General features: G+C 72.8%; 52 protein-coding genes and 1 tRNA gene (1 of these 53 running past the window's edge). 26 read left to right on the forward strand and 27 right to left on the reverse strand.

The window, feature by feature from the left end; genetic code table 11:
- Positions 1–759 precede the first annotated feature (759 nt).
- On the forward strand, positions 760–1,761 hold the full coding sequence (locus tag AB0D28_RS13880) for an NAD-dependent epimerase/dehydratase family protein (protein WP_357385600.1): 1,002 nt from the start codon (positions 760–762) through the stop codon (positions 1,759–1,761).
- 18 nt (positions 1,762–1,779) lie between these two features.
- On the opposite strand, the gene AB0D28_RS13885 is transcribed toward AB0D28_RS13880, so the two are convergent.
- The gene (locus tag AB0D28_RS13885; protein WP_357385602.1) at positions 1,780–2,754 is read right to left on the reverse strand and encodes a nitroreductase; all 975 of its coding nucleotides are present in this window, start codon (positions 2,752–2,754) and stop codon (positions 1,780–1,782) included.
- 187 nt (positions 2,755–2,941) lie between these two features.
- Here AB0D28_RS13885 and AB0D28_RS13890 point away from each other — a divergent pair, with 187 nt between their 5' ends.
- Positions 2,942–3,580: a response regulator transcription factor gene (locus AB0D28_RS13890; protein ID WP_357385604.1), complete on the forward strand. Its 639-nt coding sequence runs from the start codon at positions 2,942–2,944 to the stop codon at positions 3,578–3,580.
- 7 nt (positions 3,581–3,587) lie between these two features.
- Here the strand turns inward: AB0D28_RS13890 and AB0D28_RS13895 are convergent, their stop codons facing one another.
- Together AB0D28_RS13895 and AB0D28_RS13900 are read right to left on the reverse strand one after the other, a co-directional pair.
- Complete coding sequence (locus AB0D28_RS13895) at positions 3,588–5,210, reverse strand: GAF domain-containing sensor histidine kinase (protein WP_357385862.1); 1,623 nt, start codon at positions 5,208–5,210, stop codon at positions 3,588–3,590.
- Between the two features lie 138 nt (positions 5,211–5,348).
- Positions 5,349–6,359: a nitroreductase gene (locus AB0D28_RS13900; protein WP_357385606.1), complete on the reverse strand. Its 1,011-nt coding sequence runs from the start codon at positions 6,357–6,359 to the stop codon at positions 5,349–5,351.
- A gap of 166 nt (positions 6,360–6,525) precedes the next feature.
- Between AB0D28_RS13900 and AB0D28_RS13905 the strand changes: the two genes are divergently transcribed.
- Positions 6,526–8,874, forward strand: coding sequence for a heavy metal translocating P-type ATPase (locus AB0D28_RS13905; protein ID WP_357385608.1), 2,349 nt, complete (start codon positions 6,526–6,528; stop codon positions 8,872–8,874).
- A 1-nt stretch (position 8,875) separates the two neighbouring features.
- Here the strand turns inward: AB0D28_RS13905 and AB0D28_RS13910 are convergent, their stop codons facing one another.
- The 6 genes from AB0D28_RS13910 to AB0D28_RS13935 all read right to left on the reverse strand — a co-directional run bounded on the left by AB0D28_RS13910 (position 8,876) and on the right by AB0D28_RS13935 (position 15,071).
- On the reverse strand, positions 8,876–9,742 hold the full coding sequence (locus AB0D28_RS13910) for a universal stress protein (RefSeq protein WP_357385610.1): 867 nt from the start codon (positions 9,740–9,742) through the stop codon (positions 8,876–8,878).
- A complete protein-coding gene (locus AB0D28_RS13915) occupies positions 9,739–12,117 on the reverse strand; it encodes a phosphoketolase family protein (protein WP_357385612.1) in 2,379 nt (792 codons plus the stop codon). Before AB0D28_RS13915 ends, AB0D28_RS13910 begins: the two co-directional genes overlap by 4 nt.
- Before the next feature lie 35 nt (positions 12,118–12,152).
- The gene (locus AB0D28_RS13920) at positions 12,153–12,983 is read right to left on the reverse strand and encodes a universal stress protein (RefSeq protein ID WP_357385614.1); all 831 of its coding nucleotides are present in this window, start codon (positions 12,981–12,983) and stop codon (positions 12,153–12,155) included.
- Between the two features lie 83 nt (positions 12,984–13,066).
- Positions 13,067–13,867, reverse strand: a complete 801-nt coding sequence (locus tag AB0D28_RS13925) for a PP2C family serine/threonine-protein phosphatase (RefSeq protein ID WP_357385616.1) — start codon at positions 13,865–13,867, stop codon at positions 13,067–13,069.
- A gap of 99 nt (positions 13,868–13,966) precedes the next feature.
- Positions 13,967–14,530, reverse strand: a complete 564-nt coding sequence (locus AB0D28_RS13930; protein WP_357385618.1) for an NADPH-dependent FMN reductase — start codon at positions 14,528–14,530, stop codon at positions 13,967–13,969.
- Between the two features lie 52 nt (positions 14,531–14,582).
- Positions 14,583–15,071: an SRPBCC domain-containing protein gene (locus AB0D28_RS13935; RefSeq protein WP_357385620.1), complete on the reverse strand. Its 489-nt coding sequence runs from the start codon at positions 15,069–15,071 to the stop codon at positions 14,583–14,585.
- A gap of 141 nt (positions 15,072–15,212) precedes the next feature.
- Between AB0D28_RS13935 and AB0D28_RS13940 the strand changes: the two genes are divergently transcribed.
- The 7 genes from AB0D28_RS13940 (at position 15,213) to AB0D28_RS13970 (ending at position 20,990) form a co-directional block, all read left to right on the forward strand.
- Positions 15,213–15,638 carry a helix-turn-helix domain-containing protein gene (locus AB0D28_RS13940; protein WP_357385622.1) on the forward strand — a complete coding sequence of 142 codons (426 nt, stop codon included), beginning with the start codon at positions 15,213–15,215 and terminating at the stop codon, positions 15,636–15,638.
- A gap of 77 nt (positions 15,639–15,715) precedes the next feature.
- Positions 15,716–15,952 carry an HTH domain-containing protein gene (locus AB0D28_RS13945; protein ID WP_357385624.1) on the forward strand — a complete coding sequence of 79 codons (237 nt, stop codon included), beginning with the start codon at positions 15,716–15,718 and terminating at the stop codon, positions 15,950–15,952.
- On the forward strand, positions 15,952–16,527 hold the full coding sequence (locus AB0D28_RS13950) for a Clp protease N-terminal domain-containing protein (protein WP_357385864.1): 576 nt from the start codon (positions 15,952–15,954) through the stop codon (positions 16,525–16,527). Before AB0D28_RS13945 ends, AB0D28_RS13950 begins: the two co-directional genes overlap by 1 nt.
- 91 nt (positions 16,528–16,618) lie before the next feature.
- A complete protein-coding gene (locus AB0D28_RS13955; protein ID WP_357385626.1) occupies positions 16,619–17,626 on the forward strand; it encodes a diacylglycerol kinase family protein in 1,008 nt (335 codons plus the stop codon).
- Positions 17,619–18,620, forward strand: coding sequence for a YihY/virulence factor BrkB family protein (locus tag AB0D28_RS13960; RefSeq protein WP_357385628.1), 1,002 nt, complete (start codon positions 17,619–17,621; stop codon positions 18,618–18,620). The genes AB0D28_RS13955 and AB0D28_RS13960 overlap by 8 nt, the downstream gene beginning before the upstream one ends.
- A 77-nt stretch (positions 18,621–18,697) precedes the next feature.
- Positions 18,698–20,188, forward strand: a complete 1,491-nt coding sequence (locus tag AB0D28_RS13965) for a phosphatase PAP2 family protein (RefSeq protein ID WP_357385630.1) — start codon at positions 18,698–18,700, stop codon at positions 20,186–20,188.
- Positions 20,189–20,192: 4 nt separating this feature from the next.
- Complete coding sequence (locus AB0D28_RS13970) at positions 20,193–20,990, forward strand: endonuclease/exonuclease/phosphatase family protein (protein ID WP_357385632.1); 798 nt, start codon at positions 20,193–20,195, stop codon at positions 20,988–20,990.
- Here AB0D28_RS13970 and AB0D28_RS13975 read toward each other — a convergent pair.
- From AB0D28_RS13975 to AB0D28_RS13985, 3 genes are all read right to left on the reverse strand, one after another.
- Positions 20,977–21,630 carry a GAP family protein gene (locus AB0D28_RS13975; RefSeq protein WP_357385634.1) on the reverse strand — a complete coding sequence of 218 codons (654 nt, stop codon included), beginning with the start codon at positions 21,628–21,630 and terminating at the stop codon, positions 20,977–20,979. The genes AB0D28_RS13970 and AB0D28_RS13975 overlap by 14 nt on opposite strands.
- Positions 21,631–21,795: 165 nt before the next feature.
- A complete protein-coding gene (locus tag AB0D28_RS13980; RefSeq protein WP_357385636.1) occupies positions 21,796–22,632 on the reverse strand; it encodes an alpha/beta hydrolase in 837 nt (278 codons plus the stop codon).
- The gene (locus tag AB0D28_RS13985) at positions 22,629–23,591 is read right to left on the reverse strand and encodes a TIGR03557 family F420-dependent LLM class oxidoreductase (RefSeq protein ID WP_357385638.1); all 963 of its coding nucleotides are present in this window, start codon (positions 23,589–23,591) and stop codon (positions 22,629–22,631) included. Before AB0D28_RS13985 ends, AB0D28_RS13980 begins: the two co-directional genes overlap by 4 nt.
- A gap of 303 nt (positions 23,592–23,894) precedes the next feature.
- Between AB0D28_RS13985 and AB0D28_RS13990 the strand changes: the two genes are divergently transcribed.
- The 3 genes from AB0D28_RS13990 (at position 23,895) to AB0D28_RS14000 (ending at position 26,004) form a co-directional block, all read left to right on the forward strand.
- Positions 23,895–25,283, forward strand: a complete 1,389-nt coding sequence (locus tag AB0D28_RS13990) for a cellulase family glycosylhydrolase (RefSeq protein ID WP_357385640.1) — start codon at positions 23,895–23,897, stop codon at positions 25,281–25,283.
- A 187-nt stretch (positions 25,284–25,470) separates the two neighbouring features.
- Entirely contained in the window at positions 25,471–25,632 is a 162-nt protein-coding gene (locus AB0D28_RS13995) for a hypothetical protein (RefSeq protein WP_357385642.1), read from the forward strand.
- A 12-nt stretch (positions 25,633–25,644) separates the two neighbouring features.
- Positions 25,645–26,004, forward strand: a complete 360-nt coding sequence (locus tag AB0D28_RS14000) for a hypothetical protein (protein ID WP_357385644.1) — start codon at positions 25,645–25,647, stop codon at positions 26,002–26,004.
- A 65-nt stretch (positions 26,005–26,069) separates the two neighbouring features.
- On the opposite strand, the gene AB0D28_RS14005 is transcribed toward AB0D28_RS14000, so the two are convergent.
- The 4 genes from AB0D28_RS14005 to AB0D28_RS14020 are packed head-to-tail and all read right to left on the reverse strand — an operon-like array spanning position 26,070 to position 31,501.
- Positions 26,070–28,280, reverse strand: coding sequence for an alpha-galactosidase (locus tag AB0D28_RS14005; protein ID WP_357385646.1), 2,211 nt, complete (start codon positions 28,278–28,280; stop codon positions 26,070–26,072).
- Positions 28,277–29,158: a carbohydrate ABC transporter permease gene (locus AB0D28_RS14010; protein WP_357385648.1), complete on the reverse strand. Its 882-nt coding sequence runs from the start codon at positions 29,156–29,158 to the stop codon at positions 28,277–28,279. Before AB0D28_RS14010 ends, AB0D28_RS14005 begins: the two co-directional genes overlap by 4 nt.
- Entirely contained in the window at positions 29,155–30,111 is a 957-nt protein-coding gene (locus AB0D28_RS14015) for a sugar ABC transporter permease (protein ID WP_357385650.1), read from the reverse strand. Before AB0D28_RS14015 ends, AB0D28_RS14010 begins: the two co-directional genes overlap by 4 nt.
- Positions 30,112–30,133: 22 nt before the next feature.
- Entirely contained in the window at positions 30,134–31,501 is a 1,368-nt protein-coding gene (locus tag AB0D28_RS14020) for an ABC transporter substrate-binding protein (protein ID WP_357385652.1), read from the reverse strand.
- A gap of 243 nt (positions 31,502–31,744) precedes the next feature.
- Between AB0D28_RS14020 and AB0D28_RS14025 the strand changes: the two genes are divergently transcribed.
- The 3 genes from AB0D28_RS14025 to AB0D28_RS14035 all read left to right on the forward strand — a co-directional run bounded on the left by AB0D28_RS14025 (position 31,745) and on the right by AB0D28_RS14035 (position 35,657).
- Complete coding sequence (locus AB0D28_RS14025; protein ID WP_357385654.1) at positions 31,745–33,754, forward strand: beta-galactosidase; 2,010 nt, start codon at positions 31,745–31,747, stop codon at positions 33,752–33,754.
- A 34-nt stretch (positions 33,755–33,788) separates the two neighbouring features.
- Positions 33,789–34,565, forward strand: a complete 777-nt coding sequence (locus tag AB0D28_RS14030; RefSeq protein WP_357385656.1) for a DeoR/GlpR family DNA-binding transcription regulator — start codon at positions 33,789–33,791, stop codon at positions 34,563–34,565.
- A 102-nt stretch (positions 34,566–34,667) separates the two neighbouring features.
- Entirely contained in the window at positions 34,668–35,657 is a 990-nt protein-coding gene (locus tag AB0D28_RS14035) for a sporulation protein (protein WP_357385658.1), read from the forward strand.
- 61 nt (positions 35,658–35,718) lie between these two features.
- Here the strand turns inward: AB0D28_RS14035 and AB0D28_RS14040 are convergent, their stop codons facing one another.
- Positions 35,719–36,051: a hypothetical protein gene (locus tag AB0D28_RS14040; RefSeq protein WP_357385660.1), complete on the reverse strand. Its 333-nt coding sequence runs from the start codon at positions 36,049–36,051 to the stop codon at positions 35,719–35,721.
- 306 nt (positions 36,052–36,357) lie between these two features.
- Between AB0D28_RS14040 and AB0D28_RS14045 the strand changes: the two genes are divergently transcribed.
- A complete protein-coding gene (locus AB0D28_RS14045) occupies positions 36,358–36,780 on the forward strand; it encodes a hypothetical protein (protein ID WP_216932774.1) in 423 nt (140 codons plus the stop codon).
- 201 nt (positions 36,781–36,981) lie between these two features.
- Here AB0D28_RS14045 and AB0D28_RS14050 read toward each other — a convergent pair whose 3' ends face one another.
- Both AB0D28_RS14050 and AB0D28_RS14055 read right to left on the reverse strand, forming a co-directional pair.
- A complete protein-coding gene (locus AB0D28_RS14050; RefSeq protein WP_357385866.1) occupies positions 36,982–39,201 on the reverse strand; it encodes an AAA family ATPase in 2,220 nt (739 codons plus the stop codon).
- 241 nt (positions 39,202–39,442) lie between these two features.
- Entirely contained in the window at positions 39,443–40,552 is a 1,110-nt protein-coding gene (locus AB0D28_RS14055) for a sigma-E factor regulatory protein RseB domain-containing protein (protein WP_357385662.1), read from the reverse strand.
- Positions 40,553–40,647: 95 nt separating this feature from the next.
- Between AB0D28_RS14055 and AB0D28_RS14060 the strand changes: the two genes are divergently transcribed.
- Both AB0D28_RS14060 and AB0D28_RS14065 read left to right on the forward strand, forming a co-directional pair.
- Positions 40,648–41,304 carry a response regulator transcription factor gene (locus AB0D28_RS14060; RefSeq protein WP_357385664.1) on the forward strand — a complete coding sequence of 219 codons (657 nt, stop codon included), beginning with the start codon at positions 40,648–40,650 and terminating at the stop codon, positions 41,302–41,304.
- Complete coding sequence (locus AB0D28_RS14065) at positions 41,301–42,704, forward strand: HAMP domain-containing sensor histidine kinase (protein ID WP_357385666.1); 1,404 nt, start codon at positions 41,301–41,303, stop codon at positions 42,702–42,704. Before AB0D28_RS14060 ends, AB0D28_RS14065 begins: the two co-directional genes overlap by 4 nt.
- Positions 42,705–42,708: 4 nt before the next feature.
- On the opposite strand, the gene AB0D28_RS14070 is transcribed toward AB0D28_RS14065, so the two are convergent.
- Together AB0D28_RS14070 and AB0D28_RS14075 are read right to left on the reverse strand one after the other, a co-directional pair.
- On the reverse strand, positions 42,709–44,286 hold the full coding sequence (locus AB0D28_RS14070) for a tetratricopeptide repeat protein (RefSeq protein ID WP_357385668.1): 1,578 nt from the start codon (positions 44,284–44,286) through the stop codon (positions 42,709–42,711).
- 48 nt (positions 44,287–44,334) lie between these two features.
- On the reverse strand, positions 44,335–44,805 hold the full coding sequence (locus tag AB0D28_RS14075; RefSeq protein ID WP_357385868.1) for a MarR family transcriptional regulator: 471 nt from the start codon (positions 44,803–44,805) through the stop codon (positions 44,335–44,337).
- Positions 44,806–44,855: 50 nt separating this feature from the next.
- On the opposite strand from AB0D28_RS14075, the gene AB0D28_RS14080 reads away from it, so the two are divergent.
- A complete protein-coding gene (locus AB0D28_RS14080) occupies positions 44,856–45,377 on the forward strand; it encodes a VOC family protein (protein ID WP_357385670.1) in 522 nt (173 codons plus the stop codon).
- Positions 45,378–45,425: 48 nt separating this feature from the next.
- Complete coding sequence (locus AB0D28_RS14085; protein ID WP_357385672.1) at positions 45,426–46,328, forward strand: hypothetical protein; 903 nt, start codon at positions 45,426–45,428, stop codon at positions 46,326–46,328.
- Here the strand turns inward: AB0D28_RS14085 and AB0D28_RS14090 are convergent.
- Positions 46,294–46,812: a potassium channel family protein gene (locus tag AB0D28_RS14090; RefSeq protein ID WP_357385674.1), complete on the reverse strand. Its 519-nt coding sequence runs from the start codon at positions 46,810–46,812 to the stop codon at positions 46,294–46,296. The genes AB0D28_RS14085 and AB0D28_RS14090 overlap by 35 nt on opposite strands.
- Positions 46,813–46,922: 110 nt before the next feature.
- A complete protein-coding gene (locus AB0D28_RS14095; protein ID WP_013284922.1) occupies positions 46,923–47,102 on the reverse strand; it encodes a DUF4236 domain-containing protein in 180 nt (59 codons plus the stop codon).
- A gap of 393 nt (positions 47,103–47,495) precedes the next feature.
- Here AB0D28_RS14095 and AB0D28_RS14100 point away from each other — a divergent pair, with 393 nt between their 5' ends.
- On the forward strand, positions 47,496–48,059 hold the full coding sequence (locus AB0D28_RS14100; protein WP_357385676.1) for a flavin reductase family protein: 564 nt from the start codon (positions 47,496–47,498) through the stop codon (positions 48,057–48,059).
- A complete protein-coding gene (locus AB0D28_RS14105) occupies positions 48,056–48,667 on the forward strand; it encodes a malonic semialdehyde reductase (protein WP_357385678.1) in 612 nt (203 codons plus the stop codon). Before AB0D28_RS14100 ends, AB0D28_RS14105 begins: the two co-directional genes overlap by 4 nt.
- 1 nt (position 48,668) lies before the next feature.
- Here the strand turns inward: AB0D28_RS14105 and AB0D28_RS14110 are convergent, their stop codons facing one another.
- Both AB0D28_RS14110 and AB0D28_RS14115 read right to left on the reverse strand, forming a co-directional pair.
- Positions 48,669–49,124 carry an Rrf2 family transcriptional regulator gene (locus AB0D28_RS14110; protein ID WP_013284925.1) on the reverse strand — a complete coding sequence of 152 codons (456 nt, stop codon included), beginning with the start codon at positions 49,122–49,124 and terminating at the stop codon, positions 48,669–48,671.
- 7 nt (positions 49,125–49,131) lie between these two features.
- Positions 49,132–50,049, reverse strand: a complete 918-nt coding sequence (locus AB0D28_RS14115) for an AraC family transcriptional regulator (RefSeq protein WP_357385681.1) — start codon at positions 50,047–50,049, stop codon at positions 49,132–49,134.
- A 179-nt stretch (positions 50,050–50,228) separates the two neighbouring features.
- Here AB0D28_RS14115 and AB0D28_RS14120 point away from each other — a divergent pair, with 179 nt between their 5' ends.
- A complete protein-coding gene (locus AB0D28_RS14120; RefSeq protein WP_091427952.1) occupies positions 50,229–51,005 on the forward strand; it encodes a glucose 1-dehydrogenase in 777 nt (258 codons plus the stop codon).
- A gap of 74 nt (positions 51,006–51,079) precedes the next feature.
- Here the strand turns inward: AB0D28_RS14120 and AB0D28_RS14125 are convergent, their stop codons facing one another.
- Positions 51,080–51,511 carry an SsgA family sporulation/cell division regulator gene (locus tag AB0D28_RS14125; protein WP_007457244.1) on the reverse strand — a complete coding sequence of 144 codons (432 nt, stop codon included), beginning with the start codon at positions 51,509–51,511 and terminating at the stop codon, positions 51,080–51,082.
- A gap of 273 nt (positions 51,512–51,784) precedes the next feature.
- Between AB0D28_RS14125 and AB0D28_RS14130 the strand changes: the two genes are divergently transcribed.
- Both AB0D28_RS14130 and AB0D28_RS14135 read left to right on the forward strand, forming a co-directional pair.
- On the forward strand, positions 51,785–52,324 hold the full coding sequence (locus AB0D28_RS14130; protein ID WP_357385683.1) for a TIGR02611 family protein: 540 nt from the start codon (positions 51,785–51,787) through the stop codon (positions 52,322–52,324).
- A 50-nt stretch (positions 52,325–52,374) separates the two neighbouring features.
- Positions 52,375–52,449, forward strand: a tRNA-Val gene (locus tag AB0D28_RS14135).
- 298 nt (positions 52,450–52,747) lie between these two features.
- Here the strand turns inward: AB0D28_RS14135 and AB0D28_RS14140 are convergent.
- Positions 52,748–55,808, reverse strand: the 3' portion of a protein-coding gene (locus AB0D28_RS14140; RefSeq protein ID WP_357385685.1) for a hypothetical protein. 1,691 nt of this gene lie beyond the right edge of the window; the window shows 3,061 of its 4,752 coding nt (coding positions 1,692–4,752); its start codon lies beyond the right edge, outside the window; the stop codon is at positions 52,748–52,750.

Consider the following 55,808-nt stretch of genomic DNA (forward strand, 5'->3'; position numbering starts at 1 on the left):
CGTTCACCCGGTTACAACGCCACCGACCCGCCGACGATTCCACCCCCAGAGTGCCACCCACCACCCCCGAACCAGACACCCACCCCAAACCCCCAAGCCCCGCCCCCAGCACCGCGCCCTGCCACCTGTGATCAAGGACTTTGCGGCAGCCTTCTGCGCCAACGAGAACACAAACTCCTTGATCACCCCCCGCAAGCCCTCCCCACGCACTGCGGTTGGCGGTGGCCAAACGGGCACCGAGCGCCGTCAACTTCATGATCGACGCCCTCGAGGGCGGGGCGGATCGCGGGCCGGGGGTCGGGTGCTGCGGGGGCCAATCGGCGATCTTGCAGTTTGAGCCCTTTTGGGTGCCCCATTCGCACGCTATGCGGGGTACCGAAGTGCAAGATCGCGGGTGATCCGGGGGTGGTAGCGGGTTCGGCGCGGGGCCGTCTCCGGCGGCCGGGCGACGGTGACGATCCCGGCCAACGACGCGGCGAGGATCCGCTGCGGTCTGGGGTGAGTTCGTCGATCTTGGAGTTGTGGTACCTCGCGAACCTGCACCAAAAGGGCAATTCGGGGTGCCACCACCCAAGATCGACGGCAGTGGGCGGGGCGCGAGGACTCGCGGCGGTGGGCGCGGTCGGGGAGCGGGGCAGGGTGGGCGACCCGGGGGACGGCGGTGGGCGAGCGACGGGGGAGCCGGGTTCTGCCGTTGGCAGATCCGCTGACCGTGAACAGGGCACGTCAAACCGGCCGCCCGGCGGCAGGCTGGGACGCATGCGACTCCTGATGCTCGGTGGTACTGGCTTTGTCGGTGGTGCGGTGGTGGCCGAGGCGGTACGCCGCGACTGGCGGGTGACCGTGTTCAACCGCGGTGTGCACGGGCGGGTGCCGGACGGCGTACACCGGTTGCGGGGTGACCGGACCGCGCCGGACGGCCTGGCCGCGCTCACCGGCGGCGAGTGGGATCTGGTGGTGGACACCTGGGACGGCGCCCCGCGGGCGGTGCGGGACGCGGCGCTGGCGCTCGCCGACGCGGTGCCGCACTACGTCTACGTGTCCAGCGGGTCGGTGTACGCGCCACCCGTCGCGCTGGGCAGCGGCGAGGAGGCACCCACTGTGGCGGCCGACCCGGACGCCGACGACGGGGACTACCCGGCGAACAAGGCCGGCGGGGAACTCGCCGCGACGCGGGTGTTCGGTGACCGGGCGCTGCTCGCGCGTGCCGGGCTGATCCTGGGGCCGGGGGAGGACATCGGGCGGCTGCCGTGGTGGCTGAATCGGATCGCCCGGGGCGGTGACGTGCTGGCACCGGGACCGCGTGACCTGCCGATCCAGTACGTGGACGTCCGGGACCTGGCGACCTGGCTGCTGGACCGGGGCGCCGAGGGCGTCGGCGGGGCGTACAACGTGGTGGGCCGCACCGGGCACGCGACGATGGGTGACCTGCTCGACGCGGCCGTGGCGGTGACCGGGTCGGACGCGACGTTGCGGTGGACCGCGCCGGAGCCGATCCTGGCCGCGGGGGTCGAGCCGTGGAACGACCTGCCGGTATGGATCCCGCGCGGGCACGAGTACCGGTGGTTGCAGGAGCGGGACGTCGAGCGCGCGTACGCGGCGGGGCTGGTCTGCCGGCCGGTGACCGACACGGTCGCGGACACCTGGCGGTGGCTGCGCGAGGTGGGGCGGGTGCCGGCCCGCGCGGGGCGTCCGGCCCGCGCCCCGGTCGGCCTGGCACCGGAGCGGGAGGCCGCCCTGCTGGCCGCGTGGCCGGCCTGACCTGCGGAGGAGTACGGGTCAGGCCGACACGACAGGCAGGTCGAGCACCTCCTCGACCGGGCGGCGCGGGGTGGCGCGGCCGGGCTGGCCGTACCCGATCCGCATCACCATCTGCGGGGTGCCGAACCGGCCCAGCGACATCCGCAGCGCCTCGCGCGCGGCCGGGACCTCGATCGGCTGGGACAGCATCGACACGCTCAGCCCGGCGTCGGTGGCGGTGAGCAGCACCCGCTGCAGCGCCTGCCCGGCCAGGATCTGGTCGGCCGAGGTGTTGCCGGCCGAGCCGAGCACCGCGACCAGCGGCTCTGGCTCGAAGTCGCGGCCGGGGGCGCGGTTGCGGCCGCCGAAGCCGCGCTGGGGCAGCAGGTCCTGCGGCTCGCTCTGCGGTCCGCCGGCGACCGTCGGCACGCCGTCCGGGGCCGGCTCGGAGCGGATCCACTCGGCCCGTTCGGCCACGTACGCGGGGTCGCGTTCCAGCACGCGGTGGGCGCTGCGGGCGACCTCGGCGACGGCGTTGACGGCGCTGGTGCCGATCACCAGCTCCAGCCAGCCCTGCTCGGCGCGGGCCGCCTCGCCGAGCCGCCAGCGGGCCTCGGCGGGCACCGGGTCGGGCCAGAACGGCGCGCGGTTGCTGAACCGGTGCGGAATCGCCCCGTACAGGCTCTGCTCGACCGGGGTGGGACGGCGCGGCACGTCCGGCACGAGCCGGGCCACGACGTCCGGATCGGCCGGGTACGGGCGCAGCCGGACAGTGGCCGGGGTGCCCGCGACGGCGAGCGCCAGCCGCAGGTTGAACACTGCCGCTCCGGCGGCGATCCGGGCGCCCCAGCCGGTCGGGTCGGTGGCGGGCAGGCCGCGCAGCGGGTCGACGGACACCTCGATGCCGCCGTCGACCAGCCGGAACCGCCACGGCTGGGTGTTGTGCAGCGACGGCGCCCGGACCGCGTCGGCGACCGCGGCCCGCAGCTGCTCGCCGGTGTATTCGGTCGTCATGGTGGTGCTCCCTCTCGTGCGGCGCCGGCTCCCCCGGCCGGGTACACCACTACGGTGCGTCAGCGCGCGGCGCGGTGAGCAGGGCCGGAGGTCCCCACCTGGGCCCGGCCGTCGGTCCCGGGCGGTGCGGGCAGGACGGGACTTTCGACCCGTGCTACGAGGGCGGGAAAGCGGGTAGAAAGGACTGATGATCCGGGTGTTCCTGCTCGACGACCACGAGGTCGTCCGTCGTGGCCTTGCCGATCTGCTGGAGAGCAGCGGCGACATCGAGGTGGTCGGCGAGTCCGGCCTGGCCCAGGAGGCGGCCCGCCGCATCCCGGCGCTGCGCCCCGACGTGGCGATCCTCGACGCCCGGCTGCCCGACGGCAACGGCATCGACGTGTGCCGCGACGTCCGCGCCGTGGACTCCTCGATCAAGGGCTTGATCCTCACCTCGTACGAGGACGACGAGGCGCTGTTCGCGGCGATCATGGCGGGCGCCGCCGGGTACGTGCTCAAGCAGATCCGCGGCACCGACCTGGTGGACGCGGTCCGCCGGGTGGCAGCCGGGCAGTCGCTGCTCGACCCGGCGATCACCACGCGCGTGCTGGAGCGCATCCGCAGCGGCGTGGAGCAGCCCCGGGAGCTGAAGTCGCTCACCGAGCAGGAGCGGCGGATCCTGGAGTACGTGGCGGAGGGGCTCACCAACCGGGAGATCGCCGGGAAGATGTTCCTGGCCGAGAAGACGGTGAAGAACTACGTCTCCAGCGTGCTGGCCAAGCTCGGCCTGGAGCGGCGTACCCAGGCGGCGGTGCTGGCCACCCGGCTGCTCGGCAAGAACACCTGACCGGCGGTCAGTCGAGCGGGACGCTCCAGCGCACCTCGGTGCCGCGCGGCTCGGCCCGGCGCAGCGAGAACTCGCCGCCGAGCCGCTCGGCCCGCTCCCGCAGGTTGACCAGGCCGCTGCGGGCCGCCTCCGGGTCGCAGCCGACGCCGTCGTCGGTGACGGTGATCTCGACCCGGCCGGAGTCGACGCGCACCCGCACCGACACCCGGTCGGCCCGCGCGTGGCGTACCGCGTTCGACAGCGCCTCGCGCAGCACGGCGGTGAGTTCGGGGCGCAGGTCGTCCGGGACGGCGCTGTCGATCGGGCCGATCAGTTCCAGCTCGGGGCGGTAGCCGAGCGACTCGGCGGCCACCTCGATGGCCTCGCGGATCTCGGTGCGCAGCGCCGCGCTCATCGGGGTACGCAGCTCGAAGATGGTGCGGCGGATGTCGCGGATGGTGGCGTCCAGGTCGTCGACGGCCTGGTTGATCCGCTTGGCCGCCTCGGGGCGGGCGTTCATCGCGCCGCTCTGCAGTTGCAGGCCGGTGGCGAACAGCCGCTGGATCACCACGTCGTGCAGGTCACGGGCGATGCGTTCGCGGTCCTCCAGGACCACAAGCAGTTCCCGTTCCTCCTGCCCGCGGGCCCGCTCCATGGCCAGCGCGGCCTGCCCGGCGAAGCTGGCCAGCAGGGCGAGGTCGTCGTCGGCGGCGGGACCGTGGTCGGGCCGGTAGCCGATCACCAGGACGCCGTGCAGCGTGTCGGCGGCGGCGAGCGGGGAGACCACCGCCGGCCCGGCGACCACGGGCCGGGGCCAGGGCGCCGCGGCGGCGAGGTTGTCGACCTGGTCGTGCCGGCCCGACGTGGCGGACGCGGCGAAGCTGGTCTCGGCGGCGGGCAGCACCGCGCCGACCAGTTCCCGGGTGACCGGGTCGGCGCCGTCGACCACCTCGACGGTGAACTGCGCCTCGTCCTCGTCGTAGAGCAGCACCAGGGCCAGCTCGGCCTCGGCGACCTCGCGGGCGCGGCGGGCCACCAGGGTCAGCGCGTCGGTACGGCGCACCTCACCGAGCAGCACCGAGGTGATCTCGGCGGCGGCGGCGAGCCAGCGTTCGCGCCGGTGCGCCAGCGCGTAGAGGCGGGCGTTCTCGATCGCCGCGCCGGCCGCGGCGGCCAGCGCCACCACGATCTCCTCGTCGTCCTCGGTGAACTCGGTCGCGCCCTGCTTCTCGGCCAGGTAGAGGTTGCCCCACACGTGGTCGCGGATGCGCACCGGCACGCCGAGGAAGCTGTGCATCGGCGGGTGGTTCGGCGGGAAGCCGTACGAGTTGGGGTGCTTGGTGATGTCCGGCATGCGTACCGGCTTCGGCTGGTCGATGAGCAGGCCGAGCACGCCGCGGCCGTGCGGCAGCTCGCCGATCTTCGCGTGCTGCTCGGGGCTGATGCCGTGGACGATGAAGTCGTGGAGCATGCGGTCCGGGCCGATCACGCCGAGCGCGCCGTAGCGGGCGCCGGCCAGCTCGCACGCCGACTGCACGATCCGTTCCAGCGTGCTGCGCAGATCCAGGTCGGAACCGATGCCGACGACGGCGTCGAGCAGTGCCCGTAGCCGCTCGCGGCTGGTCATCACCTCGCCGACGCGGTCGAGCATCTCCTGGAGCAGTTCGTCCAGGCGGACGCGGGACAGCGGGGTCAGCCCGAGCGACGGTGCGACGTGCTCGTGCGAGGGCTGGGGTGCGGCGGCCACCGGGCGATGGTATCGCCCGGCGGCCGCCCTGATCGAGACCGGTCAGGTGAGGCGCTCGCGGACCGCCGAGGTGTCGACTGTCTGGGTGACGTCCAGCCGGGGGGTGTGCGGCGGTCCGGCGTGCGTCGGGTCGGCCACGCCGAGCCGCATGCTGAGGTACGGGAACCCGAGGCCGGAGAGAATCTGCCGCAGCACCTCACGGGTGCCCTCGACCTCCACCACGCCGGACAGTGGCACCAGCGACACGCCGTGCCGGGTGGCGGTGAGCCAGGCGGCGGAGAGCGCCTCCCCGGCGCGCAGCCAGCTCATCGTCTCGTCGTCGGAGCCCCAGAGGATCCCGTAGACGGCGGTCTTGTCGTGGCCGGGCCCGACCGGCAGCGACCCGGCGCGGCCGAAGTCACGGGCCGGAACGGTCGTCTGGGGCGCCTGCTCGGGCAGCACCTCCGGCGGCAGCCCGGTGCCGGTGCCGGCCCGGTTGGTCCAGTACGCCAGCTCCTCGCGCAGCTCCGGGCTGTCCGCCTCGACGGCGGCGGCCTGCTGGGCGGCGGCGGCGAGCTGGATCTTCTGGGTGTCGTCGAGCAGTTGCAGGTTCACCCCCTCCAGCGTGGCGGCCCGGTCGATGTCGTTCAGCGCGGCGGTCGGGATCTGCTCGTCGCTGACCGGCCGCCGGTCGGTGTGCCGCACCTGCATGCACTGCACGACGCGCATGGCGTCGGGGTCGGCGCCGGTGTGCTTCAGGCTGGTGATCCGGGCCAGCAGGTCGGGTTCCTTGGGGTCGGGCAGCCGTTCCACCACCGGGGTCCAGCCTTCGGCGGCCAGCGCCACCCGGGCGTGGTGCAGCGCGGCGCCGCAGCTCACCACCAGCAGGTGACCCTCCGGGTCCATGGCGCTGAGGTGCCGTTCGCGGACCACCCGCAGCTCCAGCGCGTCGGGCAGGACCGTCCAGTGCCACGGCTGCGTGTTGTGCACCGAGGGGGCGTGGCCGGCCATTCCGGCGGCCTCCGCGAGCGCGGTGGTCAACGGGCGATCGCCGGCCGGCGTCTCGTGGCTCATCGTCACGACCTTTCCTGTTTTCCCCATCGTGCCCCACGCCCGGGAAGCCCGGGTGGGGATGCGGCTCCATCCTCGGCCATGCCAGGGCGCCCCGCAGGGGTCCTTCGCCCTGCGGATTACCCGGGTCGCCCTGCCCGGCGCGCGTCCGGGCTGAGACGATCCCCACGTGGGAACCGAACCGGGCGAGTGCGTACCCGAGCAGCCGGCCCGCGCCCGGCGATGGGCCTGGACCGAGTGGGCACCGTTGGTGCTGCTCACAGTGGCCGTGCTGGCCGGCGCGGCGCTGTGGCTCGCCGGCGCGCACGACGCCGCCCGGCTGGTCTGGGCGGCGGTCACACTGGTCGCGCTGATCCCGGCCGCCTGGACGACGTTGCGTCAGCTCTGGCTGCGGCAGTTCGGCGTGGACGTCATCGCGGTGCTGGCGCTGCTCGGCGCGCTGCTGGTGCGGGAGTACCTGGCCGGCGCCGTCATCGCGGTGATGGTCGCCACCGGGCGGGCGCTGGAGGAGTACGCCCAGCGCCGCGCCACCCGTGACCTGCGGGCGCTGCTCGAACGCGCGCCCCGGCAGGCGCGGCGGCGCACCCCGGACGGCGGCATCGAGGTGGTGCCGCTGGACCGCGTCGAGGTGGGGGACCGCCTCGTGGTGGGGCCGGGCGACGTGGTGCCCGTGGACGGCGTGGCCGAGGAGGCGGCGACGCTCGACGAGTCGGTGGTCACCGGCGAGTCGCAGCTGGTGACCCGCGCGGCCGGGGAGCAGGTCGCCAGCGGCGTCGTGAACGCGGGCGCCGGCTTCGGGCTGCGGGCCAGCCGCAACGCGGCGGAGAGCACCTACGCGGGCATCGTCCGCCTGGCCGGCGAGGCCACCGCCCGCAAGGCGCCGATGGTACGGCTGGCCGACCGTTACGCCGCCGCGTTCGTGCCGTTCACGCTGGTGCTGGCCGGGCTGGCGTGGCTGCTGTCCGGCGACTTCACCCGGGCGGTGGCGGTGCTCGTGGTGGCCACCCCGTGCCCGCTGCTGCTGGCCACCCCGATCGCCGTGGTCTCCGGCCTGTCCCGGGTGGCCCGGCGCGGTGTGCTGGTCCGCGACGGCGGGTCGCTGGAACAGCTCGGCCGCGCCCGTACCCTGCTGCTGGACAAGACCGGCACGCTCACCGCGGGCCGGCCCCGGGCGGCCGAGGTGGTGGTGGCGCCGGGCGGTGACCGGGACGAGGTGCTGCGGCTGGCCGCGTCGGTCGAGCAGCTCTCCCCGCATGTGCTGGCCGCCGCGCTGGTCCGGCAGGCCCGCGAGCGAGGGCTGCCGCTGGCCGAGCCGACGCAGGTCACCGAGGAGCCGGGGCACGGGGTGAGCGGACGCGTCGACGGGCGGATGGTGCACGTCGGGCAGCTCGGCGGCGAGCCGCCGGAGTGGGCGGGCCGCCTCGGTGAGCGTGCCGAACGGGCCGGGCGCTCCGCGGTGTGGGTCAGCGACGACAGCGGGCCGCTGGGCGCGATCCTGCTGGAGGACCCGGTCCGCCCGGACGCCCGGCGCACGGTGCGCCGGCTGCGTGAGGCGGGCCTCACCCGGCTGGTCATGGTCACCGGCGACCGACCGGGCACGGCCCGGCAGGTGGCGCAGATCGTGGGCGTCGACGACGTGATCGCGCGCTGCTCGCCGCAGGAGAAGGCCGAGCGGGTACGCGAGGAGTCGGCGCACGCGGTGACGGTGATGGTCGGCGACGGTGTGAACGACGCGCCCGCGCTGGCCGAGGCGCACGTCGGCGTCGCGATGGGCGCGACCGGGGCGACCGCCTCGGCGGACGTGGCCGACGCGGTGCTCACTGTGGACCGGCTGGACCGGCTCGCCGACGCGGTCGAGATCGCCCGGTACGCCCGCCGCATCGCGGTGCAGAGCGCCACCGTCGGGATGGGCCTGGCGGTGCTGGCGATGCTGGTGGCCGCCGCGGGCCGGCTGCCCCCGGTGGCCGGCGCGTTCCTCCAGGAGGGCATCGACGTCCTGGTGATCCTCAACGCGCTGCGCGCGCTCGGCGGCGGCCTGCGGCGGCGCGACCTGCCCGCGCACACGGTGGAGCTGATCGACAGGTACGCCGGCGAGCACGGCGGCGTCCGCGACGTGCTGGCCCGGCTGCGCGACACCGCCGACATGGTGGCGACGCGCCCGGACGACCCGGCGTGCCTGCCGGCGCTGCGTGAGGTGCACCGGCGCCTGGTCGACGAGGTGCTGCCGCACGAGGCGGCCGAGGACCGGCAGCTCTACCCGGCGCTGGCCGGCCCGCTGGGCAGCGACGAGGCGACCTCCACGATGAGCCGCGCGCACGTGGAGATCGTGCGGCTGGTGGAGCGGATCGGCGGGCACCTCACGGCGCAGCCGGACGGCCGGCTGCGCCGTGACGAGATTCCCGATCTGCTCGCCGCGCTCTACGGCCTGGACGCGGTGCTGCGCCTGCACCTGGCCCAGGAGGAGGAGGACTACTTCTCGCTGAACCCGGAGGAGGGCTCCACCACGCCCGGCCGCTGAGTCAGCGCTCGCGTACCACGGCGACCGGGCAGTGCGAGTGCTGGATGAGCTGCTGGCTGACCGAGCCGAGCAGCATGCCGCGCAGCCCGCCCCGGCCCCGGCTGCCGACCACCACCAGCTGTGCCGACCGGCTGGCCTCCACCAGCAGCGCCGACGCGCTGCCGGGCACCGCGTCGATCTCGACCGGCACGTCGGGGAAGCTCTCCCGCCAGGTGGCCAGCTCCGCCTCGGCGGCGGCCCGCTCGCTCGCGGCGACCCGCTCCGGGTCGAAGTCCGGCGGCACCCACCTGTCGCCCGGCGGCTCCCAGGCCCGCAGCACCCGCAGCGGCACGTCCCGCTGCGCGGCCCGCTCGACGGCGAAGCCGAGCGCCCGCAGCGCCGACTCCGAGCCGTCCGAGCCGACCACCACCGGCCCGGACGTGGCGGCCTGGCCGTCGCGGACCACCACCACCGGGCAGTGGGCGTGCGCGGTGACCGAGACCGCTGTGGAGCCGGCGAGCAGCCCGCCGAAGCCGCCGTGGCCCCGGCTGCCGAGCACCAGCATCCCCGCCTCGGCGGACCGTTCCTGGAGCACGAGCGCGGGCGGTCCGTCGAACACCTCACCGCGCACGGTCAGGCCCGGCCGCTCGGCGGCGGCGTCCGCAGCCGCCTTGCGTACCAGCTCCTCGACCTGCTGCCGGGCGGCTTCGTCCGGCCACACCCCCGGCGCCACGGCGGGTCCGACCCAGCCGGTCACCGTCAACCACTCGAAGACGTACGCCAGGCGTACCGGCCGCCCCGAGCGGCCCGCCTCGTCCAGCGCCCAGTTCAGGGCGACCGCCGCGTCGGCGGAGCCGTCGTAGCCGACCAGGATCTCGTCGTCGCTCATTCGCCACTCCTCACGGCCGGGTCGTTCTCGCGGATCCAGCGCCACTCGGCGACCCGGGGATCGTCCTCACCATAGCGGCGGGTGTGGTCGCGGCAGGACTGGCGGGCGTCCACCATGTCCTGGCGCAGGTGCGCGGCGCGCGAGCGCAGCCCCGGCACCCGGTCGATCACGTCGATGACGAGGTGGAAGCGGTCCAGGTCGTTGAGCATCACCATGTCGAACGGTGTCGTGGTGGTGCCCTCCTCCTTGTAGCCGCGTACGTGCAGGTTCTCGTGGTTGGTACGGCGATAGGTGAGCCGGTGGATCAGCCACGGGTAGCCGTGGTAGGCGAAGATCACCGGCTTGTCGCGGGTGAAGATGGTGTCGAACTCGTTGTCCGGCAGGCCGTGCGGGTGCTCCGACGGCGGTTGCAGGCGCATCAGGTCGACCACGTTCACCAGCCGCACCCTCAGGGCCGGCAGGTGCCGGCGCAGCAGGTCGACGGCGGCCAGCGTCTCCAGCGTCGGCACGTCACCGGCGCAGGCGAGCACCACGTCCGGCTCGGTGCCCTCGTCGCTGCTGGCCCAGTCCCAGATGCCCAGGCCGCGGCGGCAGTGCTGGATCGCCTCGTCCATGGTCAGCCAGTTCGGCGCGGGCTGCTTGCCGGCCACCACCACGTTTATGTACTGCCGGCTGCGCAGGCAGTGGTCCATTGTGGAGAGCAGCGTGTTGCCGTCCGGCGGCAGGTAGACGCGGACCACCTCGGCCTTCTTGTTCATCACGTGGTCGATGAAGCCCGGGTCCTGGTGGGAGAAGCCGTTGTGGTCCTGGCGCCACACGTGGCTGGACAGCAGGTAGTTGAGCGACGCCACCGGCTCCCGCCAGGGGATGCCCCGGGTCACCTTCAGCCACTTGGCGTGCTGGTTGACCATCGAGTCGACGATGTGGATGAACGCCTCGTAGCTGGTGAAGAGGCCGTGCCGGCCGGTCAGCAGGTAGCCCTCCAGCCAGCCCTGGCACAGGTGCTCGGAGAGCACCTCCATCACCCGGCCGCCGGGGGAGAGGTGGTCGTCGCCGGGCGCCTCCGTGCCGACGAAGGCGCGGTCGGTGACCTCGAACGCCGCGCCGAGCCGGTTCGAGGCGACCTCGTCCGGGCCGAACAGGCGGAACGTCCGCGGGTTGCGGGCGATCACGTCGCGGATCCAGGGGCCGAGCACACCCGTCGCGCCGGCCATCGGCTCACCGGGCGTCGGTACGTCTACCGCGTAGTCGCGGAAGTCCGGCAGCTCCAGGTCGCGCAGCAGCCGGCCGCCGTTGGCGACCGGGTTGGCGCTCATCCGGCGGTCACCGGTGGGCGGCAGCTCGGTCACCTCGGCGACCGGACCGCCGGTGGCGTCGAACAGCTCCTCCGGCCGGTAGCTACGCAGCCAGCGCTCCAGCTCGGCCAGGTGCTCCGGGTTGTCCCGGACACCGGAGATCGGCACCTGGTGGGCGCGGAACGTGCCCTCGACCTGCTTGCCGTCGACCCGGGCGGGCCCGGTCCAGCCCTTCGGCGTCCGCAGGACGATCATCGGCCAGCGGGGGCGCTCGACGCGCCCGCCGGAGCGGGCCCGGCGCTGGATCGCGGTGATCTCGTCGACCGCCCGGTCGAGCGTGCCGGCCAGCAACCGGTGCACGGCCGCCGGGTCGTCGCCCTCGACCACGTACGGCTCGTAGCCGAAGCCGCGCATCATGTCCCGCAGGTCCTCGCGGGGGATCCGGTCCAGCACGGTCGGGTTGGCGATCTTGTAGCCGTTGAGGTGCAGGATCGGCAGCACCGCGCCGTCGCGGGCCGGGTTGAGGAACACGTTCGACAGCCAACTCCCGGCCAGCGGGCCGGTCTCCGCCTCGCCGTCGCCGATCACGCAGGCCACCAGCAGGTCCGGGTTGTCGAACGCGGCGCCGTACGCGTGGCTCAGCGCGTACCCCAGTTCGCCGCCCTCGTGGATCGAACCCGGCACCTCCGGCGCCACGTGGCTCGGGATGCCGCCCGGGAAGGAGAACTGGCGGAACAGGCGCCGCATGCCGGTCCCGTCCCGGGGGATGTGGTGGTGAAGTTCGCTGTAGGTGCCCTCCAGCCAGGTGTTCGCCACCAGCGCGGGGCCGCCGTGGCCGGGTCCGGTGACGAAGATGGCGGACAGGTCCCGTTCGACGATGACCCGGTTCAGGTGCGTGTAGAGCAGGTTGAGCCCGGGGCTGGTGCCCCAGTGGCCCAGCAGGCGCGGCTTGACGTGCTCGGGCTTGAGCGGTTCCCGCAGCAGCGGGTTGTCGAGCAGGTAGATCTGGCCGACGGTGAGGTAGTTCGCCGCGCGCCAGTACGCGTCCAGCCGGCGCACCTCGTCTTCGGTCAGGACCATGTCTTCCTCCTCGGCACGTCCGCCCCGCGCGGGCGTCACGACCCGTCCCCGGCGTCCGCGGGGAGTCCCCGTACGACGATCAGCGGGGCGGGCGAGTGGTAGAGCAGCGACTGGCTGACCGCGCCCAGAGTGGACCCGACCGGCCCGTCGCCCCGGGCGGCCACCACCGCGAGCTGCGCCGCGTGGGACCGGTCGAGCAGGACGGGTCCCGGCTCACCGTGGACGGTCTCGCAGTCGGCGGTGACCCGCGGGTGCCGCCGGGCCTCCCGTGTGACCGCCTCCTCCAGCCGCCCGTCGTCGCGGTCGCCGGAGTCCGGCTCGATCACCCGGACGGCGAGCAGGCGCGCGCCGCGGTGTTGCGCGCAGTCGAAGGCGTATCCGAGGGCGGCCCGCGAGCTGGCCGAGCCGTCGAAGCCGACGAGCAGCGGCCCGGGCGGGGCCGGCTCGGTGCGGCCGACCAGCACCGGGCAGGTGGCCCGGGCGGCCACGTCCACGGCCGGGGTGTCGGCCGGTACGCGGTTCGGGTGGGCCGACATGCCTCCGTCACCGAGAGCGATCAGGAAGGCGGTGTCGGCGACCCGCAGCAGCGCCTCGACCGGGGAGCCCTCGACGATGCGGCCGCTGACCGGCACCTGCGGCGCGCATTCGGCGGCCACCCGCCGGGCGTTCTCCAGCACGTTCTCCGCGTCGGTGCGGGTGCCGCCGGCCGGGGCGGGGCCGGGCGTCGCCGCCCAGTTGAACGCGTGCAGCAGGTGCAGCGGACGGTCGTGGGCGGCGGCCTCGGCGGCGGCCGTGCGGACCACGGTCAGGTCGGCCTCGGAGCGGCTGACGCCGACCACCACCGCGCCGTGGCTGGGTGCGGCCACCCGGCTCACCTCCCGACCCCTGCTTTTCACCCACCGTAGTCGTGGGACCGGGTGCGCCGGAGCGGGTCGGCGGAAACCGGCGGTCAGCGCGGGGCGGGCAACGCCGGGTGTACGCGCAGCACGACGGCTGTGGCGTTGTCCTCGCCGCCCTCGTCGAGGCTGGCGGCGAGCAGGGCCTCGGTGGTCCGCGCCGGCTCGCGCCGGGTGGCGAGCAGGTCGCGCAGCCGGTGGTAGCCGAGCTGGTCGCTGATGCCGTCGGTGCACAGCAGCCAGGTGTCGCCCCGGCGCAGCGGCACGGCGAGCAGGTCCGGCTCGGGCCGGTCCGGGTGGCCGACGTAGCGCAGCAGCTGGTAGCGCGCCCGCGCCGCCTCCGGCGAGTCCGCCGGCCACCAGCCGTGCAGCAGGCCGAGCCAGGCCATGGTGTGGTCGACGGTGACCAGTTCCAGCAGACCGTCGCGCAGCCGGTACGCCCGCGAGTCGCCGAGCTGGACCAGCCAGCCCTGTTCGCCGTCGGGCTGGACCACGAGCGCGGTGAGCGTGCACCCGGCCAGGCCGGACAGCGTCGCGCCGGCCTGGCGTACCCGCCGTTGGGTCTCGGCCACGGCGGCCCGCAGCCCGGCGGGGCCGACGGCGGGCCAGTCGGCGCGGACCCGCGCCACGAACGTCTCGGCCGCGGTCGTGCCGGCGATCCGGCTGCCCTCGCCGTCGCCCATGCCGTCGCAGACCACCGCCATCGGCAGCTCCGGGTCGACGTGCAGCACGTCGTAGTTCTCCGGGTAGCGGTGCCCGACCACGCTGCCCCCGGTGATCTCCAGGGTGAGGCGGCCGGCGGTGAGCCGGCGCGCGGGCTCGACCGGCCGGTCCAGCGGACGGCGGCGGAACACCAGCGGACCGTAACACCGGGACGGGCCGGGGTGTGGAATCTTCAGGGTGACTTTCTGGCAGTGGAGGTGGCCTGGCTGTCCCCGTGAGCGGTCTGCGGGTCAGGGCCGGCGCAGTGGCGCGAGCGCGTCGGCCCAGGCGGCCACCTCGGCGAAGAGCTGGCGGAGCATAGCGTCGTGGCGGTCGCCGGGAGTGAACGTGGTGAATGCCGCGAAGTCGGTGGCGAGTGACAGGCTGACCTGGGTGCGTACGCCTGCCAGCTGAAGACCTGCCGTGATGAGGCGTAGGTGCTCTACCGCACGTGCGCCGCCGACACTGCTGCCGTAGGAGACGAATCCGGCCGCTTTGTTGTTCCACTCGCCGTAGAGGTAGTCAATGGCGTTTTTCAGCGCGGAGGGGATCGATCGGTTGTATTCCGGGGTGACGAAGACGTATCCGTCGAACTCGGCGATCTTCTTGCTCCAGCGCCACGTGTGGGGGTGGGTGTAGGCGCCGAGTAGCGGTGACTGTGGCTCGTCGAAGACCGGCAGGTCATAGTCCTTGATGTCCACCACCTCGACGTCGATGCCGTCGTGCTGGCTGCCGTGCTTCGCTACCCACTCGGCCACCTGGTGGCCGACCCGGCCGGGGCGGGTGCTGCCGAGGATGATCCCGATGTTCGTCATGAGTGATCCGTTCTGGTCGATTCGAAGGTTGCCGACGGTCCGAAACGCGGTGTCACGCGGATTGCTGAGGCGAGGATCCGGATTGCAGAGCGGCGTCCAGTCCGTTCAGCCGCAGCACGCTGGCGCCGCGCAGGTGCGCGAGGTCGGAACTGCCGTCCCCCGCGTATCTGAGGAAGGTCACCTGTTCGGTCCATTCCAGGCAGGTTCCGTCGGGCTCGGTGTCGAGCCGGACGGTGACCAGCGAGGTCCATCGCAGTTCGTCGTCGACGACGGCCTCGTAGCCGTAGACGATCCGGTGTGCGTCCGCGATGTCGATGTACCGCGACCGGTATTCCAGCCGCTCGGGTGCCGTGTCCAGCGTGGTGAAGGTGCTGCGTGCCGTCTCACCACCGCCCACCCGGAAGTCGTGCTCGTACACCGCTCCGCTGCCGGGAAGCCAGAACCATCGGCGCCTGATCGTGGTGTCGGCGAACGCGGTGAAGACCTCGCCCGGCGGCCCGTCGAGGTGCCGCGTGATCGTGAATGTGTCGTGCCGGACCATGCTGTCCTCCCGCTGTGACGGTCACGAATGGGTGACCGCATGTCAGTTACGATTAGTAAGAAACGTGCGTCCAACGGATTTAGTCCGGCTGCCCGATACGCACTTTGAAGTCAGCTACTGACGCGCGAGGAACGGAAGAGCATGACGAGCCTCCTTGGTGCCGAACTGGCGCAGCGCGGGGTCGCGCCGGACTGCATCCAGACGATCGAGCTCGTCCGGGAGGTGCTGGCGCGGGTGGGCGACAAGTGGACGCTGCTGACCATCACGGCCCTGACGTCCGGCCCGCTGCGCTTCACCGCGTTGCACGAGCAGGTCGCTGGCGTCTCCCAACGGATGCTCGGCCAGACGCTGCGCGCCCTTCACCGCGACGGGCTGGTGACCAGGACCGCGTACCCGGAGGTGCCCCCGAGGGTCGTGTATGCCTTGACACCGCTCGGCCGCTCACTGAGTGAGGCCGTGGGTGGACTCGTGCACTGGGTTCGTGATCGCCAGAGCGATCTCGTCCGTAACCGCGACGAGTTCGACCGGACGTCCACCGCGAACAACGCCACTCCGCGCCGTGCATAGTCGCGCTCCGGGGCGGCAGACCGGGGTGCGCGTCAACCAGAGTTGACACAGTGCGCGTGTCAACCTACATTGACAGCATGAGTCAGGCGACGGAACTCGCGGCGGCGGCCGGCAGCACCGACCCCAAGATCGGCCTGCGTGCCGTGCTCGCCCTGCGCCGGCTGCTGGAGCGGCTCGAGGTGATCCAGGTCGACAACGCCCGGCGGCAGGGCTGGTCGTGGCAGGAGATCGCCGACGCCCTCGAGGTCAGCCGGCAGGCGGTCCACAAGAAGCACGCCGGACGACCGGCGGTGCGCGAGAGCTGGGAGGCGTGATGTTCGAACGATTCACCGACAGGGCCCGTGCCGTGGTGCACCACGCGCTCGACGAGGCCCGCGCCGAGGGACGGCGGCCGGTCGGCACCGAGCACCTGCTGCTGGGGGTGCTCGCCGACCCCGACGGCCTGGCCGTACGGCTGCTCGCGGCCGGCGGCGTCGACGCCGACGCGCTGCGCGCCGCGGTGGCCCGCCACGCCGAGCGGGGCGTGGACGGGCTCGGCGCGGCGGACGCGGCGGCGCTGCGCGAGATCGGCATCGACCTCGCCGCGATAGTGGCCCGAATCGAGGAGTCCTTCGGCCCGGACGCGCTGCGCGAGGCGACCCCGCGCACGCGCCGGTGGTGGCGTCGCGGGCCGCACCACGGCACGTTCTCGCCCCGCGCCAGGAAGGTGCTGGAGCTGTCGCTGCGCGAGGCGCTGCGGCTGCGCCACCGGCACATCGGCACCGAACACATCCTGCTCGGCCTGCTGCGCGAGGGCGACGGCCTGGCCGCCGTGGTGCTCACCGAGGCCGGGGTGGACCTCGACGACCTGCGGCGGCGCGTCGACGCGGCGCTGCGCGAGGCGGCCTGACCCGCACCCGGGTTTCAAACCTGTTTGCGGTCCTCGCTACGTCCCGCTGCGCCGGGTCGCCGTCACGCCCTGTGTCCTGCACACTGACGCCGTGGACGGTGCAGACGACAAGCGCCCGGTGAACGCGGAGAACCGCACCCCGCGCTCGGCAGTGGTGGTCAACCCGGTGAAGGTGGCCGACCTGGACGAGTTCCGCCGCATCGTGGACGGCGCGCTCGACGCCGCCGGGTGGCCGGCCCCGACCTGGTACGAGACGACAGTCGAGGACCCGGGCCGAGGGCAGGCGGAACAGGCCGTCAAGGCGGGCGCCGAGGTCGTCTTCGCCTGCGGCGGCGACGGCACGGTGATGGCCTGCGTGACCGCGCTGGCCGGCACCGACGTGGCGCTGGCGGTGCTGCCCCAGGGCACCGGCAACCTGCTGGCCGCCAACCTCGGCCTGTCGAACGACCTGGCCGCCGGGCTCCAGGTCGCCGTCGAACGCGGAATGCGCCGCCTCGACGTCGGCGTGGTCGGCGACAAGTGCTTCGCGGTGATGGCCGGGATGGGCTTCGACGCCCAGATGCTCGACTCCACCTCGGAGACCACGAAGAAGCGGATCGGCTGGCCGGCGTACGTGATGGGCGCCGCCCGCCACCTGCGCGACCGGCCCATGCGGGTCTCGGTGCGCATCGACGGCAAGCCGCCGCTGCGCCGCCGGGCCCGCTCGGTCCTGGTGGCGAACGTCGGGCGCCTGCAGGGCGGGGTACGCCTGCTCACCGAGGCCGAACCGGACGACGGCTGGCTCGACGTGGCGGTGCTGACGCCGCGCAGGCTGCGCCACTGGCTCGCGATGGGCTGGGCGGTGCTGCGCCGCCGCGACAGCGTGCCCCGGATGGAGGTGTTCCGGGCCCGCTCGGTCGAGATCACCAGCACCCGGGCGCAGCCCCGGCAGCTCGACGGCGACCTGATCGAGCCGGGCCGGTCGCTGAAGGCGACCATCCGGCCCGAGTCGCTCTGGCTCTGCGTACCGCGCCCGGAGGAGGACCCCGACCTGGCGGTGGACGCCGACGCGGTCGGCGAGCGCGGTGAGCACCTGGTCGAGGAGGCCCGCCGTGAGTAGCACCAAGCTGGTCCCGGAGACCCGGTTGATGGCGGAGGAGCAGCTCTCCGCCGACGACGCCTGGCACACGCTGCGCCGGCACGGTGGATGGTGCCTGCTGCGGGATGCCTTCGTCCGGTTCCGCTACGGCGACGGCTTCAGCCACTCCCGGGCGCTGGGCTTCCAGCTCTGCCTGGCGGTGGTGCCGTTCCTGATCGCGCTCACCGGCCTGATCACCGACCTGGGCGCGGACGAGGGCGGCAAGGTCGTCGCCGACACGGTGCTGGCCATCACCCCCGGTCAGAGCGAAGCCGTGGTGCAGGACCTGCTGACCGACAGCGAGCGCACCGAGGACGCCGGTGAGCTGGCGCTGACGCTCGGTCTGCTCACCGGGCTGGTCGCGCTGACCACCACGATGGCGCAGATCGAGCGGGGCGCCAACCGGATCTACGGCGTCGAGCGGGACCGCCCGGCGCTGGCGAAGTACCTGCGCGCCTCCATCCTCGCCGTGCTCGCCGGCGTACCCGCGCTGGCCGGCTTCCTGATCCTGGTCGGCGGCCGGGCGGTGGGCGAGTCGGTACGGCGGCACTACGAGTGGGGCGACGTCGCCATGGCGGGATGGAACGTCATCCGCTGGCCGCTGAGTCTCGGCCTGACCGTGCTCGCCGTCGCGATGCTGTTCCGGCACGCCCCGCGACGCCGCCAGCCCGGCCTGTCCTGGCTGTTCTTCGGCGCGTCCATCGCCATCGCGCTGTGGTGGCTGGCCAGCCTCCTGCTCGCCGCCTACGTGAAGTACAGCGGCGGATTCGGCCAGACCTACGGCGCGCTGACCGGCATGATGGCCCTGTTGCTCTGGGCCAACCTGACCGGGATCGCGCTGTTCGGCGGGCTGGCCTTCGCCGCGCAGCTCGAAGCGATGCGCATCGGCGTGGAGCAGCCCGCCCAGCCGGATCTCTGGCAGCCGGAGGCGCAACGCGAGGACCTGTTCGACACCGGTGAGATGACCTCGCTCTGACGCCACGCCGGTCCAGCGTGTACGGGACACGCCGATCGGGTACAGCGCGCCTCGCAGAGGAACGAGGGAGGTGCGGTGTGACCGCGGTCAAGGAAGCCGGGAGCCGGCCGCTCGGCCATTTCGCCGAGCGGAGCCTCGCGGGCCTGCTCGCCGTGGCCGGCGCGGGAGTCGGGTTCGGCGTGCTGCTCATGCTGGTCCGGTTCCGGTGGAGCCCGCTGGGCGACGCCGACCACGCGGTGGCCGAGTGGTTCAACGGCCTGGTGGCCCCGCACGGCCCGCTGGTAACGGTGCTCCAGGCGATCACCGACCTGGGCGGGCGGCCGGTGCTGATCTGGCTGGTCACCATCGCGGTGGTGGGCCTGCTGATCCGCCGCCAGTCCCGGCTGGCGGTCTACCTGATCGTCACCGGTGCCGGCGGCCTGATCCTCGACCCGTCGCTCAAGGCGCTGGTCGGGCGGCTGCGGCCGGTGGTGGACGTGCCGATCGCCAGCGCGCCCGGCAACAGCTTCCCCAGTGGTCACGCGCTCGGCTCGTTCGTCGCGTACGGCGCGCTGCTGCTGGTGTTCCTGCCGGCCATGGCGCCGCGCTGGCGCAAGCCCGCCATCGCCATCGCCGGTGTGCTGATCTTCCTGGTCGGGCTGACCCGGATCGCGCTGGGCGTGCACTACGTGTCGGACGTGATCGGCGGCTGGCTGCTCGGCGCGGCCTGGCTGGGCGTCACCGCGTACGCCTTCCGGCTGTGGCGGCGCGAGCGCGGGCGGCCGGTGCCGCCGCTGCGCGAGGGCCTGGAGCCGGAGGCGGGCGAGGAGCTGGCGCTCGCGCCGGACGAGGAGAAGATCCTGGAGCACCCGCGCTCGGCGGTGGCCGAGCTGCTGGTCGGCTGGGTGCTCGTCTTCGGGGTGCTCTACGCGTTCGGCATGTTCGTCAGCTACCACGCCAAGGGCACGTTCTTCGACACGCTCGACACCGAGGTGCCGCGCTGGTTCGCCGAGCGGCACACCGACGCGCTGACCGACCTGAGCTGGTGGTGGAGCAAGTTCGGCGACACCCACGCGATCCTGCTGGTGTCGCTGGTGTTCTGCCCGATCGTGCTCGCCGTGTGGCGGCGCTGGCGGCCGGTGCTGTACGTGGTGCTGGCGATGTTCGGCGAGCTGAGCCTCTTCCTGGCCAGCGCCCGGGTGGTGGACCGGCCCCGGCCGCCGGTGGAGAACCTGGACGGGCAGATGCCCACCTCGTCGTTCCCGTCCGGGCACATCGCGGCGACCATCTGCCTCTGGGCGGCCATGGCGATCATCGTGTTCCCGCGTACCGACAGGTGGTGGCGGTGGCTGTTCGTGGGCATGGCCGTGCTGATGCCGGTCGGCGTGGCCACGTCCCGGATGTACCGGGGCATGCACCACCCGACCGACTTCATGGGCGCGATCCTGCTCGGCGCGCTCTGGTTGTCGCTGCTGTACTTCGTGATCCGGCCGAACGCCGACGTGGCCGAGGGCAACCAGCCGGCTATCGAGTCCGAACAGGTGGACGAGCTGGACGACGAGCTGGCCAAGGCCGCACGGCCGGACTGAGCCGATGCTGCGGGTGATGACCTGGAACATCCGGACCGGCGGGCGGGACGGCGGCGGTGCCGACCGCCGGGACCGGATCGTCTCGGTCGTCACCGCGCAGCGCCCGGACGTGCTGGCGGTCCAGGAACTGCGCGGCATGGACGCCACGCTGGACGGCCTGGCCGATCGGCTCGGGATGGCGGCGTACCTGGCCCGGTCCTGCTTCGGGCAGCCGGTGGCGGTCCTGGTCCGCCCGCCGCTGCGGGTGCTGCGCGCCGGCCGGGTCCGCCGCCCGTTCCACCACGCCGCCGCCCGGGTGCGGGTGGCCACCGCCGCCGGACCGCTCACCGTGGTCAGCACCCACCTTTACCCGTACTCCGGCGGGCGGCGGCGGATGGAGGCGGACTGGCTGGCCGCGGCGATGCGCCGCACCGGGGGAGAGCTGGCCCTGCTGGCCGGGGACCTGAACACGCTGGAACCCACAGTCGAGCACACCGCCCGGCTGGCCGGGCTGGCCACCCCGTACCGGCGGCGGCACCTGCGCCGCGACGGCCGTACCGTGGACACCCGCGCGGTGGCCCGGCTGCTCGACGCCGGGCTGGTCGACCTGTGGCCGCACTCCGGCGGCGACGAACCCGGCGGTCTGACCGTGCCGACCCGGCACGGCGGCGCCGAGTTCGCCGGGATGCGGCTGGACTACCTGCTCGCCACCCCGGCGCTGGCCGATCGGGTACGCGCGGTGCGGGTGGTCCGCGACGGCGACGCGGACACGGCGTCGGACCACTATCCGGTGCTGGCCGAGGTGGACCTCACGGCCGGCTGAACGACCCTGCCAGGTCGGCCACCACGAAGGCCGCGAAGATCAGGATGACGGTCTCGCTGACCAGCCAGGAGTGCCTGCCGGTCCAGGCACGGAACGCGGGCAGCAGCCGCTCGGCGCGCTCGCCGGACAGCAGCAGCGTGAGCAGCGGCAGGGCCAGCAGCGCCACGGTGAGCGCCGTGAACGGCAGCAGATGCCACCACGGGCGGCCGTGCCCGGCCATGCTGCCGGCGACCGACGCCATGACCAGCTCGTCGCTCGGCACGGCGACGGCGAGCACCAGCCCCAGACCGAACGCGTACGCGGGCCGGGGGTCCTGCAACCGGCGCAGCCACCCGGGCGGCCGGTCGCGTCGCCGCCTGCGGAACGTGACCACCATGAGCACCGCGAGCAGGGCCAGCACGATGCAGTCGATGAGCCGGCGGCTGCCGCCCACCCCGATGCCGTGCACGGCGGTGTGCCGCACCAGCCGGAACAGCGCGTACCAGATCGTCAGCGGCCCGAGCACGCCCAGCGCCACGCCGCCCAGGAAGGCCACCGAGCTGCGGCGCGGGTGACGGCCGGAGGCGAGGACGACGGCGCCGACGAGCTTCGACCCGGCGACCATCTCCAGCGCCAGCGGCAGCGCGGTCAGCAGGGGCATGACCCATTCTGGTGTCGCCGCCCCGCACTCCGGGCCGGGTTCTACAGGACCAGGTTGAGCAGCACGGTGAGCACCACCGAGGCGACGATCGAGAAGAGGATCATCAGTAGGCAGCCGAGCCCGCCCCCGGCGGGCCGGATCTCGGTGTTCCCGATACGCATGGCGTCAACTCCTCAGCGGGGTGGTGAGCAGGGCGTGGACGGCGTCCGCGACCTGGGCCGGTGCGGTGGTGACCACGTTGTGCGCCGCGCCCGGGACGGCCACCGTGCGGGCGTCCGGCACCAACCGGGCGACCTGCTCCCGCCAGGCGGCCGGGGCGACCGGGTCGCGGGCGCCGGTGAGCACCAGCGTGGGCGCGGTGATCCGGACCAGGTCCTCCTCGACCGCGTTGCGGACCGAGTGGGACAGCGTCGCGAACACGCGCCACGGCCGGGCGTCCGCCACGTCGCGCAGCAGGACCGGCGCCTGCCACGTCGCCTCCCGCAGCGTGTCCACCAGCCACCGGCCGATCAGCCCGCGCCGGGACCGGGCGGCGGGGTCGCAGGTCGGACCGGCCAGCACCAGCGCGCTGACCAGGCCGGGGTGACGGGCGGCCAGCGCGGCGGCCACCTCCGCGCCGAAGGAATGGCCGAGCAGGCAGACCGGACCCAGCCGGTACGCGGCGAGCCAGTCGACCAGGAACGCCATGTGCCCGTCCACGTCGTACGCGGTGCCGGGGCGTTCGGTCAGCCCGAAGCCGGGCAGGTCCGGCACGTACACCTGCCGGCGCGGCGCCAGCGCGACGGCCAGCGGGGTGAGGTAGCGGTGCGACACGGCCAAGCCGTGCACCAGCACCACGGGCGGCCCGTCCCCGCCCGGGCCGGCGGAGCGGCGGGTGTGTGCCCGCAGCCCGGCGACCTGCCGGAACTCGCTCGTCAACCCGGCGGCCGGCCGGGGCGCGGCGAGCGCCAGGCGCAGGCCGGCCGGGCCGAAGCGCCCCGGCGGGGACGGTGCGAGCGTCACAGCTCGCGCAGCCGGGGAAGCAGCTCCTCCTGGGCCCAGTCGAGGAACATCGGCTGGGTGTCGCCGCCCACCTGGACCAGCGCGACGTGGGTGAAGCCCGCGTCGACGAACTTCTTGAACGCCTCGACGTGCCGGTCGGTGTCCGGGCCGCAGGAGATGCCCTCGGCCACGTCCTCCTCCCGGACGAACTGGGTGGCCGCGTCGAACGACTCCGGGCCGGGCAGGTCGGCGTTGACCTTCCAGCCCAGGCCGAACCAGCGGAACTGGTCGTGCACGATCTTGCGGCACTCGTCCTCGTCCGGCCCGTAGCAGATGGCCACCTGCCCGTAGCGGGGGCGGCCCGCGCCGCCGGCCTCCTCGTACATGTCGATCAGGTGGGACAGCGGGTCGGTGGCGATCATGGCGTCGGCGTACTCGGCGGCGAGCGTCGCCGACTGCCGCCCGGACGCGGCCACGGCCATCGGCACCGGCCGCTCCGGCCGGTCCCAGACGTACGCGTCCGGCACGTCGAAGTGGTTGCCGGAGAAGGTCAGCGTCTCGCCGTTGAGCAGCGGCCGGATGATCTGCAGCGCCTCCTCGAACATCTCGTGCCGCTGCTGCACGTGCGGCCACCCGCCCACCACGTGCTCGTTGAGGTTCTCCCCGGCGCCGAGGCCCAGCGTGAACCGCCCGTCCGAGAGCACCCCGACGGTGCTGGCCTTCTGCGCCACCACCGCCGGGTGGTACCGCCGGATCGGGCAGGTCACGAACGACATCAGCTCGGCCCGGCTGGTCGCGTGGGCGACCGCGCCGAGCACCGACCAGGCGTACGGGGAGTGGCCCTGGGACTCCAGCCACGGGTAGTAGTGGTCGGACATGACCAGATGGTCGAAGCCGGCGGCCTCGGCGCGTACGGCGTGGTCGACCAGTTGCTTCGGGCCGGCCTGCTCGCACATCAGGGTGTAACCGACGTTGACCATGGCGTCTCCTTCCCGGGCGGATCGTCCCGGGATACCCCGCCCGGCGCGGGTCAACCCTGCTGTCCGCTTCGCCGCCTCGCGTCGCCGCCTGTTCTTAACCGGTTCAGCACGCTGATCTGCCGCACACCGCTCTCCTCGTCGGTCACCCCGCTTAACCGGTTGCCTTCGGCCGTCCATCGTCCTACGCTGATGCCTGCGTCCGCCGGGAACCGGCGGCGGCTGCCGGGCTCAGCCGCCTCCCTCGTCGTCACCGTCACCGCACCCCCGCTCGGGCACGGGGGAGACCTTCCCCTGAGGACAGCCATGAAGAAACTGCTCTCCGTCGCGGGCGCCGCCCTGCTGACGGCCCTCGCCGCCGTCTTCGCCCTCGGGCAACCGGCCCAAGCCGCCACCGGGTTCTCCGTCTCCAACGGGCGGCTCTACGACGCAGGCGGCGTCGAGTTCGTGATGCGCGGGGTCAACCACGCGCACACCTGGTACCCGCAGCAGACCAGCTCGTTCGCGAACATCAAGGCGCTCGGCGCGAACACCGTCCGGGTGGTGCTGGCCAGCGGCGACCGCTGGACGAAGAACAGCGCCGCCGACGTGGCGAACGTGATCTCGCTGTGCAAGGCCAACCGGCTGATCTGCGTGCTGGAGGTGCACGACACCACCGGGTACGGCGAGGACGGCGCCGCCACCACGCTGGCCAAGGCCACCGACTACTGGCTGAGCATCGCCGACGTGCTCAAGGGCCAGGAGAAGTACGTGATCGTCAACATCGGCAACGAGCCGTTCGGCAACCAGGGCTACAGCGCCTGGACCACCGACACCTCGAACGCGATCAAGCGGCTGCGCGCCGCCGGCCTGACCCACACGATCATGGTGGACGCGCCGAACTGGGGCCAGGACTGGTCGTTCACCATGCGCGACAACGCCGGCACCGTGTTCGCCGCCGACCCGCAGCGCAACACCGTCTTCTCCATCCACATGTACGGCGTCTTCGACACCGCCGCCGAGATCAGCGACTACCTGGGCCGGTTCCGGGCGGCCGGACTGCCCATCGTGGTCGGCGAGTTCGGCTTCAACCACTCCGACGGCAACCCGGACGAGGACGCCATCATGGCGTACAGCCAGGCCAACGGCATCGGCTACCTCGGCTGGTCCTGGAGCGGCAACGGCGGCGGCGTGGAGTACCTGGACATGACCACCGCGTTCAACCCGGCCCAGCTCACCAGCTGGGGGCAGCGGATCTTCAACGGTGCCAACGGCATCGCCGCCACCTCCCGCGAGGCGTCCGTGTACGCCGGCAGCACCCCGACCGTCAGCCCGACGGTCAGCCCCACCGTCAGCCCGACGGTGAGCCCGACGGTCAGCCCCACCCCGCCGCCGGCCACCACGCCCCCGCCGTCCGGCGGCTGCACCGCCACCTACACCGTGGCGAACTCGTGGCAGGGCGGCTTCCAGGGCGACGTCAAGGTGACCGCCGGAACGGCCGCGATCAACGGCTGGACGGTGCGCTGGACATACGCCAACGGCCAGTCCGTCACCCAGGCGTGGAACGCGACCGTCAGCAACAGCGGGTCGGCGTACACCGCCCGCAACGTCGACTACAACGGCCGCCTCGGCGCGGGCGCGAGCACCAGCTTCGGCTTCATCGGCAGCTGGCAGGGCACGAACTCCACCCCCACGGTGACCTGCACCCCCGCCTGACCCCCTAACCGGTGATCAAGGAGTTCGTGTCCCGAGCGGATCGCGACGGTGACACGAACTCCTTGATCACCGCAGATGGACGTGCGGCGAACAGGGCCGCGCCGGAACCCACCCCGAAGTCGGTGACTCAGGGTGTTGCGCTCCCCGCTTAGCGTGAGGGGGGTGGTACTCCTTGAAGGGCGGGGACATGTGGGAAACGATTCTGGGGTTCGTCAGCCTGATGCTGGTCGCGGTGTCATTGTGCTTCTCCGCCGTGCAGACGCGGGAGGTGGCGAAACAGAGCCGCATCAACAACGGCATCGGCTCGGCCACCGCGCTGATGGAAGTGAACAATCTGTCTCGCGCCTAGCATGACCGCCTGTTGGAGAATCCGCCGCTCCGCGCGTACTTCTTCGACCGGAAGCCCTCCGCGCCGACCGACGCCGACCGGTCCGTCGTGATCACCCTCGCGGAGCTACTCGCGGACGTGCTGGAGTGCGAGCTGCAGGTGGCCGGGCTGCTGCCCGACTTCCGATTCGCCCACTCCTGGCACCGGTGGCCCGCGCACATGCTGGAGCAGAGTCCCGTCCTGGTCGAGGTGGTGGAGAGCCACCCCGACTGGTGGCCCACGCTCCACGAGCTGTGGCGCTCGACCGGCGAGTCCGGCCCGGCCGCCGTGACCCATCCATTGACCGGTGCGGCTGCGGCCACCTCGACCCGCGTCCCGCGGCGGCGCCGGTGACCCACGACGTCCGGGGCACGTAGCCTCCCGCGGTTGAACGGGCCGGTCACCGTTGTCGGCGTCGCTCAGCCGACGACGGTGACCTCCAGCAGCAGGGCCTGCTCGGGGTGCAGGGCGGGTAGTTGCAGGCCCACCGAACCCAGCACCGAACCGGTCACCGTGATGCCGTCGCCCGGCCAGGCCAGCCAGCCCGGCGGAATCATCTCCAGCAGAGCCGGTTCCGGCACCCCGGCGGGCGGGCGGACCCGGTAGCGCCGCCGTGGGTCCAGCCCCGGCAGCCGTACCGCGCCCGGCACCTGCGCCGCCGAGGTGGCCACCCGGCTGACCGCGTACACCGCGTGCGAGCTGTCGTGGGCGACCACGCCGTGGGCCTGCACGGCCGGGTCCGGGTGGTCGACCCGGACCACCCGCCCGGTGTGCAGCAGCGGGCGCAGCCGCTTGTGCAGCGCGACCCAGGCGGCGAGCTCGGCCCGCTCGGTGCCGTCGATCGCGCTGATGTCCCACTCGATGCCGTGGTGGCCGAACAGCGCGGTGACCGCGCGGAAGCCCAGGTCGTGTACGCGGCGCGTGGTGTGCGAGCGTTCCGGGCCGATGTGCGTGCCGATCAGCTCCGGCGGCAGCAGCAGACCGGTCCAGCGCTGGATGGACAGCCGTTCCAGCGCGTCGTTGCAGTCGCTGGCCCACACCCGGTCGGTGCGGCGCAGGATCTCCAGGTCGACCCGCGCGCCACCGGAGGAGCAGCTCTCGATCTCGACGCCCGGGTGCCGGGCGCGCAACTCGTCCAGCAGCCGGTAGACGGCGAGGGTCTGCGCGTGCACGCCGGGCCGCCCGGCGTGCCCGGCCTCGGTGAGGTCGCGGTTGTGGTCCCACTTCAGGTACGCGAGCCCGTCGTGCTCACCCAGCACCGCGTCGAGCCGTTCGAGCAGGTACGCGTAGGCGTCCGGATGGGCCAGGTCGAGAACCTGCTGGTGCCGCCACGGCGGCGGCAGTCGGCCCGGTGCCTGGAGCACCCAGTCGGGATGGGCGCGGAACAGGTCGGAGTCCGGGTTGACCATCTCCGGCTCGACCCAGAGCCCGAACTGCATGCCGTGCCCGCGTACGTGGTCGATCAGCGGCTGCAACCCGTCCGGCCAGACCTCGCCGTCGACCCACCAGTCGCCGAGCCCGGCCTGGTCGTGCCGCCGTCCCCGGAACCAGCCGTCGTCGAGCACGAAGCGTTCCACACCGACCTCGGCGGCTCGGTCGGCGAGCGTCCGCAGCCGGTCCAGGTCGTGGTCGAAGTAGACCGCCTCCCACACGTTCAGCGTCACCGGCCGTGGCGTGCGCGGGTGCGACGGGCGGGACCGCAGGTGCGTGTGCAGCGCGTCGCTGAGCCCGTCCAGCCCGTCGGCTGAGTGCGCCGCGTAGAGCAGGGGAGTGGCGTACTCCTCGCCCGGCCCCAGCATCACCTCGCCGGGCGCCAGCAGCTCACCGCCGCCCAGCGTGGACTCCCCGGTGGGGCGGCGCTCGGCGGCCGTGACGTGGTCGCCGCTCCACGCGGTGTGCACCGCCCACACCTCGCCGTGCCGGAACCCGAATCCGGCGGTGCCCGCGACCAGCAGCAACGTGGCGTCATGGCCGGTGCGGCCGTGCCGTCCCTCGCGTACCCAGGCGCCCATCGGCCACTGGTGCCGCTGCGGCGCGCGTTCCCGGCACCACCTGCCGGTCAGGTCGAGCAGTTCGGTGGCGACCGCCGGCACCGGCAGCACCGGCGTCAGCTCGCGCAGCTCGTAGCGGCCGTCGCCGTCGTTGCGCAGCCGGTGCCGCAGTGTGAGCACGCCCGCCGGGTCCAGCGTGATCTCGACGGTCAGGCTCAGCCCCGCGCCCGGGTCCGCCGCCCGCACCACCACCCGCCCTGGGGTAAGGAAGGGCCCCTTGTTAACGCCTGGTGCATGTGAAGGGTCCCCTCCTAACAGGTCGGGCGGTGCCGCGAGGGCGTCGTGCACGTCGAGGTCGGTGAGGCGGAACGCCGTCGACCAGTCCCAGCCGTCGCGGTGACCGGCGAGACCGGGCCGCCCGCTCCACCCGGCGCTCGCCTCGGGCAGCAGCGACAGCACAGTGGGCGCGTCGAAGCTGCTCGGCACCACAGGCGGCACCGTCGCGTCGGCGAGCGCGGGCAGGTCCCCGTCGGGCAGCGGGCCGAGGTCGGCGCCCCAGTGCACGACCCGGGGCAGTCCCGGGCCGCGTGCGTCGAGCACCAGGCTGGTCCGCGCGCGGCGCAGGTGGACGATCGTCATCCCTTGGAGGCTCCCAGCGTCAGGCCCCGGACGAACTGCTTCTGGAGCAGGAAGAAGATCACCAGGGTGGGGATCGCGACCAGCACGGAACCGGCCGAGACGAGGTTGTTGTCGGTGAAGAACTCGCCGCGCAGGTTGTTCAGCGAGCTGGTGACCGGGAACTTGTCGCCGGTACGCATGAGCACCGTGGCCCAGAAGAACTCGTTGTAGATCCAGGTGACCTCCAACGTGGCGAGCGCGGCCAGCGCCGGACGGCACAGCGGCAGCGTCACCTGCCAGTACTGCCGCCGCACGTTCGCCCCGTCGACCATCGCGGCCTCGTACAGCTCGTGCGGCAGCGCCTTCATGTAGTTGCTGAGCACGAACACGCAGAAGCCGCACTGGAACGCGACGTTGACCAGGATCAGCCCCCAGTAGCTGTCGTAGAGCAGCTCCGAGTCGCTCATCCAGGCCGGCAGCGGGATCTCGGTGAACATCCGGAACAGCGGGATGAGCAGCGCCTGCTGCGGCAGCAGGTTCGCGGCGGTGAACAGGCCGAGCAGCGCGATGTTGAGCTTCCAGCTGAACCGGGCGATCACGAACGCCACGCAGGAGGCGAGGAACAACGTGAGCAGCACCGCCGGGATGGTGATGTACGCCGAGTTGAGGAAGTGCTTGCCGAACTCGGCGGTACGCCAGGCGGTGACGTAGTTGTCGATCGTCCAGCCGCCCAGCGACACGTAGCCGTTGGCGGCTGTGTACTCGTAGGAGCGGAACGAGGTGAGCACCGCCCAGAGGATGGGGAACAGCCAGCCCACGGCGACCGTACCCAGGAACAGGTGCAGGGCGACCCGGGCGGGCCGCAGGGGGCGGCGGCGGCCGGCGGAGACGGCGGTCATCGCTTGTCCTCCCGCATCACGGTCCAGAGGTAGATGGTGATGAAGACCAGCGAGACGGCCAGCATGATGGTCGCCAGCGCGGAGCCGAAGCCGATCCGGCTGGCCTCGCCCACCACGTTCTGGGTGACCAGCGCGGAGATCAGCTCCAGCCCGTTGCGGCCCTTGTTGATGACCCAGACCAGGTCGAACGCGCGCAGCGACTCGATCACCGTCACCACCAGCACGATGATGTTGATCGGGCGCATCACGGGGAAGACGACCCGGAAGAACGTGCTGGTCTCCGACGAGCCGTCCACCGCCGCCGCCTCCCGCAGCGACGGGTCGACGCCCTTCAGGCCGGCCAGGTAGAGCAGCATGATGTAGCCGACGTGCCGCCAGCCGGCCGCCACCAGCACGGCCCAGATGTTGACGTTCGGGTCGCCGTACCAGTCGGTGTCACCGCCGAACACGCCGTTGAGCAGGCCCTGGTCGCGGCTGTAGATGAGCTGCCAGATGAAGCCGATGAGGGCCAGCGACAGCACCACCGGCAGGTAGAGCGCGGTCTGGTAGAAGCGGCTGCCGCGCATCTCCTTGTCCAGCAGCACGGCGAGGAACATGCCGACCGGGGTGGCCACCACGAACAGCGCGGCCAGCCAGAGCAGGTTGTTCTGCACCGCGGGGACGAACGGCGGGTAGATGTTCACCACGTCGTCGTAGTTCCTCGCCCCGACCCATTCGATCTCGCTGATCGGGCCGATGCCGTCCCAGTTGGTGCCGGAGAGCAGCACGGTCGCCACCGCGGGCAGCCAGACCAGGCCGGTGACGAGCAGCAGGGGTACCAGCACCATCAGCGTGATCACCACGCGGTCGGTGCGGGACAGGAGCCGTAGCCGGCGACCGCGACCACCGTTCGTGGTGGTCGCGGCCGGCGGCGGCACGGCGCGATCCGCTTGGATCAGGGGCAGGTCGGACATGATGTCCTTCCCCCTTCCGCCGTCAGCTTGTGAAGATCGACTTCTTCTGGTTCTCGATGCTGGTGAGCAGCCCGCTGATGTCCTTCGGGTCCTTGATGAACTGCTGCAACGCCGGGATCATCACGGTGGAGGCGAAGTCCGGCCGGGTGTCCCGGTCGAGGAACTGGGCGATCTCGGTGGCGGAGCCGACCAGCTCGGCGGCCTTGCGCTGCAGCGCGGTGTAGGCGCCGGTGTCCGCGCCGCTGTTGGCGACCAGCGTGCTCGGGTCGTTCTTCACCGTGATGTCCGCCGCCTCCTTGGAGCCCAGGTACGTCAGCAGCTTCTGCGCCGCGTCCTTGGACTTCGGCTTGCGGGCCATCATGTAGCCGTCGATCGGGGCGTCCAGCGCCTTCGCGCCGATCGTGGAGTCGACCTCGGGGAACGTGAAGAAGTCCAGGTCCTCCAGGTCGGCGCCGCTGAACTGCTGGCCGACGAACAGGCCGAGCAGGTACATGCCGCTCTTCTTCTGCTGCAACGACTGGGCGGCCTCCTGCCAGGTGCGGCCGAGCGAGTCCGGCTGGTGCAGGGGGAGCAGCCCGGCCCAGGTGTCGAAGACCTTCTTCACCTTGTCGGAGGTCCACGCCTCCTTGCCGGCCATCAGGTCGATGTGGAACTGGTAGCCGTTGATCCGCAGGTTGAGGATGTCGAACGTGCCCATCGCCGGCCAGCCGTCCTTGTCGGCGAACGCGATCGGGTTCAGGCCGTCCTTCTTCATCCGCGCGCCGAGCGCGTTCAGGTCGTCGAGCGTCTTCGGCACCTCGTAGCCGCGCTGCTGCCACACCGACTTGCGGTAGAAGACCGCCCACGGGTAGTACGACGCGGGCACGAAGTACTGCTTGCCGTCGTCGCCTGTGGACGCCTTCTTGAACGCGTCGGAGTAGCCGTCGAGCTTGCCCCACACGTCGCTGAGGTCGCCGGCCAGGCCCTTGGCGGCGAAGAACCGCATCCGGTACCCGGCGAACCAGGTGAACACGTCGTCCGGCTTGCCCTGCAGGTAGTTGTTGATGTTCTCCTGGAAGGTGTTGTGGTCGACCGTGTTGATGTTGACGGTCACCCCGGAGGACGTCTTGAAGCCGTCCATCACCTTCGCGACGACGTCCTTGGGCTTCGGGTCGGACTGGTTGGAGCCGAGCGAGACGCTCTTGGCGTCACCGCCCGATCCGGAGTCGGAGTCGCCGCAGCCGGCGAGCAGCCCGGTGCCGAGCAGCGCCCCCGTGCCGGCCGCGCCGGCGAGCAGCGAGCGCCGGTTCAGGCCGGCGACGGACGGGGGTACGAGCCGGGCGAGGTATTCGGCTTGTGAGCGGGGACGGGACATGGTGCCTCCTGCGTGGAAGAGGTGCGCTGCGCTCATGGACCGTGATCGTTGGCGGTGAGCGGTGTTCGTGTTGGCCGGGGCAGATCCACCGAGAATCCACACGTCCGAACACAAACAGCCGGTGGCGCTTGAAGCTACCCCTTGGTGCGGCGCTGTCAAGAGGGCAAAAAGACGACGCTGTCGGCGGTAAGGCAGGGCAAAGAGCCGGTAAACGTTGGAACTTCAGTCGATGTTGGAAAGTGTTGACTTGGGTGCTGTTCGGGGGCACCCTCTGCTGTCATGCGGAACTGGCACGGCGACGGCATCTGGTACGGCGCGGACTACAACCCGGAGCAGTGGCCCGAGCAGACGTGGGCCGAGGACGTCGAACTCATGCGACGAGCAGGGGTCAACCTGGTCTCGGTCGGCATCTTCTCCTGGGCACTGCTGGAGCCCGCCCCCGGCCGGTACGTCTTCGACTGGCTGGACCGGGCGATCGACCTGCTGCACGACGGCGGCATCAGCGTCGACCTGGCCACCGCCACCGCCAGCCCGCCACCGTGGCTGGCGCACCGGCACCCGGAGACGCTGCCCCGCCGCGCCGACGGCACGGTGCTCTGGCCCGGTGGCCGGCAGGCGTACTGCCCCAGCTCGCCGGTGTTCCGGGACCACTCGCTCGCCCTGGTCGAGGCCGTCGCCCGCCGGTACGCGCGGCACCCCGCCGTGGTGCTCTGGCACGTCTCCAACGAACTCGGCTGCCACAACGTGCACTGCTACTGCGACGTCAGCGCCGACGCGTTCCGCGGCTGGCTGCGCGAGCGCTACGGCGACCTGGACTCGCTCAACGCCGCCTGGGGCACCGCGTTCTGGAGCCAGCGCTACCACGACTGGGCCGAGATCAACCCGCCGCGTACCGCGCCGACGTTCGCCAACCCGACCCAGCAGCTGGACTTCCTGCGGTTCTCCTCCGACGAGCACCGCGCCCAGTTGCGCGCCGAGCGGGAACTGCTGAACCGGCTCGTCCCGCAGCCGGTCACCACGAACTTCATGATCGGCACCGGCATCAAGTACCTGGACTACCACTCCTGGGCATCCGACGTGGACGTGGTCGCCAACGACCACTACCTCACCGCCGCCGACCCGCAGCCGCAGGTCAACCTGGCGCTGGCCGCCGACCACACCCGGGGCATCGCGGGCGGCGCGCCGTGGCTGCTGATGGAGCACTCCACCAGCGCTGTCAACTGGCAGCCCCGCAACGTGGCCAAGACACCGGGCCAGATGCGCCGCAACAGCCTCGCCCACGTCGCGCGCGGCGCCGACGGGGTGCTGTTCTTCCAGTGGCGGGCCTCCCGGGCCGGCGCGGAGAAGTTCCACTCCGCGCTGGTCCCGCACGCCGGACCGGACACCAAGGTGTTCCGCGAGGTCTGCCGGCTCGGCGCCGACCTGCGCGCCCTCGCGGAGGTACGCGGCAGCCGCGTGGACGCCGACGTGGCGATCCTGTTCGACTACGAGGCCTGGTGGGGCGCCGAACTCGACTCCCACCCGAGCGTCGACGTCACCTACACCGACCGGCTGTCCGCGCTGCACGCCGCGCTCTGGCGGGCCGGGATCACCGCCGACGTGGTGCACCCGTCGGCCGACCTGTCCCGCTACCGGCTCGTCCTGGCACCCACGCTCTACCTCGTCCGTGACGCCGACGCCGACGCGCTGCGCCGGTTCGTGGAGGCCGGCGGCACCGCGCTCGTCACCTACTTCAGCGGCATCGTCGACGAGTACGACCACATCCGGCTCGGCGGTTATCCCGGCGCGTTCCGCGACCTGCTCGGCGTACGCGTCGAGGAGTTCTTCCCGCTGCGGGACGGCGAGACGGTACGCCTCGACGACGGCGCCCGCGCCGACGTGTGGACCGAGTGGCTGCACGCCGAGGGCGCCGAGGTGCTGGCCGCGTACACCGACGGGCCCCTGCCCGGCGTGCCGGCGCTGACCCGGCACGCGGTCGGCGCGGGCGCCGCCTGGTACGCCGGCACCCGGCTCGACGACGAGGCCATCGACCGGCTGGTGGCGCGGCTGCTCGCCGAGGCCGGGGTACGTCCGCCGGTGGGCGCGCCGGCCGGGGTGGAGGTGGTCCGCCGCCGCTCGGCGGACCGGAGCTGGCTGTTCGTGGTCAACCACACCACCGAGCCGGCCCGGCTGGCGGTCACCGGCACCGAACTGCTCGGCGGCGTCAGGTGCGACGGCGAGCTGGAGGTGCCGGCGGGTGAGGTGGCGGTGGTCCGCGAGGAGCCCGCGCCGGTGCCCGCGAACGCCTGACCGCTACGTGGCCGTTCGCGCCGAGGAGGTTCCCATGCTCGCCCAGCAACGGCAGAGCGCCATCCTGGAGTTGATCCGCCAGAGCGGCGGCGTCCGGGTCAGTCACCTGGTCAGCCGTTTCGGGGTGTCCGACATGACGATCCGCCGCGACCTGGAGGTGCTCGCCGAGCGCGGCCTGATCGACAAGGTGCACGGCGGCGCGACACTCGCCGGGCCCGGTTCCACCGAGGAGCCCGGGTTCGCCGCCAAGTCGGTCCGGCAGCAGGCCGAGAAACGCGCCATCGTGGAGCGCGCCGCGGGGCTGGTCGAGCCGGGCATGGCGGTGGCGCTGTCCGCCGGCACCACCACCGCCGCGCTGGCGGCGCGGCTGGCCGAGGTACGCGGGCTCACAGTGGTCACCAACTCGATCCCGGTGGCCGACGCGCTCTACCAGAACCCGCGTGCCGACCAGACGGTGGTGCTGACCGGCGGCATCCGTACCCCGTCGGACGCGCTGACCGGCCCGGTCGCCGAGGCGGCCATCGCCGCGCTCAACGTCGACCTGCTCTTCCTCGGCGTGCACGGGATGAGCCCGCGTACCGGGTTCACCACGCCGAATCTGCTGGAGGCGGCGGTGAACCGGCGGCTGATCGGGTCCGCGCGGCGGCTGGTGGTGCTCGCCGACCACACCAAGTGGGAGACCATCGGCATCGCCACCATCGCCCCGCTGGAGGAGGCCGACATGCTGATCACCGACGGCGGCCTGCCGCCGGACGCCCGCCGGCAGCTCGGTGAACAGGTCGGCGAGCTGGTGGTGGTCCGCGCGGACTGAGACCACCGCGTGCCTCACAGCCACTTCTCAGCCCTGCCGTCTAGGGTGCCCTGACCAGCGCCCGACGGTCCATGTCGGAGCGCAGTCGCACGGGAGTGACCGATGGTCTTCAAGAAGATGTTGAGCGCGTTCGGCGTGGGCGGCCCGAGCGTCGACACGGTGCTCAGCAACCCGAACACCCGCCCGGGCCTGGCCCTGGACGGGCGCGTGAACCTCGTCGGCGGCGACGCGCCGGCCCGCATCGAGCAGATCGCCATCGGTCTGGTGACCCGGGTCGAGATCGAGAGCGGCGACCACGAGTACGCGGGCGTGATGGAGTTCCACCGGATGCCGGTCAGCGGCGCCTTCGAGCTGGCCCCGAAGCAGCAGCTCTCCATCCCGTTCCAGATGCCGGTGCCGTGGGAGACCCCGATCACCGACGTGTACGGCCAGCGCCTGCACGGCATGACCATGGGCCTGCGCACCGAGCTGGCGGTGGCCCGCGCGGTCGACAAGTCCGACCTGGACCAGGTGTCGGTGCACCCGCTGCCGATCCACGAGCGGATCCTCGACGCGTTCCAGGCGCTCGGCTTCCGGTTCAAGCACGCCGACCTGGAGCGCGGCCACATCTACGGCGTGCCGCAGACGCTGCCGTTCTACCAGGAGATCGAGTTCTTCGCCGCGCCGCAGTACGCGCAGACGGTCAACGAGGTCGAGCTGACGTTCGTGACCAGCCAGCAGGGCGTCGAGGTGATCCTGGAGTGCGACAAGCGCGGCGGCTTCCTCCGCCCCGGGCACGACGTGATCGGCCGTTACTCGGTTCCGCACAGCGACGCCGCCCGTACCGACTGGGTGCAGGTCGTCGACGGGTGGGTGCGGGAGCTCACGGGCCGCTACGGCAACCTGCGGGCCCAGGGCTTCGGTATGCCGCCCGGCGGCCACGGCTACCCGGGTCACCACGGCTACGCCGGGCACGGGCGGCGCGGCCCGGGCATGGGCGGCGTGGTCGCGGGTGCCGCGCTCGGTGTCGCCGGCGGCCTGGTCGCCGGTGAGCTGATCGAAGAGGCGTTCGACGGCGGCGACGAGGACTTCGGGGACTTCGGCGAGGAGTGAGCACACGCGGCGACGCCCCCGGGACGGATCCCGGGGGCGTCGCCGTTGGCGCGGCGTGCGATCAACGTCCGCGGCGCTCCCGGCCGGAGCGGCGCGCGCTGCCCGCCTTCGACAGGCCACGGCTGACCAGGTACGCGCCGGTCAGCGCGGTCAGGTACCACCACGCCTGGTTCGGGTTGTTGATGTTCAGCCCGTTGGCGGTGGTGCCCTTCCAGAACGCGGCGATCGCCACGAGCGCGACCGCTGCGGCGTACACCCAGAACTCGGTGGTCAGGAACGCCTGCTTCGTCTCCGTACCGGGGGACGGCATCTGCTCCCGGTGACCGTCGTGCATCGACGGCATGTGCCGGGTCGACGTGTCCTGCATGTTCGACCGGTTCTGAACGTCGGACATCGGCCGGTTCATCGGCCTGGTGGATGCAGCCTGCGTGCTCATCTGGTCCTCCTCAAGGATTTGATGAGTCGTTACCTGCACACCCTCGCCCCGCTACCGCAGGTCGGCCACGGCACGGTTCGCGCTCTGTGGCGGGGGCAACCTGGGTCTACCCGGGGCCGGAGACAAGGTAACCGCCGGTCGGCGTGGGTTTCCGAAACCGGACTTACGGGCACGTACCGGACCTTCTGTCGCCGGTTCCGGTTTCAGCCACCCAGCCTCGGGCACGCCACACCGATACCCCGACACAGCTGCGAGGTGGTTGACGTGCGTGAGGACGACATGCGGCAGGACGCCGCCCGGCGGGCCGAGCAGCGGGTCGCCGGAGGCGTGTACGGCGAGGGCGCGCTCGACGAGGTCACGGTGCCGCAGACCGACGTCGAGCGGATGCGTCAGGAACTCGACCCGGACGACCCGGCGGACGTACCCGTCGACCCGACGGTGCTGCGCGACGGCGGACCGACCCGGGGTCAGGGCGCGGTGACCACGACCGGCGGTACGGCCGGCCCGGCCAGCGTGCGCCGGGTGGCCCGGCAGCCGGAGAAGCACCCGGGCAAGGTGGCGCCGACGACCACAGGTGACGCGAGCACAGGTGGCCTGAGCACCCCGGCCGGCGGCTCCACGAGTGACAACTCGGCCACCGGCGCCCAGGTGGGCAACTTCACCAACAACCGCCCCAACCCGGGCTGACCGACCAGCGGAACGGCGGGAGGCGGCCTCAGGCCGCCTCCCGCCGCCGTGTCCACGCTTCCCCCGTGGACGCCTGACTGTCCCGTCACGCACTCGCCGATCTTGCACTTTCGGCCCGCCGAATGCCCGCTTCGCGAAGCATGCCCGGGCCACAACTCCATGATCGACGGACCCGGGGGAGGCGGAACCCGGTGGGGTGGGTTAGGAGGTGCGGAGGATGCCCAGGCGCTGGGTGGCTCTTGTCAGGGCCACGTAGAGGTCGCTGTGGCCCCTCGGCGACTCGGAGACGATGCGGGCCGGGTCCACCACCAGCACCGAGTCGAACTCCAGGCCCTTCGCCTGCTCGGTGGTCAGCACCACGATCCGGTTCGCCAGCTCGGGCTGCTCGCCCACTGTCGCCTCCGGCAGCGCCGCCACCACCGCGCCGCCCAGCTCGGTCACCCGGCCGGTGGGCACCAGCACGCCGAGGCGCCCGTCGCCGAGGGACGCGGCCTCCCCGGCGGTCGCCTCGACCAGCTCCGTCACGAGCCGGTCCGCCGGTACGGTCCGGTCCCACGGCGGTACGCCGGTGGCGCGTACCGAACGGGGTGGCCGCAGCGCCGGGTCGATCTCGGCCAGCACGTCGGCGGCGACCGCCATGATCTCGGCCGGGGTGCGGTAGCTGACAGTCAGCTCCTCCAGCCGCCACCGGTCCGCCACGTACGGCGCCAGGGCCTCGCCCCACGACGGCGTGCCGGCGAGCGCGCCGGTCTGCGCCACGTCGCCGACTATCGTCATCGACCGGCTGGGGCAGCGGCGCATCAGCAGCCGCCACGCCATGGGCGACAGCTCCTGCGCCTCGTCGACGATCACATGCCCGAACGCCCACGTCCGGTCGGCGGCGGCGCGCTGGGCGGTGGTGAGCCGGTCGGACTCCTCCTGCCGCTCGGAGAGCCGGTCGGCGTCGATCAGGTCGGTCACGCCGAGGATCTCACCGCCGTCTGCCTCGTCCTCCACGTCGATGGAGCGGGAGCCGCGCCAGATCTCCAGCACGCCCTCGGCGTACTCGCGTTCCAGCGCCCGGATCCGCTCCCGGCGGGCCACCGCCGCGCGCTCGTCCTCGCCGAGCAGCTCGGCCGCCTCGTCCAGCAGCGGCACGTCGGCGGGCGTCCAGCCGCCCGGCTCGCGGTGCAGCGCGGCCCGCTCGGCGTCGGTGAGCATCGGCGCGGCGGTGGCGATCCGCTCCGGTGAGGCGTACAGGTCGGCGAGCAGGCGTTGCGGGGTCAGCACCGGCCACAGCTCGTCCAGCGCGGCCCGGATCTCCGGTTCCTCGCGCAGCTCGCGGCGGATCTCCGCGCGGTCGGCCTCGGAGAGCAGGTTCTCCCCGCCCAGCGGGTCGGCGCCGATCCGCTCGGCCACCTGGTCGGCGAGCGCGTGCACGATCTCCACGTCGAACAGGGCGCGGGCCAGGTTGTGCGGCCGGCCGGTGCGGCGTACCCGGTCGCGGGCCTGCCGCACGGTCTCCGGGTCGAGCGTCAGCACCTCCCGCTGCGGCAGCTCGATGGTGACCGGCTCGTCCGGCACCCACTGCCGGTCGCGTACCGCCGCGGCGAGCACGTCGGCCAGCACCGCGCGGCCCTTCAGCGCGGCGGTGGTGGCCGGCTCCGTGCGCCGGGCGTGCACGCCGGGGAAAAGGTCGGCCTGGGTACGCAGCAGCACGCCGGTCTCGGCGAGCGTGGGCAGCACCTGGGAGATGTAGCGCAGGAACGTGGCGTTCGGGCCGACCAGCAGCACGCCCCGGGTGGAGAGCTGCTGTCGGTGGGTGTAGAGCAGATACGCGGCCCGGTGCAGCGCCACGGCCGTCTTGCCGGTGCCCGGCCCGCCCTGCACCACCATGACGCCGGGCAGGTCGGCGCGGATGATCCGGTCCTGCTCGGCCTGGATGGTCTCGACGATGTCGCGCATCCGGCCGGTGCGCCCGGCGTTGAGCGCGGCGAGCAGCGACGCCTCGCCGGTCAGCTCCTCGTGGGCGGTGGGGGAGGCGGCGGTGATGTCCAGCACCTCGTCGTTGAGCCCGGTCACCTTGCGGTCGCGGGTGCGCAGGTGGCGACGGCGGCGTACGCCCTGCGGGTTGGCGGCGGTGGCCAGATAGAACGGGCGGGCGGCCGGGGCACGCCAGTCCATCAGCAGCGGGTCGTAGTCGCCGGAGGAGTCGAAGATCCCGATTCGGCCGATGTAGCGGACCGCGCCGTCGTCGCCGTCGAGGCGGCCGAAGCACAGGCCGCTCTCCACCGCGGAGAACTGCTCGACCTGGTCGGCGTACATCGCGACCGTCGAGTCGCGCTGCGATCGAGCCTGCTGGGTTCCGCCGGTGTGGCGCAACTCCTCGTCGAGCCGCCGGGCGGCCTGTTCCCGCATGCCGTCCAGCCGGTCGTACAGCATCGAGACGTATTCCTGTTCCCGGCCGATCTCGTCGTCCGGGCGCAGGTCAGCCGACACGTCGGAGTGCGTTGACAATCCGGCTCCTCATTGACTAAAATTGCCGCAGGAATGGCATTCAGAAGCCATTCCTTTTTTGTGCCTGAACTGGTAAAGATAGCGCGTCGACCGCCACCCGACCAAGCCCGGACACGACTCGGGGCCCGGCCGACGCGCGTCGACCGAGCCCCGGGCACGGCATGTCTCAGCCCTTTGCCGCCTCGTAGAGCCGCTCCGGCGTGACCAGCCCGGCGATCACCCGCCCGTCGTCGGTCAGCAGGACGCTGAACAGCTTGCCGCTGAGCAGCCGGCCGCTGCCCCAGTCGCCGCTGACCTTCGGCAGGTCACCGAGCACGCCGGCCAGCATCTGGGCGTCCGGCGCGTCCGCGCCGGGCTTCGCGCCGCCGTCCTTCGCCGCCCCGTCGATCTTGGCGACCACCACGGTGGTCCAGCCGGTGCCGACGGTACGCACGTCAGGCTTCTCGGCGTCCTTCCGGTCGAACCGCTTACCCGCCGGTCCGGGCCGCTCGCCCTCGGTCGCCTCGGTGACCTTCACGCCGGGCGGCGGGTTGAACCGGAACTGGTCGGCCGACGGCGTGCGGAAGTCGACCTGGGTGAACGCCACCTGGAACGCCGGCTCGTCCTGCCCGTCGGCGAGCACCTGGAGGCGCAGCGGCACGTGCTCCTTCGCGTCCAGCGCGATCCGTACCTGGTGGACCAGGGAGGCCTTGTCGCGCGGGGTGAGCACCAACTCGTACGCGCTGCGTCCGGCTACTGTCGCGGTGCGGCCGACGGTGACCGCAGTGGTCGGGTCGATCGCCTCCAGCGCCCGGTCGGCGGCGTCGGCCGGGGTGGCCGGCACGACGGTCCGGTCCGGCGCGTCGGCCGGCAGCACCCGGTGCGTGGCGGTGTTCGCCCGGCTGTTCCACGTCCAGACGTCGCGCCCGTTGCGCAGGATGTCCTGCTCGCCGAGCGTGTCGACGAGCGCGAGCCGCTGCCGGTCCTCGCCGCCGTACCAGACGCGCAGCGTGTGCGTACCTGACACCAGGCCGGCCAGGTCGTTGCCGGCGGCCTGCCCGGCGAGCGCGGCGATCGGCGGCAGGCCGAGGTCGGCGCGCTGCACCACGGTGCCGGAGAGCCCGTCCAGGCGGGACGTGCGCAGGTCTTCCAGGAGCTGGGCGGCGCTGCGCGGCGGCAGCGCCGGGTCGGCGCCGGCGGCGAACGTGCCGACGGCGGCGCCACCGCCGATCACGGCGACCCCCGCGGTCACCGGGACCAGCCAGCGCAGCACGGCGCGGTTCTTCATCACTGACATAGTGTGCACCTCCTGCGCACCATGCTGCGCGGTCGTCGCTGTGACCACGCTGAGGAGATCCCCTACGGGTGAGCCCGTGGTGGCACCCTGGACCGGTGCGCTTGCTGGTGGTGGAGGACGAGACGCGGCTCGCGGCGGCGTTGCGCCGGGGCCTGTCGGCGGAGGGCTTCGCGGTCGACGTGGCGGCCAACGGCCCGGACGGGCTGGACGCGGCCCGGCACGGCGAGTACGACGCGATGATCCTCGACGTGATGCTGCCCGGCCTCTCCGGCTACGAGGTGGTGCGCCGGTTGCGTGCCGAGCAGCGCTGGCTGCCGGTGCTGATGCTGTCGGCCAAGGACGGCGAGTACGACCAGGCCGACGGCCTGGACTGCGGCGCCGACGACTACCTGACCAAACCCTTCTCGTACGTGGTGCTGCTGGCCCGGCTGCGGGCGTTGCTGCGCCGCGGCGCGCCCCGGCGGCCGGCCGTGCTCACCGTCGGCGACCTGCGCCTGGACCCGGCCCGCCGCCGGGTCACCCGGGCCGACGCCGAGGTGGTGCTGACCAGCCGCGAGTACGCGCTGCTGGACTACCTGATGCGCCGCCCCGGCGAGGTGGTGTCGAAGACCGAGCTGCTGGACCACGTCTGGGACGCCTCGGTCGACACCGCGCCGAACGCGGTGGAGGTCTACGTCGGCTACCTGCGCCGCAAGATCGGCCGGGAGCGGCTGGAGACGGTGCGCGGCGCGGGCTACCGGCTGGCCACATGAGCCGGTGGGTACGCGGCCCGCTGCCGCGCCTCGGCCTGCGGGCCCGGCTGCTCGCGCTCGGTGTGCTGGGGCTGGTGGCCGGGTTCGCGTTCGGCTCGGCGCTGCTGCTCGGCGCGCTGGGCTGGACGTTGCAGCGCTCGGTCGACGAGGAGGCGCTGCGTACCGCCGACGCGGTGGCGCGGCTGGCCGCCGAGGACGCGCTGCCGGATCCGCTGCCGGTCGCGGGCGGTCAGTTGCGGGTGCAGGTGGTCGACGCGCAGGGCCGCATCCGGGCCGCCTCGATCGACGCGGACCGCCTGGTGCCGATGCTCGGCCCGGACGAGCTGCGCCCCGGGCAGCGGCAGCGGCTGGTGGTGGACGGGCGGCGTGCCGGCATGCCCGGCCCGGTCCGGGTGGTCACGGTGCCGGCCGGCACGGCGCAGGAGCCGCGTACGGTGCTGGTGGCCAAGTCGCTCACCGACGTGCGGCACAGCCTGCACGTGGTCCGCAACCTGCTGCTCGTCGGCTTCCCGGTGCTGGTCGCCGGGCTCGGGGTGGTGGCCTGGCGGGTGGTGGGCGCGACGCTGCGGCCGGTCGAGCAGTTGCGCAGCGGCGCCGCCGAGATCACCGGGCGGGCCGGGGCGGAGCGGCTCCCGGTGCCGGCCGGGCAGGACGAGATCCACCGGCTCGCGGTCACGCTCAACGACATGCTCGACCGGCTGGCCGCGTCCCGGGACCGGCAGCGGGCGTTCGTCGCGGACGCCGCGCACGAGCTGCGCAGCCCGCTGACGAACATGCGCACCGAGCTGGAGGTGGCCCGGCGGCTCGGCGACGACACCGACTGGCCGGCGGTCGCCGACGACCTGCTCGCCGACACCGAACGGCTCAGCCGCCTGGTCGACGATCTGCTGCTGCTGGCCCGCCTCGACGAGCAGGACGTGCGGCCGTCGCCGGTCGGCCCGGTGGAGCTGGGGGAGCTGCTGCGGACGGTGGCGGCCCGCTACCCGTCCCCGCCGGTGCGGCTGACGCCATCCGACGGGCCGCTGTGGGTCGAGGGGGACGCGGGGGAGCTGCGCCGGGTGCTGGTGAACCTGGTGGACAACGCGCTGCGGCACGCGTACTCCGGTGTGGAACTGGCGGTGGGCGGGCCGGACGGGGCGTACCACCTGATCACGGTGACCGACGACGGGCCGGGCATCCCGGCGGCGGACCGGGAGCGGGTGTTCGCCCGGTTCACCCGGCTCGACGACGCGCGGGCCCGCGACGTGGGCGGCGCGGGCCTGGGCCTGGCCATCGTGCGCGAGCTGGTGCGCCGGGCCGGCGGCACGGTCGAGCTGGGCGACGCGACGCCCGGCGCCGCAGCGCCGGGGCTACGCGCGACGGTACGGCTGCCCGCGCTGGCCGAGCCGGACGGGGAGTGAGCGGTCAGCGGCGTTTGGTGCAGACCGGCCCGGTGCGGGCGACCGTGTCGGTGGACCAGACGAGCGCCACCGTGAAGCAGTAGTCGGTGGTGCGGTCGAGCCCGTAGGCGATGTAGTCGACCGAGCCGGCGGGCAGCGTGGCGAACGTGCCCTGCGGCTGCCCGGTGCGGCCCCCGGCGACCACCACCGGCCCTTCGGCGCCGGCCGGGTATGTCCAGCTCAGCACGATGCTGTCGCGCCGGTCGGTGAGGGTGAACCGCCCGGGCGGCGTGCCGGGGGCGGCGGCGGCCGGTGTGGTCGGCGCGGGTCCGGCGGAGGTCGGCGGCGGCGCGCTGGAGGGCGGTGCGCCGGAGGCCGGAGGCGGCGTGCCGCGGCCGTCGTCGACCCGGGACACCCCGGCGATCACCGCGATGGTGCCGAGCAGCAGCGCCACCGCCACGCCCAGCACCACCAGCGGCAGCTGGGGCCGGGTGCGACGCTCGGCGGCCGGTGGCCGGGGCACGTGCACAGGCAGGTACCTCGACGGCGGCTCGGGCGGCGGTGGCGGCACCCGGCGTACGCCGGCCGGCTCGTCGTCGGCGAGCCCGACCACTGTGGGCGGCAACGGGTCGGCGTCCGGGCGCCACGGCTGCTCGGCCGGCCCCTCGGGCGGCCACGGATAGTCGTCGAACGCGTCGCCGTCCGCCTCCGGCGCGGCTCGCGGTGTCGGCACGTGCGCGGCCTCGGCGGCCCGTCCCGGCGGGTGGTAGAGCGGCGTCTCGACCGGGTCGTCGAGCGCCGGCGGCGAGTACGGCGGCAGGTCGTGCGGCCCCTCGGTGGCCGGTGGGACCCGGGCGGCGGGCACCACCGGCGCGGTCCGGGCGGGCGGCGGCTCGGGAGCGGGTGCGGCACAGACGTGGTCCGGGTCGGCGGCGGCACGGGCCAGCCCGGCCACCTGGGCGGCGAGCGGGTCGTCGGGATCCAGGTGGTGGCGGCACAGTTCCTCGGCGAGCGTCAGGTGCTCGTGCGAGTCGGCGTACCGGCCGCAGTCGCGTTCCATCGCGCCGAGCTTGGCCAGCATCTTGATGCCGCTGGGATGGCCGTCGCCGTAGACCTCCCGGTGCAGCTCCCAGGCGTCCTGCAACCGGTCGCGGGCCACCTCGCACTGGCCGCGCGCGTACTCCACGGTGGCCAGGTCGGCGTGCGCGGCGAGCACCCGCTGCGACTCCGGGCCGTCGCGGGCGGTCAGCTCGATGATCACGTCGGAGTAGAGCCGGGCGGCCCGGGCGTCGCTGCCGACCCGGTGCAGCACCGCGGCGAGCGTCGCGGCGGCGGTGACGGTGCGCTCGTCGGAGCGGCCGAACAGCCGGGTGGACGCCGCGTACGCGAACGCGGCCCAGCCGCGCGCGGAGTGCGGCTCGCCGAGTGCGACGAGCAGCCGGGCCTGGAGCCCGGCCGCCTCGGCCAGCTCGGGGGAGGCGTTGCCGGGACGGGGATCGGCGTCGCTGAGCGCGTCGGCGAGCAGCCGTTGCGCGCCGTCGAGGTCGCCTTCGGACACCAGTTGGTGCGCCTGGACGGTCAGGTCAGCGAAGCCGGAGGACACGCCCCATCGTGCTCGTCCGGCGACGGTATGTACAAGCCCCGGAGTGGATCAGTTTGGTCCCGAATCCGTCAGGTGGTCGGCGAGCGTCTCGCTGATCCGCCGGAGCTGGTCGACCTGGGCCGGGCTGAGCGCGTCGAACAGGTGCCGGCGTACCCCCTCGACGTGGCCGGGAGCGGCGGCGGCCAGGGTGGCGAAGCCCTCGCCGGTGAGCACGGCGACCTGCCCGCGCCGGTCGGTGGGGCAGTCCTCCCGGCGGATCCATCCGGACGCCTCCAGCCGGGCGGCGGCGTGTGACAGCCGGCTGCGCGACGAGCCGGTCAGCTCGGCCAGCTCGCTCATCCGCAGTCGCCGGCCGGGGGCCTCGGAGAGGCGGACCAGGATCTCGTAGTACGCGTGCGGCATGCCCGCGTCGCGTTGCAGCTCGCGGTCGAGCGTGTCCATCAGCGCCCGGGAGGCGGTCAGGAAGGCCCGCCAGGTCCGCTGCTCGTCGGGATCCAGCCACCGGGTCATGACGACCATCATACCGGCAATAGTTGAATGTTCAACAAAGCCGGGGTACGGTCGTTGACATGGGCATCCACCGACTCAACCACGCCGTCCTCTACGTCAGTGACCTGGAACGCAGCGTCGCCTTCTACCGCGACGTGCTGGGCTTCCGCCGGGTCCCGATGACTCCCGAGGGCTTCCGGGGCGCCGCCTTCCTCCAGGCGCCCGACTCCACAAACGACCACGACCTCGGCCTGTTCTCCATCGGCGCGGCGGCCGGGGCGTCCCAGGCCGGCCGGGCCACCGTCGGTCTCTACCACCTGGCCTGGGAGCTGGACACGCTCGACGAGCTGGGCGCCACCGCCGAGCGGCTGTCCGCCGCCGGTGCGCTGGTCGGCGCGTCCGACCACGGCACCACAAAGAGCCTCTACGGCCGCGACCCGGACGGGTTGGAGTTCGAGATCGTCTGGATCGTCCCGGCCGACCTGCTCGACGACGCCGCGCTCGCCGCGCGTACCCGCATCGGGCGGCTCGACCTCGACCGCGAGCGGCAGCGCTACGGCGGGCAGACCCGCGGCGGCGTGGGCATCTCCGTCCCGGTCTGAGCGGGGTTCCCGGCCGCGCCCGCCGCGCGGTGCGGTAGAAACGGCACCATGTCCACCGACGCCCTCCTGCGCGAGCTGCTCGTCCGCCGGCTCGACCACTGGCTCCCCGCCGCGCTGCACCGGGCGCGGCGGGCCACCCTCGCGCTCGCGTACGCCGGAGACGACGCCTCCGGCGCGGAGGAGGCGCTGCGGGTGGTGGCCGAGTTCGCCGACCGGCTGCGCGGGCGGCGGCTGACCGTGCTGGTGGTGGCCGACGACGGCACCGACCTGCCGGTACGCCTCGGCGCGGCCGAGGCCGCGCTGCCGCCCGACGTCGCCGTGCACCTGGTGCCCGGCGGCCCGGACCGGCTGCCGGTGGCGCTCAAGGCCGCTGGAGCGGCCGGCGCTCCGCTGCTCGTCGTCGCCGACGGCGCCGACCCGGACCCGGCCCTGCTGGCCGCCGCCGCGTCCGGGCGTCCGGCCGAGCTGCTGCTCGTCACCGCGCCCGGCCGGCCGCTGCGCCAGGTGCTCACCGACGCGGGGTTCCCGCTCGTCACCGAGGTCGAGCTGGTGCCGGACGGGGACGGTCCGGCCCGGCTGCTCGGCTACGGCACCGGCTCCGACCGAGGGCTGGAGGCGGTCAAGGACGCGCTCTGGGCGGTCGACGAGTACGCCGGCGTGCGCTACCGCGACCCGGCCGACCCGCAGGGCCGGCTGCTCGACATCTCGCTCGACCCCGAGCCCGGCCCGCTGCGCCGGGAACTGCTTGCCGAGCTGGCCCGCTCCGGCCCGCGTACGGTCACCGAGCTGCGCCGCTTCGCCACCACCTCGACCGTCTACCGGGCCGCCGACGCCAACCGGGCGCTGGCCTCGCTGCTCGCCTCCGGCGCGGTGACCCGCGACCCGGAGCACGGCCGGCTCGGCGGGGACGTGCTGATCAGCGCCGTCCCGAACGCTGCGTCATCTGCTTGACCACTATCGACGCCCCGGTGGCGACCACGCCGATGCTGAACACCATCTGCGCGCACACCGCCACCCGGGCGATCTGGCCCTGGGCGTGCACGTCGCCGTAGCCGACGGTGGTGAGCGTCGCCAGCGCGAAGTAGAGCGCGTCGACCCGGGTCCGCAGCCCGGCGAACTCGCCCGGCCGGGTGTTCGCCACCACGTAGTCGCCGAGCGCGAAGACGAGCAGCCCGGCGATCAGCGCGACCGCGAGCCGGGTCAGCGCCCGGTCCTCGTCCCGGCCGGTCGGCTGGTCCCGGACGAGCTGGCGGCGGACCTGGCCGGTGACCAGGAACGCGATCACCGCCACCAGCACCAGCGTGCCGGCCGAGCGCAGGGCCAGCCGCAGGCCGTTCGGGTCGGCCTCGACCGGCACGAGGAAGTAGCCGGCGAGCATGAGCAGGCAGGCCGTCACGGCCCGCCGTCTGATCCGCCGCAGGGACAGGTCCACCATGCCGCGATTCTCCGGTCACCGGTGCGCCGCGGTCGGCGGAACCGCGATCCCCGCCGGTATGACGATCGGGGCGCCGGCCAGTAGCCGGCGCCCCGATCCACGTCCGGGTGTCAGGCCCGGGTCTTGTCCTGCTTCCACGACAGCGGCCCCGGAAGGTCCACGCGGTGGGCGCGGGTGTTCGAGTTCCAGGACCAGCGGCCGATCTTGATGCTCCACGACGAGAAGCCGTTCTGGGTGAAGTGGAGGATCAGCGGTCCGTACTTCTTGCGCTTGCGGAACTGGACGCCCATCGGGGGTGCCTCCTTCGTCTCCCTGCCTCTGCAGTCGTCTCCCTGCCTTCGCGGCAACGAACATGCCCGGATCGACGATTCGCGAAACCATGCCCGGTCCGCTCTGGACGGTGGGACTCGCGCCCGGCAAAATCTCTATCCAACGGGTAGGTCTTAAGGAGTCGTAAATGCTGGTGAAGACGGTTGGTAACAATGCCAGCGACGAAGGTCTCACTCTTTGGAAGGGCGTTGACCGGCGCCGAGAGCGGTCGGCAGCATGAGAGCCGGTCGCCCCGCATCGCTTCCCTCATCCGGGGGTACCGGGAGAGAACACAGCGCCGCCGCTGCTACCCCTGTACTGGAGGCTCTCGTGGACCACGTGACATCCCCGCCGCGCCGTGAGCCGGTGCCGTCGTGACCACCGTGGACCGGCCCGGCGCCGGGACCGTCGAGCTGCGCCCCGTCGACGTCGACTCCTTCCGCGACCTGCTGCGCCGCCAGGCGTCCACGGTCACCGTGGTCACCACGCCCGGCCTGCGCGGCAACCGGATGCGGCCGGACCTGCCGCCGGCCGGCTTCACCGCCACCTCGTTCACCTCGGTGTCGCTCGACCCGCCGCTGGTGTCGGTCTGCCTCGGCCGCGCGTCGTCGAGCTGGCCCACCGTCGAGCAGGCCGAGCACGTCGCCGTGCACCTGCTCGCCTCAGGGCAGCAGGAGATCGCGCAGATCTTCGCCACCAGCGGCATCGACCGGTTCAGCGCCCACCCGGGCTGGACCACCGGGCCGTTCGGCGTGCCGCTGATCGGCGACGCGCTGGCCGTGCTGCTGTGCCGGGTGGTGCGCCGGATCGAGGCGGGCGACCACACCATCCTGCTCGGCGAACCGCTCGCGCTCGGCGCGGGGGAGGACGGCGACCCGCTGCTGCACCACGGCGGCCGCTACACCACCACGCTCGGCGACTGGCCCGAGGCGTGGTGACCGCCGCCGTCGACGAGCTGATCGCACTCGACCGGGCCGCCCAGGACCTGCTGTTCCGGGCGGCCCACACCGCCAACGCGTTCACCGACGAGCCGGTCGGCGACGAACAGGTCCGCGCCGTCCACGACCTGATCCGGTACGGCCCGACAGCGATGAACGCCCAGCCGCTGCGGGTGCTGCTGCTGCGTTCCCCGGCGGCCCGGGCCCGGCTGCTGCCGTACGTCAGCGCCGGCAACCGCGACAAGACGGCCACCGCGCCGCTGACCGCTGTGCTCGCCGCCGACGTGGACTGGCACGACCGGCTGCCCGAACTGTTCCCGCACCGCCCCGGCGCCCGCGACTGGTTCACCGGCGACCCGGCCGGCCGGGAGGCGCAGGCCCGGTTCAACGCCGCGCTCCAGATCGGCTACCTGCTGGTCGGCGTACGCGCCGCCGGGCTGGCCGCCGGACCGATGGCCGGCTTCGACGCCGCAGCCGTGGAACGGGAGTTCTTCCCCGGCGGGCGGCACCGGGTGCTGCTGCTGATGAACATCGGCCGCCCGGCGCCGGACGCCTGGCGGGAACGGCTGCCGCGCCTGCCCTACGAGGACGTGGTCGGCACCCTGTGAGTCAGCGCGGCTCCCACGCGTCCGGCTGGGCGGTCAGCTTGCGCACGTGCGCCGGCAACCGGCCGCTGACCAGCTCGTCCAGGCTCACCTCGTCGACCACCCGGCGCACCGAGGCGCGCACCGCCACCCAGAGCCGGGGAAGGTTCTCCGCCGCGCCCTCGTACCGGGTCTCCTCGGGGCGCAGCCCGCGTACCCCGGCCAGCGGACCGTCGACGGCGCGCAACACGTGCCCGATGGTGATCTCACGCGGCGGCCGGGCCAGCGTGTAGCCGCCCTCGGCGCCGCGCTGGGCCCGGACGACCCCGGCCCGGCGCAGGTCGGCCAGGACCGCCTCGAGGAACTTGCGCGGCATGTCCTGCTCCGCCGCGATGGCCTGGGTGGACAGCAGGGTCGGGTACGCGGTGGCCAGGCTCAGGGCTGCCCGGACCGCGTAGTCGCCGCGCGCGGAGATCTGCACAGTGCCATCATGCCTGGCCGCCCGGCACGGGGGAGTCGGCGGGCGGCCGGGGTCGCACCAGACGGACGGGCAGCGGGCGCTCGCGCTCGGCCCGGAACGTCCCCGGGCTCACCCCCACCTCGCGGGTGAAGAAGCGGCCGAAATTGGTCGGCTCGGGAAAACCCAGCTCCCGGCCGACCGCGGCGATCGACTCGTCGGTGGCGGCGAGCAGCCGGCACGCCTGCAACGCGACCCGCTCGTCGATCACCTGCTTGGCGCTGCGGCCGGTCACCGCCAGGCAGGCCCGGGTCAGGGTACGCACCGAACAGCCGAGATCGGCGGCGTAGTCCTCGACCCGGCGGGTGTGCCGGTAGCCGCGTTCCACCTCCCGGCACAGCCGCCGGAACGTCTCCGTCTCGGCCCGCGGCGTCGCGCCGTCGCCCGGGCGCGGCAGCAGGCTCAGCCGCAGCAGCAGGACGGCGAGCTGGTGGCGCAGCAGCGCCGCGGCGGCCGGCACCAGCGCATGCCGGTCGGCGTCCACGGCGAGCTGGCTCACCTCGCTGATCACCGCGTCCTCGTCCTCACCGGCGAGCTGGCGGTGGGCGGGCACCGCGTCCGGGTCGACGTCGAGGCCGCGCAGCGCGTCCGGCCGCCAGCTCACCACCGTCGCGTCGAGCTGCGCGCCGACGAACCGCAGCGCCTGCCCGGGATGCGCGCGCAGCAGCGTGCCCGGACGGCAGGGGACCGGCCGGAAGTCCAGCTCGGCGGTGCCGTGGCCGTGGGTGACCAGGATCAGCAGATCACGGTCGAGCAGGACCGGGCGGGGCCAGCCGGGTTCGGCGGCGAGGTCGCCGAGCACACCGGTGACGATCTCGTCGGTGCCGGAGCGGAGCCGCGGCGGGCCGGTGCGGGTGGCCGGGGAGGGCTGACCGGTAGTGACCATCATCCCGACGGTAACCGGAGCGCCCGCACGTTGCATCTCGACGGTTTCGCCCGCTCTTGTCGGCAGCCGAGCCCGGCGGTTAGGTTACCGATCGGTAAGACCCCGGGCCGGGGTGCGCTGCATACCCGGCCACGCGGCCCCGGCCGACCGGCCCGCGGCCCGGCGACGGCGATGGGACGAACATGACGGATCTGTTCTCGGTCGACGGCAAGACGGTCCTGGTGACCGGCGGCTCACGCGGGATCGGGCTGATGATCGCCCGGGGCTTCGTCCGGGCCGGCGCCAAGGTGATCATCTCCTCGCGCAAGGCGGACGTGTGCGAGTCGGTCGCCAAGGAACTCTCCGCCGAGGGCCACTGCGAGGCGATCCCCGCCGACCTGGGCAGCGACGCGGGCGCGCTGGCGCTCGCCGAGGCCGTCCGGGAGCGCCACGACCGGCTGCACGTGCTGGTGAACAACGCGGGCGCCACCTGGGGCGCACCGCTGGAGGAATACCCGGAGGGCGCCTTCGACAAGCTCTGGGCGGTCAACGTCAAGGCCGTCTTCCGGCTCACCACCGCGCTGCTGCCGCAACTGCGCGCCGCCGCCGGCGCCGACGACCCGGCCCGCGTGATCAACATCGGGTCGATCGACGGCATCCGGGTGCCCTGGATGGAGGTCTACGCGTACTCGGCCACCAAGGCGGCCGTGCACATGCTCACCCGCGGCCTCGCCCACCAGCTCGCCGGCGAGCAGATCACCGTCAACGCGATCGCGCCCGGACCGTTCGAGAGCAAGATGATGGCCTTCGCGCTGGACGACCCCGAGTCGCGCGCGGCCATCGAGCAGCAGGTGCCGCTGGGCCGGATCGGCCGGCCCGAGGACATGGCGGGCACGGCGATCTACCTGGCGTCGCGGGCCGGCGCGTACCTGACCGGAGCGGTCATCCCGGTCGACGGCGGGATCACCACGCGCGGCTGACGCGTACCCCCGGTCGGAGACGGCCCGGGGCCGCGCGGACTCGGCAGATCCGCGCGGCCCCGGGTGTCGCCGTGTCAGCGACCGGCCAGCAGCCGGTTCACCGCGGTGTCGACGTCCAGGTGCTCGGCCTCGCGGCCGCGCGGGACGACGACGTAGGTCCGGCGCAGGAAGCGCACCAGCACGCTGCGCGGGACCTCGAACAGGGCGTTGCCGTCCGGGGACGACAGCGCGAGCGCGACGAAGTCGCCGCGCGGGGTGGCCCACGGCCAGACCCGCACATCACCGATGCCGGCCGGCTCGTCGAGCCCGGTGACCAGCAGTTCGCGAGCGAACGACCAGCTCACCGCCTCGCCGCCGGCGGACTCGGCGTGGAACAGGACATGGACCGCATACGGGTCAGCAGGGTCGTAACGCAGACTGGCACGCACCGGCAAGGCGGTGGCGTCAGGCGCGACGAGCCTTAGCGACGTCTCGACCTCTACGGTCGTCGGTCGGATGACACTCATGGACGTTCTCCCCCCGGCACCGCTGCGGAACGCGCGTGTCCCGCTTTTCCCATACTCAGGTGCTGCTCCTGGCTACGCTCCGCCATACGCTGACTTCACCCAGTGGTGGGAAGGGGTTCCGAAAGCCCCCGGGACCGCCCGGCCCCGCGTAGACTTTCCGGTTCCGCCCACTCCGTCGTCCCGCCCGGCAACGGGTGGTTCAGTCGTCGACTTACTCCGGTAACGTCCAGTCGTCAGCAGGGGTGACGGTCGCGGGCGACACTGGGGGTGGAAATGGTCACGAGGGGCTCCTCGGTGACGTCGCGGACCACGGCCGAATCGCCGAAAGGTGCGGCCCGAGCAGCCGAAAGTCGGGGGTACGAGGTGCCGGTGGAAGGGCGGTCGCAAGGCACTCTCACGGAGCAGCCGCGGCGGCGACAGGGCTGGCGGGGACGCCTGCACACCACGCTCGACCTCATCCGCGCCAACCCCACCGGCCGCGTCGCCCTGAAGATCTTCATCGGCATCCTCGGCGCCATCGTGGTCACCGTCGGTATCGCGCTGATCCCGCTGCCCGGGCCCGGCTGGCTGCTGGTCATCGCCGGCCTCGGCGTCTGGGCGGTCGAGTTCCACTGGGCGCGGCGGCTGCTCGCGTTCACCCGCCGCCACGTCAACTCCTGGACCCGCTGGGTCACCCGGCAGTCGATGCCGGTGCGCTTCGTGCTGGGCGCGGTCGGGCTCGTGTTCGTGTCGGTGGTGGTGTGGCTGTCGCTCAAGTACAGCTTCGGCATCGACGTGGTGGCGGAGGCGCTGCACTACCTCGCGACGCACTGAGGCCCGGTTTTTGGTCCGGGCGGGTGATCGGGTAGAGTCATGCGCGCTGAGGGCGATTAGCTCAGCGGGAGAGCGCTTCGTTCACACCGAAGAGGTCACTGGTTCGATCCCAGTATCGCCCACCATGAATACGGCAAGCTCAAGGCCCCTCAATCGAGGGGCCTTGACTCGTCTTTGAGGCTTCAGTCGTTGCTCGGAGGCAGCGAGAGACAGCAAAGGACTTCACCACTCTGTGGGCGCGCTCAGCGGTTGAGTGGGTGTAGCGGTTCAACGTCGCGGACGTCTGCTCGTGACCCATCACCTTTGCTACGTCATTGATCGGCACGCCGTCTGAGACCAGCTAAGGCGCGTAGGAGTGCCGCAGGTCTTGAAATAAGCCCGTGGGATGGGCCCCGGCCACCTGACGGCGGCCGGGGCCCCGGTTCAGCAGACGTACATGGTTTTCTGGCCCACGAACGCCGCTTCGTCGGTCAGCGGTACGGTCAGATACTCCGTGCCGCTGGTCAGCAACTGGTTCTGATAGCCGGGGCTACCGATGATGTTTTCGTAGGTGCCGGTCTGCATCCGGCAGTCCTGGTGGCTGTACATCGCACCGACCATGCTGCCTTCCGCCCGGTTCTCGGTCGCGGGGATCATCAGCAGCCGGGTGCTCAGCGGAGAGTTCTCCCCGCCGGTGAAGAAGTCCCAGGCGCCACCCTCCTCGGAGGTGTAGAACGGATATTCGTCGCACTGGTCTTCGGGCCGCGTCGTCGGGCAGGAGGTCTGGCCGTACGGTGCGTTCATGAACCAGCTACGGGACTTGAGCACCTTGGGCTTCTCCGTCGAGCCGTTGACGTAGCGCAGCTGCACCCAGGGCGGGTTGGCGTCGATCGCGGCGTCGTCGTTGCGGGCGGCTCCGCGGGCGTCGAAGGCGGTGGGGAACAGGATCGGTTTGGACAGGCAGGGGTTGCCGACGATCCCGCCGCGCCGGGTCAGGTCGAGGCAGCGTTCGGCGGCCAGCTTTGCCTGTTGGTCGGTGACGATCCACCTGCCCTTGTCGTCGGTCGGCGCGCGCTTCGCGGAATAGTCGAGGATGCGTTGCTTGATCGCCGCCACGTCGTCCGCCCGGGGGCGCCGGGCGTCCGCGAAGGCCGCGGTGAGCAGGTCGGCGAAGCCCTGCTGGCCGCGGGCTGTCGGGTGGAAGGTGCCGGTGCCCGGCGTCTTCTCCCCGCTGCCGTCGGTGGACGTCGAGGTGACCGCGTTCAGCCACCGGTAGCCGTCGTTGCCACCGCACGCCCACTTCTTCTGTCCGCTGTTGCCGACGCTGATCGCCGCCGTGGTGTGAACGTAGCGGATGTCCACGCCCTCGGCGCGCAGGTCGTCGACGACCCGCGCGATGGCGATGGACATCCGACCGGCCATCGCGTTGAGGAACAGCCGGGCCTGCGAGCTGATGTTGTAGCAGGCGTTGTTGCCTTCCTCGTTGGCGAACATCTGCGGGTAGCCGACGACGAAGATCTGGGCGTTCGGGGCGGCGGTGTGGATCGCCCGGTAGGTGGCCTTCAGCTTTGCGGGCAGCCAGTCCCGAATGATCTTCGTTTGGTAGTCGCGCAGCAGTTCGGGGTCGACGACGCCGTTCGACCGGGTCAGCCGGTAGTTCGGCCCTGAGCAGTCGGTGAGCGCGGCGATGCACCCGGTGAGCACGTCGGAGAACCGGGCGTCGTTGCCGCCGATCGAGATCGACACGTGCGTGGTCTCCGGGTCCAGCCAGCCCTGCTCCACCTGGGTCAGCTCGCCCCAGCGGTCGACCGCCTGTCCCCAGTCGGTGTGTCCCGCCGTGTCGGAGGCGGCCGGCGGAACGTTTACCGCGTCGCGGGTGACGGCCGTGGTCGTCGCGCCCGAGCAGGCGAGGAAGCCGAAGCTGCCCCAGCTGTACCGCGTCGACATCTGTTCGATGGTGTAGTGGTCGTTCGGGAAGTCCCGGACGGAGTCGCGGCCGGGATCATGCACGAGCCGGGGGTACGCGCCGGCCGTCGACCGGTGGCAGGCGTCGACGCTGGAGCCCTTCGTGCCGTTTGTTCGCTTGAGGTCGCTGTTGCGGTCGTACGGCGCCACGCCCTCGCCTGACGAGTAGGAGTCGCCCAGCGCGACGTATCGGGGCATGCCGCCGACCTCTTCGGGCACGCCGGGCGGCGACGGGCTGGGCCAGCTGAACGCCACCGCGTCGAAGATGATGCTGTCGTCTCCGGTGCCGTCCTTGGCCACGGTGGTCAGCGAGACCGAGGGCTGGCCCCGGAAGTTGAAGGTGCCCAGGTCGACCCACTTGTTCTGCTGCCAGGTCTGGTTGATCACCCGGTACCGGGTTTCGCCGTTGCCCAGATCGATCGTGTACTTCGCCTGTTGCGTCCAGGCGCCGAACTCGGGCACGAACACCTGGACCCGCCGCCAGCCGGTGCCGGTCTCGTTGAGCCGCCAGGTGCCAGTGACCTTGAGGTTTCCGCCCTGGGCCGCCTGCGTCCGGGTGCTGGCCCGCCAGTAGTGGCCGCCGTAACCGCCGCCGACCTGGTGGAAATCGATCTTGGACGGGTAGGTGCCGTTGGCCACCCCCGTGAAGGAGAGCTGGAACGTACCCTGGTTCTGCAGCTGTCTGGGGCATGACCGCGGCGAGGGCGAGCCGAGCGGAACGTTGTCGACCACCTTGGCACCGGGGGCGAGGTCACCGCCGCTGTCCTGGCAGTGCGGCGGGTAGCTGATGCCGTCGCTCTCGCAGGCCGTCTGGCCGGCTGTCGTGCACCACGGGTAGCCCGGGTCGAACCGGATCTGCTCGTGGCCGCAGGTGTCGCAGACGACTCCCGGCGGCGCCTTCCACCCGACGGCGGAGTGGGCCCAGCACCTCAGGTCGTACAGGCCGGCGGCGTTCCTGTGCAGACACGAGCCGGGCTTCTCGCTGCTGACGTCCGGATCGTCGGGCTGCACGGAGGCGTACGGATCGCATTGGTTGGTGTTGTCGCAGAAGGTCTTCAGCGGGGGCTTGACCCTGGGCTTGTCCTCGCTCAGGTTCCACCAGGCGTAGTTGAAGCCGGGGCGCTCGACGCCCGGCGACTCGGTCGCGGAGATCGGATTGCCGGCCCAGCCGAGCACCTTCTCCGGGTACGGCCAGTTCTGCGGCGTGCGAGCGTCGTCGTACGAGGTCATGAACGGGTGCCGGAGCGGGTCGTACCTGGGGTTGATCGGGTTGTTGAGCCACCCGACGCCCCACGGGTCGGTGTCGTTCTTCTTCGGGTAGAAGCCCGAGTTGTACGCCCACACCGCGTAGAACCAGTTCTCGAGCGCGGACGGATCGGCGTTGTGCACCCGCAACCCCGCCGCGTAGGTCTGGTTCCATTTCTCCTGCAAGATCTTCAACCCGTACGCGATGTTCGCGGTGAAGTCGAGCGCGACCGCCCGCTGGGTCTGGAACGGCAGCGAGACCTCGACCTTGTTGCCGTTGGCGTCGGTCTTCTCG

The sequence above is a fragment of the Micromonospora sp. NPDC048169 genome (assembly GCF_040652815.1).
GTDB lineage: Bacteria > Actinomycetota > Actinomycetes > Mycobacteriales > Micromonosporaceae > Micromonospora.

Excerpts from the sequence above, each read along its gene's own strand:
- AB0D28_RS14090 (WP_357385674.1), bottom strand. The coding sequence starts at position 46,812 with ATGGTGGACCTGTCCCTGCGGCGGATCAGACGGCGGGCCGTGACGGCC.
- AB0D28_RS13945 (WP_357385624.1), top strand. The coding sequence starts at position 15,716 with ATGAGTCAGGCGACGGAACTCGCGGCGGCGGCCGGCAGCACCGACCCC.
- AB0D28_RS13940 (WP_357385622.1), top strand. The coding sequence starts at position 15,213 with ATGACGAGCCTCCTTGGTGCCGAACTGGCGCAGCGCGGGGTCGCGCCG.
- AB0D28_RS14085 (WP_357385672.1), top strand. The coding sequence starts at position 45,426 with ATGTCCACCGACGCCCTCCTGCGCGAGCTGCTCGTCCGCCGGCTCGAC.
- AB0D28_RS14115 (WP_357385681.1), bottom strand. The coding sequence starts at position 50,049 with ATGATGGTCACTACCGGTCAGCCCTCCCCGGCCACCCGCACCGGCCCG.
- AB0D28_RS13885 (WP_357385602.1), bottom strand. The coding sequence starts at position 2,754 with ATGACGACCGAATACACCGGCGAGCAGCTGCGGGCCGCGGTCGCCGAC.
- AB0D28_RS13985 (WP_357385638.1), bottom strand. The coding sequence starts at position 23,591 with ATGGTCAACGTCGGTTACACCCTGATGTGCGAGCAGGCCGGCCCGAAG.
- AB0D28_RS14065 (WP_357385666.1), top strand. The coding sequence starts at position 41,301 with ATGAGCCGGTGGGTACGCGGCCCGCTGCCGCGCCTCGGCCTGCGGGCC.
- AB0D28_RS13950 (WP_357385864.1), top strand. The coding sequence starts at position 15,952 with ATGTTCGAACGATTCACCGACAGGGCCCGTGCCGTGGTGCACCACGCG.
- AB0D28_RS13975 (WP_357385634.1), bottom strand. The coding sequence starts at position 21,630 with ATGCCCCTGCTGACCGCGCTGCCGCTGGCGCTGGAGATGGTCGCCGGG.
- AB0D28_RS14010 (WP_357385648.1), bottom strand. The coding sequence starts at position 29,158 with ATGACCGCCGTCTCCGCCGGCCGCCGCCGCCCCCTGCGGCCCGCCCGG.
- AB0D28_RS14130 (WP_357385683.1), top strand. The coding sequence starts at position 51,785 with ATGGTCACGAGGGGCTCCTCGGTGACGTCGCGGACCACGGCCGAATCG.
- AB0D28_RS13880 (WP_357385600.1), top strand. The coding sequence starts at position 760 with ATGCGACTCCTGATGCTCGGTGGTACTGGCTTTGTCGGTGGTGCGGTG.
- AB0D28_RS14025 (WP_357385654.1), top strand. The coding sequence starts at position 31,745 with ATGCGGAACTGGCACGGCGACGGCATCTGGTACGGCGCGGACTACAAC.
- AB0D28_RS13935 (WP_357385620.1), bottom strand. The coding sequence starts at position 15,071 with ATGGTCCGGCACGACACATTCACGATCACGCGGCACCTCGACGGGCCG.
- AB0D28_RS14120 (WP_091427952.1), top strand. The coding sequence starts at position 50,229 with ATGACGGATCTGTTCTCGGTCGACGGCAAGACGGTCCTGGTGACCGGC.
- AB0D28_RS14055 (WP_357385662.1), bottom strand. The coding sequence starts at position 40,552 with ATGTCAGTGATGAAGAACCGCGCCGTGCTGCGCTGGCTGGTCCCGGTG.
- AB0D28_RS13995 (WP_357385642.1), top strand. The coding sequence starts at position 25,471 with ATGTGGGAAACGATTCTGGGGTTCGTCAGCCTGATGCTGGTCGCGGTG.
- AB0D28_RS14035 (WP_357385658.1), top strand. The coding sequence starts at position 34,668 with ATGGTCTTCAAGAAGATGTTGAGCGCGTTCGGCGTGGGCGGCCCGAGC.
- AB0D28_RS13970 (WP_357385632.1), top strand. The coding sequence starts at position 20,193 with ATGCTGCGGGTGATGACCTGGAACATCCGGACCGGCGGGCGGGACGGC.
- AB0D28_RS14095 (WP_013284922.1), bottom strand. The coding sequence starts at position 47,102 with ATGGGCGTCCAGTTCCGCAAGCGCAAGAAGTACGGACCGCTGATCCTC.
- AB0D28_RS13930 (WP_357385618.1), bottom strand. The coding sequence starts at position 14,530 with ATGACGAACATCGGGATCATCCTCGGCAGCACCCGCCCCGGCCGGGTC.
- AB0D28_RS13990 (WP_357385640.1), top strand. The coding sequence starts at position 23,895 with ATGAAGAAACTGCTCTCCGTCGCGGGCGCCGCCCTGCTGACGGCCCTC.
- AB0D28_RS14005 (WP_357385646.1), bottom strand. The coding sequence starts at position 28,280 with ATGACGATCGTCCACCTGCGCCGCGCGCGGACCAGCCTGGTGCTCGAC.
- AB0D28_RS13890 (WP_357385604.1), top strand. The coding sequence starts at position 2,942 with ATGATCCGGGTGTTCCTGCTCGACGACCACGAGGTCGTCCGTCGTGGC.
- AB0D28_RS14020 (WP_357385652.1), bottom strand. The coding sequence starts at position 31,501 with ATGAGCGCAGCGCACCTCTTCCACGCAGGAGGCACCATGTCCCGTCCC.
- AB0D28_RS14040 (WP_357385660.1), bottom strand. The coding sequence starts at position 36,051 with ATGTCCGACGTTCAGAACCGGTCGAACATGCAGGACACGTCGACCCGG.
- AB0D28_RS14075 (WP_357385868.1), bottom strand. The coding sequence starts at position 44,805 with ATGGTCGTCATGACCCGGTGGCTGGATCCCGACGAGCAGCGGACCTGG.
- AB0D28_RS14125 (WP_007457244.1), bottom strand. The coding sequence starts at position 51,511 with ATGAGTGTCATCCGACCGACGACCGTAGAGGTCGAGACGTCGCTAAGG.
- AB0D28_RS13895 (WP_357385862.1), bottom strand. The coding sequence starts at position 5,210 with ATGCTCGACCGCGTCGGCGAGGTGATGACCAGCCGCGAGCGGCTACGG.
- AB0D28_RS14015 (WP_357385650.1), bottom strand. The coding sequence starts at position 30,111 with ATGTCCGACCTGCCCCTGATCCAAGCGGATCGCGCCGTGCCGCCGCCG.
- AB0D28_RS14050 (WP_357385866.1), bottom strand. The coding sequence starts at position 39,201 with ATGCTGTACGACCGGCTGGACGGCATGCGGGAACAGGCCGCCCGGCGG.
- AB0D28_RS13915 (WP_357385612.1), bottom strand. The coding sequence starts at position 12,117 with ATGGTCCTGACCGAAGACGAGGTGCGCCGGCTGGACGCGTACTGGCGC.
- AB0D28_RS13910 (WP_357385610.1), bottom strand. The coding sequence starts at position 9,742 with ATGAGCGACGACGAGATCCTGGTCGGCTACGACGGCTCCGCCGACGCG.
- AB0D28_RS13900 (WP_357385606.1), bottom strand. The coding sequence starts at position 6,359 with ATGAGCCACGAGACGCCGGCCGGCGATCGCCCGTTGACCACCGCGCTC.
- AB0D28_RS14030 (WP_357385656.1), top strand. The coding sequence starts at position 33,789 with ATGCTCGCCCAGCAACGGCAGAGCGCCATCCTGGAGTTGATCCGCCAG.
- AB0D28_RS14080 (WP_357385670.1), top strand. The coding sequence starts at position 44,856 with ATGGGCATCCACCGACTCAACCACGCCGTCCTCTACGTCAGTGACCTG.